This window comes from Kribbella sp. NPDC058245, from assembly GCF_042882005.1.
Taxonomy (GTDB): Bacteria; Actinomycetota; Actinomycetes; order Propionibacteriales; family Kribbellaceae; genus Kribbella.
Genome location: NZ_JBHVWY010000005.1, coordinates 1 through 56,670, shown reverse-complemented (window position 1 = coordinate 56,670; position 56,670 = coordinate 1). Strand labels below are relative to the sequence as shown.

The following is a 56,670-nucleotide window of genomic DNA, read 5'->3' as shown; positions in this document are numbered from 1 at the left end:
GCGACCCTTTGTATTGATCTCGAAGGTGCGCAGATAGTCGCTATAGAGCTGCGTGCTCGCCACACCCGCCGGAAGTTCACTTAGAATATGCTGGAATGCAGCATCTGAGTCAGTGACCACGTAAGCATGTCTCACCGAATATTCGCGTTTGATGATCGCGTCGACGAACTCGCGCCACTGATCAGTGTCGAAAAGGACACCGTAGATTGCACCGTCGGGCAGCGTCCAATCCTTCACCGCTTTTCCGATGATCGCGCCGTAGCCACCCGCCTTAAGCCACAAGAGAGGTGCGACGGCCTCGAACTTCCGACCTAAGCTAATTAGGTCAGGGTCTTCGTAAGTAAGACTGAAGAATTCAGCGTTCTCTTCGAACCCCTCCGACATAGGGAATTCGTCAACGAACTTGTAGTCTCCCTGCACCACGTCGCCGTCAGGTGTTCGTCCAGTGATAGCTGCCCTAACCCGGGGCTTGGTTACCAGTTCGCAGATACCCAGCGCCTCCCATTCATCATCGCCAGGTTGATATCCCTGATTACGCAGGGCTGCTGCCTCGTCTGCCGAGACTTCGTTGTTTGTAACCAAAATACATCGACGCCGACCACCATCTGCATGATTCAGTCGCATTACAGCGTGCGCCGTCGTGCCTGAACCGGCAAAGAAATCGAGAACTGTAGCCTCTGGCTTGTCCCCCACGAAGAATCGAAGAGTGTCTTCGACAGCGTAGACCGACTTCGGAAAGGGAAATCTCCGATCCGGGATAAGCGCTCCGAGCATCTTCGTCCCGTAGTCTCCTGCACTGTGCCGCGTTTCACGCCAAACTGTCTTCGGCCGAGAAGCCTTCGCGCCGGGAGTCACAACGATTTTGGATCCATCAGCACGGGTTCCTGATACCTGAAGTTCGCCAGCCTCCAGCTTCTTGATGCTCGGCGCAGTCAGATACGAGATGATGAACGGCTGCATCGCGTGCCCGGGCGTGGCCCTGGCAAACCCAGCGCGGGCTGCCTTCATCAGGCTCGGGCCCGTAAGACCCCACTCCATTTCTTTTCCATCCTCACGGATTGGGAAAACGGCCACGAGGCCGTCGGGCGCTTCAACTGAGCTAGCAGGGACATCCGGAGCAATAGGCTCGCCGACATCAGCAATGGCAGCCGTGTCTGGATCCACGAACACTGGATAGAATTGGCGAGGCCTGCTACCTCGAATGGATTCCTCATCTTCTCTACGGAGGTACCGCCACCTCACCGGCTTGCCGGCGGCGCCCTCATCCATGACGTCCGGGACCGCAGCATCACCGATAAGAACGAAGAAGATGAACTCGTCTACTCGCGAGAACATTCGCGGCCGGGATGTTCCCTTGGGATTGATTGTCGCACTCACCATCTGAATACGCGCTTCTGGAAAAATTTGCTCCAGCAACATTCCCAGACGGAGGTACTCCTTCTCATCGATGGTAACGATGAGAACAGAGTTCACAGGATCGAGAAGGCGATTCGCTAATTTCAGACGCCGTTCCATAAATGCTAGCCATTTAGAATGGCGATAGACGTCGTCGGAATCAACGTAGTCGTTATTGTACTTCCAGTCCTTGTCGCGCGTGTTGTACGGTGGGTCGATGTAGATCGCATCCACCTTGTTCTCGTGTGTGTATAGCAACATTTCCAGCGCATGGAAGTTTTCCGCATTGATCACGAGATGCGACGGCTTCTCTCCGCCTCGTTCGACTCTGCCCGTCCTCCGAAGGCCGGGGTACAAGGGGTCACCGAATTCCCGCACGACTACCAGCTCAGCGGGATCGATATCCCACGATTGAGGCTGGTCGGTCGACGACACGATGGTTGCGACGCGGCCTCGAACACTTTGAACCCGATACAACTGCTGGTCATTATTGCTTCTGATCCTGACCTTGCAGCCTCGTCGAACCTTATAGTTGGACAGCTCCACGGTCTCGGGCTTGTGCTGCTGGAAGACCAGCCCAAAGGACTGCTTTGTGAGCATGGCATCGACCTGTTCACGCAGAGCGTGCCGCAGAGACGGATCGGCTACCTTGTCAATCAGGGCGTCGATGTGAGCCACGCCAACTCCTTCGCCCGGTCATGATGCGTCGTGCTGCCGCATCGCTTCGTTGAGCTGAGAGATTACCGGCCGCGACCGACCGTTCTGGCAGGACCCCGCTGGTGCGTCGAAGGTGGTCTCACCGATGAACCTTGGTGGCTGTGTTTCGCCGCGCGTGCCCCATGCAAACTGACGACCGGACACCGTCGGTAGCTGAGCTGAAGACTGAACTTCCATCGCCAAGGCGGGCCACGATCAGATACCACCCGCCAGTTCCCGTTGGTCTGCTCGACGCCGGCGACACCGGCGCACGTCATTCGAGTAGTTCAGTCTGCGGTGGGGCCTGTCTGCGTTCAGGGGCTCCCTGTTGATCGGTGATCATCAGGGCCTCCGGCTGGCGGCAACAGTCAGTCGGCGCGGCGCTACTTGACGGATGGCACCGACCACCGAGTGGTTGGCGCGGGCAGCAGCCTGGAGAGAAGCTAGTGGTGGGCGGGCGCGGGCGTAACCGGCTCATTTGGAGCGACTGTGTGGCCCGCTGGGGCGGTCGGGCCTGTCATGGCGGGTAGATCGCCGCCGGTACGTCCGACGACTCGTCGTACAGGGTCTGCGGTTCTTTCGGAGGTTAGGCCCGCTGGGCGGCGAACTATCCGACGGTGATGGCATCTAGGCGTTGTTTGATGAAGGCTGCTGTGGTGACTGGCTCTAGGTCGGAGGTCTTGCCGATCGGTGGTTGCAGTGGGGTGACTAGCGCGTCGTGGTTGGCTTCGTAGAAGTAAATTAGGGAGACCAAATCTTCTTCTGGGGCTTGGGGTTGTGGGGGTAGGACTCGGTGGCGGCCTGAGGGCCAGCGGTGGGCGGTCCAGTGTTCTAGGAGGTCGCCGATGTTGACTGTTAGGGCGCCTGGTTGCCAGGGGGCGTCTTCCCAGCCACCAGAGGCGGAGTAGACCTGTAGGCCGCCGGCGCCTGGTTCTCGGTCCAAGACTGTGACTGTGCCGAAGTCGGTGTGGGGGCCGATGCGGAACTGGCCGGGCTCGGGCTCTCCCACCACACTCATGGGTGGGTAGTGGTTGATGTTCATCGTCCAGGTGGGGCGATCGGCCAACGTGGTGAACGGGTTGGTCGGCAGGCCTAGGGCGTGAGCGAAGAGCGCTAGCAAGTCATCGGAGAGCTGGCGCATGGCGGCGGTGTACTCGTCGACAAGCGCTTGCAGGAAAGGGACTTCGGCCGGCCACACGTTGGGCGCGAACCAGAGGCGGTCCACCTCGGCGTCGCCAGTCGCGGTCTCGGCGCCCAGGCTGTAACTCTCTTTGAGGTCCGGCGGGGACTCGGTACCTTCGGCGTACGCGTTGGCTTCCGCGCCAGGGCCAAGCCAGCCGTGTCCTCCTACCGGCACCGAATAGCGCGCCTTGACCTCAACCGGCAGCGCGAAGAACTCGCGGCTGGCTGCCCGCACTCGCGCGGCCAAGCCGGTGTCGACTCCATGACCCGTGACGAGGATGAAGCCGGCGCGTTGCAGGCCTTCGTCGACTTCGGCGGCGACTGCGTCGGCTTGGGCGCCGCCGGCGTACCAGCGGGAGATGTCGATGGTGGCGATCGCACTCATTCAGAGACCCCGATATCTTCGTTCCACAAGGCCGGGTTCGCGGCGATGAACTCGGTCATCATCGTGACACAGCGCGGATCGTCGAGAAGAGTTACCTGTACGCCGTGCTCGGCGAGCCAGTCCTGACCGCCTTCGAACGTTCGGTTCTCGCCGATGATCACCGCACCGATGCCGAACTGGCGGATCAGCCCGCTGCAGTACCAGCACGGCGACAGCGTCGTCACCATGATCGTGGAGCGGTAGGAGAGCTGACGGCCGGCGTTGCGGAAGGCATCGGTCTCGCCGTGAACGGATGGGTCGTCGTTCTGCACGCGACGGTTGTGGCCGCGGCCCAGAAGTACGCCGGACGAACTGAACAACGCGGCCCCGATGGGGATCCCGCCCTCCGCCAAGCCGACCCGAGCCTCAGCGACGGCAACGTCGAGCATCTCCCCTGGCGTCATGCGGCCAGCTCACTAGCGATTCTCGACCTGCAGAGCAGGAGGTAGCCGCCACCAGCAAGAAGGAACCCGACGAAGAAGGTGATGTCACCGAGCCCGGGAACGGCCTTGGTGACGAAGCCGGTGAACTTCTCCTGGTTGGAGAACAACAGGACCGATCCGATGAGCCCGACGAGGAACGAGAGCAGGCCACCCCAGTTCGCGTAGGAAACGTCGTACAGGATGTGGGCGATCGTCTGCGAGCGCCGCAGGTATTGGTCGGCGAGTACCACGCCGAGCCAGGGGCCGACCCAGTAGGCGATGATCAGCAGGAAGGCTTCGTAGCTGGTCGCGGCGTCGGGGAGCGCCCACCACGCGACCAGGAAACCAGCCGCGCCGAAGAACACTGTGACCAAAGCGCGAGCGATGTGCGGGGGCAACCGAACACCGATCGTCACGAAGGCCATGGCGCCGGAGTAGATGTTGATCGAGTTCGCGGCGATCGCCCCGATCGCGATGGCTAGGAGCGTGGCCTTGGCGACCGGCGAGGACAACTCGCCGGTGAATGCCGAAGTGGGGTTGTCGGACAGGGCCGGCCCGATGGTCACCGACGCCGCGCCGACGATCTCCAGCACCGTGCAAGACACGAACAGGCCGGCCGACGCGAACAGTCCGGTCCGAAAAGCAGACACCCGGGATGGCAGGTAGCGCGTGTAGTCCGCGGCGTACGGCGTCCACCCCGCGGCGTAGCCGAACGCCGTACCGACTGTCAGGAGGAAGCCGCCGAAGGAACCGTTGCCTACAAGGGGATCCAGCGCGGGTGCACCGGCGTGCGACTTGATGAGGATCGCGATCGAGGCAACGGCGAAGATGACCGCGAGCACCGGAAACGCGTACTTCTCGAAGGCCTGCACAAGGTTGTGACCGCAGAACGCGAGCGCCGTCTGGACCAGCACGATGATGATCAGCCCCAGCAACGGGCCGATGCCGAACAGCGCGGCCAGCGCATACGCGCCACTGACGCTGTTCGTCGCGAACCAGCCAACACCTGCGGTGATTGACATCAGTACGGCGGGCAGTGCATTGCCCTTGAACCCAAACGCCAGCCGCCCCGCCACCATCTGCGGAACGCCGTGCCGCGGCCCACGCGCTGACAGGAAGTAGTGCGCCACCGCTCCCAGTCCAGTGCCGACGACGATGCCCGCGACCGCTTGCCAGAAACTCATGCCGTAAACGGCTACGGCCAGTACGCCGACGAAGATCGTCGCGAACTCGAGGTTCGGCGACATCCAGGTCCAGAACAACTGGCTGGGCGTGCCGTGCCTGTCCTCCTCGGCAATCGCCTCGTTGCCGCCTGGCTCGACCGCAAAGACGCGATCCCGGTAAGTCCCGTCGGTCGTCGGTTCAGCCGCTGTCATCCAAGGATTGTGGCCCGCGCCGATCCGCCGGGCAACGGATTCTGGTCACGTCACCCGACCTGGTGACAGATAATACCGTTCGGTATCATCTCAGCCATGACGGTTCCGGTGAAGCGGTTGTGGGCGGCTGTGCTCTGTGGGTACCTCGCGTTCGGCGCCGCCCTGCAGGCGCTGCCGACGTACGTGCCGCAAAGGTATGGTGGTGGACCATTGGCCAGCGGGACGGCGGTGGGGATCGCATTCCTGGCGACGGCGTGCGCGCGACCATTCGCGGGCTGGCTGGCGGACGGCGGCCGGTCGCGCCCCGTCGTACTGATCGGCACCGCGCTGACCGCCGCGGGTGCCGTAGGGCAGATGACGGCCCCGAATCTGCCCCTGCTGCTCGTCGCCCGGCTGATCATGGGCGCGGGCGAGGCCGCATTGTTCTCGGCGGCCTTACCGTGGGTGCTGGCCGGCACCCGGACAGCGCAGCGTGGGCGGGTTGCCGGCTGGTTCGGGCTGTCGATGTGGGGCGGCCTGGCCGGCGGACCGCTGATCGCGGCACTGGCCGGCGACCTGGTGTGGTGGACGATGGTCGCCCTTGCAGGTACGTCGATGGCGCTTGTGCTGACCACCCGCCAAAGTCATGGTCACGCTGAACCGCTGGCGCGGATCCGCGATCTCGCCCCATCAGGCATTAAGTTGCCAGGAGCAATCATCGGACTGGCGGCATACTGCTACGGAACCATCGCGGCACTCCTGGTTCTACGGCTGCGCGCGGGCGAGGTCGGCGCCGACAACTACGCACTAACGGTGTTCGCGGTCGCCTTCTTGGTCACCAGATTCGCCGGCAGCCCATTGGTCGACCGGTACGGCGGACGCGTGGTGGCGGCCTGGACAGTTGGCCTCGAGATCGTCGCCCTGACAGGGATCGCGATAGCCGACAGCACTGCCGGAGCCCTCGCCTCCACGGCACTCGCCGGGCTCGGACTCGCGTTGATCTACCCGGCCTGTATCTCGATGACGCTCGATAGGGTCCGCGGAATGCGTCCGGGGGTGTCGATGGGCGTGATGACGTCGTTCTGGGATCTCGGGGTGATGGCGGCCGGACCGGTCGGCGGCCTCGTCGCCGAGCAGTTCGGGTTCCCGACGGCCTTCATCGCGGCCGCCCACGCGGCAGCGGCGTCACTGCTCCTGTGCCTGGTGTTCCTTAGGCCGCGTCGAGCAACATCTCCACGATGACGCGCGCCTCCGCACCCAGACCAGGATTCCGGTCGACCGCACTGATGATGGTCGCGCCTTCCAGTACGACGACCAACTGGCGGGCGGTCGTCTCGGGATCACGCGCTCCAGCCTCAGCCAGGAGCCGGCCGAACAGGCCGCGATAGAAGGCGAGATGATCCTGGGCCAGCTGCCGGGGGGCGCCGTCGCGGCCACGATCCTCGGTGGCCGCGTTCATCATCGCGCACCCGCGGAACCCGGCCTCGGCGTACCAGGTCGCGACCAGGTCGAAGACCGCCAGGATGCGGTCCCGGCCGGTGTCGGCCTGCCCGGCCGCTCGCTCATGCCAGGCGCGCACGCGCGTCGTACGGTCGGTCAGCACTGCCTCGACCAAGCCGTCCTTGGATCCGAAGTTCCGGTAGATGGTGAGTTTGGAGGCGCCGGCGGCCTCGGCGACCTCGTTGATGCCGACGGCATGGATGCCACGCTGGGCAAAAACCTCCGACGCCGCAGCCAGGATGCGCGCCCTGGTCGCCTCGGGATCCAGCCGCTCGCCAGCTTTGACTGGCATCTGCACCACCTCCGGCCTTCATAGTACCGATCGGGATTATCTACTGGCGCTAGATAAGACCGATCGGTACCATCTGACCCATGATCAACGGATGGACAGCGCCCGGGTTCGAGGACGTGGCCGCGGAGTTCGCGCGGAACTTCGCCGAGCGAGGTGAGCTGGGTGCGGCCTTCGCGGCCTACCGGTACGGCGAACTCGTGGTGGACCTGTGGGGTGGGCTCGCGGATCGCGATACCGGCCGGCCGTGGGACCGCGACAGTCTGCAACTGATCTTCTCCGGCACCAAAGGACTCGCCACGGCGTGCATCCTGCTACTCGTCCAGCGCGGACAACTATCGCTCGACGATCCGCTCAGCCGCTACTGGCCAGAATTCCGCTCCGGTGAAACCACGGTCGCCGAAGTGCTGTCCCATCAGGCCCGCTTGGCCTGGGTCGAGGCCGGGTACGCCGATTTGCTGGATCATGACGTGATGGCCGCGCACCTCGCCGTACAGGCTCCGGCGACAGATCCGCGGGCAGCCTTCATGTACCACGCGATCACCTGGGGCTGGCTGGTCGACGAGCTGATCCGCCGGGTCGACGGACGAACCGCGGGCCGGTTCTTCGCCGACGAGTTCGCCGTCCCCCTCGACCTGGACGTGTGGATCGGGTTGCCGGACGAGCTTCATGCGCGCGCGACGACGATGGTCGCTCCGGACGGCGTACTGGTCGACGTACCGGAGACCGATTCCTTGCTGCAGCCCAATCCGCTCTGGGTGCCGGGCGCGGAGAAGATCTGGAACAGCCCCGAGTACCGCAGTGCCGGCCTGGCCGCCGTCGGCGGTTTCGCGACCGCACGCGGCATGGCGCGGTTCTACGACACACTCCTGAGCGGCAGCATCCTGACGACGGAAACGGTCGAGCTCGGTCGGCGCGAGATCAGGCGCGGCATCGAGCCGACCTGGGGATCCGAGATCGCGTACGGCGCCGGCTTCGAACTGCAGGTCCCTGCCGCCCACCTCGGCCCGCCCGCCGACGTTTTCGGTCACGGCGGCGCGGGCGGCTCCCGCCACGGCGCCTGGCCATCCCGCGGCATCGCCTTCTCCTACGTCATGAACGAAGTCCGGGCCCAACCCGACGAGCGCGCCCTCTCCCTCCTGTCAGCGCTACACCAAGCCACAGCGTCAAACGCACCACCGGCCTGACCCCCACCAGCTACCGCCGCCGCTTCGGGCTCTCCGAGCGTCACTGACCTCTCCTCGAGTCCTTGTGGGCCGACCCGGGCGCGCTTACTCTGCGTGAAGGGGATGGGGGCGGGGCAATGGGGCGTGGGGAGATCTCTGAGCCGTTCGGGATCAGCTTTGCGAACAAGCCGGTACCGGCGTTGCGGTTCCTGCTGCAAGAGGGCTTCAAACCGAGCGGAGTGGTCGAGCATCTGCCGGACGGGCTGACGCTCGGCATGACGCCGTGGTTCACCGAGGTCGTGTTCGAGTTGACCGGGACAGAAGCCGTCGCGGTCCTCTACCGGATCTCGAAGGACGACGAGTACGACCTGGTCGTGGCCTGTCTCGGGGAGATCGTCGAACCGTTCTTCAGGCTGCTGGAGGGGCGTGACTACGGCGACGAACTCAGCAAGCTAGTGAAGCTGCATTGGCCGGAGCAGTACGAAATGCTGCGACTCAGTACGGCGCAAGTCCCCGGCGCGCGGGTGATGTTCACGGTGCACACACCGCAGCGGGCTCAGTGGGTGGTCGCGGATCATCTACGGGTCGGCGACGAGTTCTCCTCGGCGCAGGTGACCAGCCTGATCGGCGCGGCGCTGCAGACCTTCCTCCGGTTCTGCCAGCCGTATGACCTGCCCGGCATCATCCCCGTCCTCGGCGGACCAGATCTCGTGTCCCGCCGGCTCAAATCGATCTCCGGCATGATCAGCAGCCTGAATGGGATCAATGGCGCATTAAAGGATGGCTTTGACGCCGGCGACATCATCGACTTGGCGAAGGATGCCTGGGAATTCCTGCAAGGCGCCGACGAGCTAAGGCGGTCCCGGAAATGAGCGACACACTGGCTTTCGCGCCCATCCCGCAGGTGCTGTCTGACGACGAGGTCCCGTTCGTTCTATCACTGACCCCTGATGCGCGACGATTCCAAGAAATCGGTGGAGCGCGGTACCGGCGCGGCACCGACCGCTACACGATCGAATGGCCGGTCGAAACGATCGGCCTCCGAGCCGTGGTGATGAATGTCGGGGGCATCAGCTACCTCATGGCCAACGCCGGGCCGCTCCTGACGGATTGGTGGCCAGTACTGCGGCGGGGTGCGGGTAGTCCGGACCGCCCGTTGGTATCCGCATGTCTTGCTGGCGAGAAAATCATCATGCAGACAAGCACCGGGGCCATCGACCTCACCATCGTGCCTTCGGCCGGAGACGTCGACTACACGCTCGTCGTACTCGGGCTCGGCCACGGCTTTGCCTCCGACGAGATGATCGTGGCCCATCACGCGTCGCTGGCTGCCATCAAAGTCGCACTGCTGCTCGGCGCTGAGTACCGCACGCTCGTCGACACCGTTCCCGACATGGGCGTACCGGCCGGCGAAGGAACGATCGACCTGGTCACCATGCTCGATCTCGCCGCCGAGATCGCCGCCCAGATCACCTGGTCGCCCAAGCCACGCTGAGACTCACGGGCCTGGGCTGCAAGGATGCTGCCATGGAACAGGTACTGAGTCGGAAGGAAGCGTCGGAGGCGGTTCAGGACGCTGGGTGGCGGTTCTTGCTGGGCACTTTGCGGACGTCGGTCACGGTCGATTCGTTGGCTCAGGCAATCGGCTTGGCGGCGGACGCTGTCGCGGTGTGCGGCGACGACGCCGACCAGCACCTGGCGGTCGATGCCCGCCGCAATCGAGTCGTCTTCACTCTGCAGTCGGTGGAGCACGCGGCCGTCACCACCCTGGACGTCGAGCTTGCACTTCGGATCTCCGCCACCGCTGGGTTGTTGACGGAGGCCGCTGTCCAAACACTGGAGATCGCGATCGATGCCCTAGACATCGCCGCGATTCGCCCGTTCTGGAAGGCGGTACTGGGCTACACCGACGAGGCCGGTGCCGACGGACCGGAGGATCCGATCATCGATCCCCTCTGGCAGAGCCCGGCGATCTGGTTCCAGCAGATGGATCAGCCGCGTCCGCAGCGCAATCGCATCCACTTCGACATCTGCGTACCGCATGACGAGGCACCCCGACGCCTCGAGGCCGCCCTCGCAGCTGGCGGCCGACTCGTGTCCGCGACGCGCGCCCCCGCCTTCTGGGTGCTCGCCGACCTCGAAGGAAACGAAGTCTGCATCACCACGTGGCAGGGCCGAGACGGCTGACCCCTGTGGGTTGCATGATCGCGGATGTGACTGACGACCTGTACGACGCCGTACTCGACGAGGACCTGGTCCGCCCCGACGGCAGGGTGGTCGCCTGGACTCGAATCGGAGCCGGTACGCCGTTATTGCGGCTACCGGGGACACCAGGCTCCCGCTGGAGCATCCGGGCCGATCGGACCGCCTGGGCCGAGCGCGGTCTGCAGGTGATCACGACCGAGCGGCCCGGATACGGGAGGTCCAGCCGCTTGGCCGGACGGGGCTTTCGCGAGCACTCCGACGACCTGGCCGCGATCCTGGATCACCTCGGGCTCGACCGCGTCTACCTGACCGGTGGGAGTGGCGGCGGTCCGCACGTACTCGCGTTCGCCGCGCATCACCCCGACCGGATCATCGCAGCCACCATCACGGTCGGCTTCCCGCCACTGGAAGACGATTCCGAGTACGACCAGATGATCCCCCTCAACGCAGCCGCCTTCCGTGCAGCCCGCGCCGGCGACGAGGACGCCGTACGGCGAATTCTCACCGGACCGTATGAGTCCATGCGGTCAGTCCCGCTGTCCGGATTGGACGCTGCCATGGAAACGGCGCCGGCGTCTGACCTCGCCATCATGAGCGACCCGCGCTGGCGCAGCGCCCAGACCACCGCGATCGAGAACGCCTTCGCGCCAGGAATGGACGGCTGGGTCGACGAGACCCTCGCCATGGGCGGTACCTGGAGCGACATCGACCTGACCGCCATCACCACCAGCCTGACCTGGTGGCACGGCGCAGCCGACCGCAACTGCCCCTTCCCCGCCGCCCAGCGCCTGATCAACAAGTTGCCCACAGCAACCTTGCGCGAGTTCGGCGACGCCGGCCACTTCGAACCGTACCGCCGCGAACCCGAGATCCTCGACGAACTCCTCACCCGCCCCACCTAGCCCCCGCGACCTTGTGCACCCACCAACCACTTTCTCGCCCCTGAAATGGTTGACCCGTGCTCAAAGTCCCCGGGGCCTTGCCCCCGCCCACCTTGAGCACCCACCAACCATTCACCGCGCCCTCAACTGGTTGAACCGTGCTCAAGGTGCCACCGCTGACCTTGTGCACCCACCGACCACTTTCACACTCCGCAAATGGCTGAACCGTGCACAAAGTCCCCGTCACCGCCCACCTTGAGCACCCCTCAACCATTCACCGCGCCCACAACTGGTTGAACCGTGCTCAAGGTCGACAAATCTCCCCAACCCCGGCCGGGCGTGATCGCGGCTGATGAGTAGTCGGTGGACCCGGTGATCCGGCCGCGCCGGGGAGCAAAACCAACCGGAGTCGACAGGTGGAACTCCCCATCGGCGCGGTCTCACGCCGCCACTTGTGGCCGGAGACAGGGAGTGATGGCCGGAGCCCGCGCACCACAGGTCTCCGGCCCCGATTGCCTGGGCCCGGCCGCAACTGATGGCCGGGGCGGTCGGGCCGGCGCGGTCACATGGCCGGTGCGGTCACCTCGCCGGGGCGGTCACCTCGCCGGGGGCGGTCGGCTTGCCGAGGCGGCGATCGCAGTAGCGTCCGAAGACACGCCGACTACGCCAGCGCGTCCTTCGGACGTTAGCGGCCGTCAGAGGGTGAGGTTGGGGTGGCGGTTGACGTCTTTGTAGAGGAGGTAGCGGAAGCGGGTGGGGCCGCCGGCGTAGCAGGCTTGGGGGCAGAAGGAGCGGAGCCAGAGGAAGTCGCCAGCTTGGACTTCCACCCAGTCCTTGTTGAGCAAGTAGACGGCTTTGCCTTCGAGGATGTAGAGGCCGTGTTCCATGACGTGGGTTTCGGGGAACGGGATGACGCCGCCGGGCTCGAACGTCACGATGTTGACGTGCATGTCGTGGCGGATGTCGTCGGGGTCGGCGAAGCGTTGGGTTTGCCAGGCGCCGTTGGTGCCGGGCATGGGGATGCCTTCGACGTCGGCTTCGTTGGTCACAAAAGCAGCCGGTACGTCGATTCCTTCCACGCGGGCGTAGGCCTTGCGGATCAGGTGGAAGGTGCAGGCGGCGTCGGTCGCGTTGTGCAGCGTCCAGTCACCGCCCGGGGGTAGGTACGCGTAGCCGCCAGGAGCCAAGGAGTGCTCAAACCCAGCCACGGTGAGCGTGATGTTGCCGTTGACAACGAACAGCACTGCTTCGGCAGCGGGATCGGTGTCGGGCTTGCTGGTGCCGCCGCCGGGACCTACCTCGACGATGTACTGGGAGAAGGTTTCGGCGAAGCCGGACAGGGGGCGGGCGATGACCCAGAGGCGGGTGTTGTCCCAGAAGGGGAGGCGGCTGGTGACGATGTCGCGCATGGTGCCGCGGGGCAGGACGGCGTACGCCTCGGTGAAGACTGCACGATCCGTGGTGAGGTCGGTCTGCGCGGGCAGGCCGCCGGTCGGGGTGTAGTAGTTCATCGGGGGTCTCCTCGGGTCAGCAGGCGGCCGGCAGCATCAGAAGTGCCGCGGAGCACGGTACGGCGGACAACGCCGTACAGGGTGCGGCCGTCGTACGGCGTGATCGCGTTCTTGTGTTCAAGCGCATGAGCATCAACAACGAAGGTTTGGTCCGGCGCGAAGACGCAGAGGTCGGCGTCGGCGCCTACCTCGATGCGGCCCTTTGCCCGAAGACCGGTTTGTACGGCGGGCGCGAGCGCCATCCAGCGGACGACATCCGCGAGCGTGAAGCCGCGTTGACGGGCCTCGGTCCAGACGGCGGGCAGGCCCAACTGGAGCGACGCGATCCCGCCCCACGCCGTACCGAAGTCGCCAGTGTCCAGGTGCTTCAGGTCGATGGTTGACGGCGAGTGGTCCGAGACGACCAGGTCGATGGTGCCGGCGCGCAGCCCCTCCCACAGGAGATCGCGGTTCGAAGACTCGCGGATCGGCGGGCAGCACTTGTACTGCGTGGCGCCGTCGGGGATCTCCTCGGCGGCAAAGGTCAGGTAGTGCGGACACGTCTCCGCAGTGATCCGTACGCCGTCCGCCTTCGCGGCCGCGATCAGCGGCAGCACCTCAGCGCTGGACACGTGCAGGATATGGACGCGACACCCCGTACGCCGCGCGAGATCGATGACGTCGGCAACAGCTTGGTTCTCGGCCGAACGTGGGCGTGACTGCAAGAAGTCCTGGTACGACGCGCCGCGCGGCGGCGGGGCGTGGTCGATGCTGTGGGCATCTTCCGCATGCACGATCAACAGCCCGTCGAAGGTACTCAGCTCACGCATGACCGCTTCGAGCTGCAAAGCATCGAGCGGCGGGAACTCGTCGACTCCCGAGTGCAGCAGGAAGCATTTGAACCCGAAGACGCCAGCCTCGTGCAGCGGCCGAAGGTCCGCCAGGTTGCCCGGGATCGCGCCGCCCCAGAAGCCGACGTCGACCGACGCCTGGGGTGCTGCGGTCTTCCGCTTCAAGGTCAGCGCCGGTACGTCGCAAGTCGGCGGAAGGCTGTTGAGCGGCATGTCGATGATCGTGGTCACGCCACCCGCGGCCGCGGCCCGGGTCGCGGAGGTGAACCCCTCCCACGCGGTCCGGCCGGGGTCGTTGACGTGGACGTGTGAGTCGACGAGGCCGGGCAGCAGCACTTCGTCGTCCGCGAGTCGAACCTCAAGGGCGGCTGCGAGTGATGCGTCGTACGGGGCGATGGCGACGATCCGGCCGTCACGGACCCCGATCGCGCCTGCCTGCTCGCCGGTGGCTCGGACCACTCGTTGAGCCCGGACCACCAGATCCAATCCAGTCACGCGCCAACCTCCCCGGTTTCCGCCATCGTAAGGTGCTCGATCGCGATCCGCTCGGCAAGTTTCTCCAACAGCGGAACCGGTTGCGCGATACACCGCGACACGTCCGGCTCCAGGTCTGTGAGCGCGTACGCCGCTCGCACGCCGACCGCCGCCAGTTGATCCGCGCGCAGCTTGTTCACTCCGCACACAGCAACCACCGGTACGGCGGACGCCGCGGCGACGCCGGCAACCGCCTTGCCGTGCAGGGTCTGCTCGTCCAGGGCGCCCTCGCCGGTGATCACCAGGTCCGCACCGGCGAGCTGCTCGCGGAATCCGACCAGTTCCAACATGAGGTCGATCCCTGGTCGCAGCTCGGCGCCCAGCAGGGCCAGTGCGGCGAAACCGACCCCACCGGCCGCTCCGGAGCCCGGAGTGTCGCGGAGGTCCCGTCCGGTCGCCGCAGCGACGCGGTCGGCCCACTCCGTGAGTCTGGCGTCCAGGGCGGTCACCTCTGCCGGTGACGCGCCCTTCTGCGGCCCGTAGACGGCTGCTGCACCCCGTGGTCCCGTGAGCGGGTTGTCGACGTCGCACGCGACCACTAGCTGCACACCGTCGAGCCGAGCCCGCAGTACGGCGGTGTCGAGCGCCCCGCTGCCGGTGAGGGCGTGGACCAGGCCGATGCCTCCGTCGGTGGACGCACTGCCGCCGATGCCGAGGATCACTCGGGTACAGCCGGCATCCACGGCCGCAGCGATCACCTCACCGCAGCCAAACGAGGACGCCGTCATCGGGGCGAGCCCGTCAGGCAGTCTGCCCAGTCCGCAGACATCTGCGAGCTCCACGACCGCAGTGTCCCCGCGACGCGCGTACCCCGAGCGGACCGCGTCACCAGTGGGCCCGGACGCGACCACCGGTACCAGCGTGTAGCCGGCCGCCACAGCGGCGGCCAGCGTCCCGTCACCACCATCAGCCACTGGTACGGCGACCACACTCGCGCCGGGGTGCACTCGCCGTACTCCAGTAGCAACAGCCGTCGCCACCTGAGCGCTCGTCAACGATCCCTTGAACTTGTCAGACGCAACGACCACACGCAGCATCAGTCGAGCAGAGCCAGGGCAGTCGGCGCGTCCGACGGATCGATGGCCAGGTCCTCGAACTCGATGATGTTGTCGATCTCGACCCCCATGGACACGTTGGTGACGCGTTCCAGGATGACCTCGACGACTACCGGCACCTGGTGTTCGACCATCAGCTTCTTGGCCTTCTCCAGCGCAGGCAGGATGCCGTCCGGCTCGACGACCCGCAACGCCTTACAGCCAAGGCCTTCCGCGACCTTCAAGTGGTCGACACCGTAGCCCTGCACCTCAGGACTGTTGATGTTGTCGAACGAGAGCTGCACGCAGTAGTCCATGTCGAAACCACGCTGCGCCTGCCGGATCAGCCCCAGGTACGAGTTGTTCACCACCACATGGATGTACGGGATGTTGAACTGCGCCCCGACCGCCAACTCCTCGATCAGGAACTGGAAGTCGTAGTCACCGGAGAGGGCGACCACAGTGCTGTCGGGTTCCGCGACCGCGACGCCGAGCGCGGCCGGGAGGGTCCAGCCGAGCGGTCCGGCCTGGCCGGCGTTGATCCAGTGGCGCGGCCGGTACACGTGCAGCATCTGCGCGGCCTGGATCTGCGACAGTCCGATCGTTGTTACGTAACGTGTATCCGGACCGAACGCCCGGTTCATCTCCTCGTAGACGCGCTGCGGTTTGATCGGTACGGCGTCGAAATGCGTGCGCCGCTGCATCGTCGTACGACGCTCGCGGCACTCCGCCGCCCACGCCGTACGGTCAGGCAACCGACCGTCGGCCGCCCACTCACGCGCAACCTCGACGAAGACCTCAAGTGCAGCCCGAGCGTCGGACGCGATGCCCAGCGTCGGCGCGAACACCCGCCCGATCTGTGTCGGCTCGATATCCACGTGAATGAACGTCCGGCCAGAGGTGTAAACGTCCAACCCACCTGTGTGGCGATTCGCCCATCTGTTGCCGATCCCCAGTACGACGTCTGACGCGAGCATGGTCGCGTTTCCATACCTATGCGACGTCTGCAGTCCTACCATCCCTGCACTCAGCGGATGGTCGTCGGGAATCGCACCCCACGCCATCAACGTCGGTACGACGGGAATGCCGGTCAGCTCGGCGAACTCGACCAGCAGCTCGGACGCATCCGCATTGATGACGCCGCCACCCGCAACGATCAGCGGATGCGAACCGCCCGCGAGCATCGTCAACACCTTCTCAGCCTGCAGACGAGTAGCAGCTGGACGCGCCAGCGGCAAAGGCTCATAAGCAGAGATGTCGAACTCGATCTCGGCCAGCTGCACGTCGAGCGGCAGGTCAACGAGCACCGGCCCAGGACGCCCGGAACGCATGATCTGGAAGGCTTTCTGGAACGTCCCCGGCACCTGCGCGGCCTCCATTACCGTGACCGCCCACTTCGCGACCGGCGCAGCGATCGACGAGATGTCGACCGCCTGGAAGTCTTCCTTGTGCAGCTTGGCCACCGGTGCCTGACCGGTGATGCACAGGATCGGGATCGAGTCCGCCGACGCGGAATACAGTCCGGTGATCATGTCGGTACCTGCGGGCCCCGACGTACCGATGCAGACGCCGATGTTGCCGGCCCGCGCCCGCGTGTATCCCTCAGCCATATGCGACGCGGCCTCAACATGCCGAGCGAGCACATGCTTGACGCCACCATGCGCACGCATGGCGCTGTAGAACGGATTGATCGCGGCGCCCGGCAATCCGAACGCCTGCGTCGAGCCCTCCTTCTCGAGGATCAGTACCGCCGCGTCAACAGCTCGCATGCGTGCCATCAGCTCAAAGCCTTTCCGGACAGTCGCTCCACGCCACGCAGCAAAGAGGAGTGGTCGAGCCCACCGTCACCGTTGGCCCGCGCCGACGCGACGAGCTGCGCCACCAAGGCCCCGAGCGGTACGACGACGCCCGCCTCCCGAGCCGCCGCCGTGACGATGCCCATGTCCTTGTGGTGCAAGTCGATCCGGAACCCGGGCTCGAAGGACCGCGACAGCATGTTCGCCTTCTTCTGCTGAAGAACAGCCGAACCGGCAAGTCCACCACCGAGGACTTCGAGCGCCGCGGCCGTATCGACGCCGTACGCCTCCAAGAAGACGAGAGCCTCCGCGACCGCCTGGATGTTCGCGGCCACGATCAGCTGGTTGGCCGCCTTGACCGTCTGACCCGAACCGCTCGGTCCCACGTGGACAACCGTCTTGCCGACCACGTCGAACAACGGCTTGGCATCGGCAAAGTCCTCCGCCGACCCACCGACCATGATCGACAGTACGGCGTTCTTCGCGCCCGCCTCGCCACCAGAAACCGGTGCATCCAGCAACCGGAAGCCCAGCGCGCGGGCCTGCGACGCCAACTGCTGCGTGATGTCCGGGCGGATGCTGGAGAAGTCGATGATCAGCGTGCCGGTCTCGGCCAGCTGGAAGACCTCGTCGAGCACCTCCTGGACATCCGGCGAGTCCGGCACCATCACGCAGACCACGTCGGCGCCCTTCAGAACGTCTTCGATCGACGAGGCAGCACGGCCGCCGGCCGCGACCAACTCCGCGGCTCGCTCAGGACTGCGATCCAGACCGGCCACGGTGTGACCGGCGTTCGCCAGGTGGACAGCCATCGGGTTACCCATGATCCCGAGACCGATAAAGGCAATATTCGTCATGTCATCTCCTCGAAGCAAAGTCAGCGACGGCGTTCAAACGGGAGCCAGCCGAAGCACTCGTCCGTGCTGGTCGACGGCTTGTACTCGAGCCCGACCCACCCGGCGTACCCCTGAGCCTCCAGGGCGGTCAGTTGCTGATCGAGCGGCAAAGTCCCCGATCCCGGCTCGCCTCGTCCGGGAGAATCCGCGATCTGCACATGCGCGATCCGATCCGTGTGCTCGGCGATCACCCGCTCGACGTCGTCCCCGTTGACCGCCAGGTGATAAAGGTCTGCCAGCAGACCAATACCCGGTACGCCGACGCGTTCGATCACCGTCAACGCATCACCAGCCGTCAGCAGCGGGTAGCGGGGAGCCCCACTCACCGGCTCGACCAGCACAGTCGCACCAATCTGCGCGGCAGCACGAGCCGCGAAAGCGAGGTTCTCGACAGCGACCTCGTCCTGCGAAGCAGCAGACACATCCTCCAGCCGGTTGCCGTAGAGCGCATTGAACCCCTGAGTACCGAGCCGCTCCCCGATCCCAACCGTCACATCGACGTTGTCGCGGAACTCCCCCGCACGCTTCGGCCAGGACACCAGCCCGCGATCCCCACCCGGCATGTCACCGGCGAAGAAGTTCAGCCCGGTCAGCTGCACCCCCGCATCCGTGATCGCCGCGACGAACGCGTCGACCTGCCGATCCGGCGGCACCGCCTCGACGAACGGCCACCAGAACTCGACCGCCCCGAACCCCGCCCGCTGGGCCGCCGCCGGCCGCTCCAGCAGGGGCAGTTCGGTGAAGAGCAACGAACAGTTCACCGTGTGGCGCAACTGATGAGCCATACTCGCCAACTTCCGCATTGTGGAATTCTAATTCTGTTCTGCGAAATGACCATAAGTTCGCCACCGACCGGCCGTCAAGCACCAGCGCGGCCTCCCACGTACGCACGTGCGCGTTGTACGTTCCTCTAAAGGCAGAGCTACAAGCCCGAACGTGCACAACCACAGGAGGTACGGCGTGCTGCTGTCGGAGTTGCTGGATGCACCCGAACTCGGGCTGCGCTTGGTCCACGCCGCAGGCGGCGCACTCGACCGCCCGATCGGCCGCCTGGTCACGACCGACCTCCTCGACCCCGGCCGCTACCTGAGCGGCGGCGAGGTGGTCCTGACCGGCCTCGTCTGGCGCCGCCGACCACTAGACAGCGAGCTGTTCGTCGCCTCAATGGCAGCCCGCGGAGCCACCACGATCTTGGCCGGCCGAGCCCAACTGGGCGACGTACCGGCCGATCTCCTCGACGCCTGCCAGCGGCACGAAGTGACCCTGATCGAGGTGCCGATCGAGATCGCCTTCGCCGACGTGACCGAGTACGTCGCAGCCGCCGGCTCAGCCGAGACCGGAGCCCGCCTCTCCGCGAGCCTGGTCCGCCAACGGCAGCTCCTCTCCTCGATCGCAGCCGGCCGCAGCCTGGACGAGCTCGCGGCCCGGATCTCCGCCGAGATCGGCCACGACTGCCGGGTCCTCACCCCCACCGGCCGGCACGTCGTACCGGGTCCTGGTGAGCTCCCCGACGAGGTCCTCGACGTGCTCACCAACCGGTTTCTGACCGCCGACCGGACACCGGCGGTGGCCACCACCGGCGAAACGTCGTACAGCCTCTTCCCCGTCGGATCCGGCCTCGGCAACCGGCTGACGGCGTGGGTGCTGGTGATCGACGGCGACTACACGACCTGGTCGCGCGATCATGTCGAAGCGGTGCACGAACTCTGCGCGATCGGCGCCCTGGATCGGGCCAGACGGGACGAGGGTCGGCGCGCCCTCAGGCCTCTCGTGGCGGACGCGCTGGCCCTGGTCGAGTCGGGCGCACCGCATACGGAGTTCGCGGCGCGGCTACGGCAGGCCGGCGCGTACTCGGGTCGGCCGCTCGTCGTCGCGGTCGGCGAGCTGCGCGACGACGGCCCGAGCGAGATCGCACTCAGCCTGTTCGAGGACGTCGCCCTGACCGTCGGACCAGCCGTGGTCGCGACCGCCCGCGACGGCCTGCTGGTCGGATTCCTCCCGGCCGCACCCGGCCTCGCCGAACAACTCCGACGAGCCTTCGGACGGTTGGCGCCCGGCCTGCACAGAGCCCGGCTCGCAGTCGGCGTGAGCGGTGAAACCTCCGTCGACGCGCTCGCCGGCGGCCTGGAGGAGGCCCGCTTCGCGCAGCGCGCCGCCGCGGGCAGCCGCGCCCCGGTCTCCGTCGTCACCTCCGACGAGGTCGCCTCCCACGTGCTCCTGCTCTCCACGCTGCCGGACGACGTCCGCCGTACCTACACCCAGCGCGTCCTCGGCCCGGTCCTCGAACAGGACCGCCGTACCAACGCCGGCCTGCTCGACACCCTGCAAGCCTTCCTCGGCTGCGACGGTTCCTGGACCCGTACGGCGGACCTCCTGCACCTGCATGTCAACACGGTTCGCTACCGCATCGAACGCGTCGAGCAACTGACTGATCGCGATCTGTCGACCCTCGAGAACCGGGTTGACGTGTTTCTGGCCCTGAAATCACTCTGATTGGTGGATCCTCCAAAGAGCGGGGGTCGTCGCCAGTTCATCTTCGGAGGTTCCTCGGGTGCAATCGGGGCCGCTCCGGGTCAATGCTGGCGTGCAGGTCAAACCTGAGGAGCGATGTCCGATGAAGGCAGCCCGTACCAGCAGCCGCCACCCTGTCGATCAGGTGCTGCCTCCCGGCAAGCTCGCCGTGTACGGCGCTCAGCACGTGCTCGCGTTCTACGCCGGAGCTGTGATCGTGCCGATCCTGCTGGCCGGGTCGATCGGGCTGAGCACCGAGCAGCTGATCCACCTGATCAACGCCGACCTCTTCACCTGCGGGATCGCCTCGATCATCCAGTCAGTCGGTTTCTGGAAGGTCGGCGTCAAGCTGCCGCTGCTCCAGGGCGTGACGTTCACGGCCGTCTCCCCGATGATCGCGATCGGGCTCGCCGCGGGCGGCGGTACCAACGGCCTGCTGATGATCTACGGCGCCGTACTGGTCGCAGGCCTGGCAACTTTCTTCATCGCGCCGTTCTTCAGCCGGCTGATCCGCTTCTTCCCACCTGTCGTGACCGGTTCGGTGATCACGATCATCGGCCTGGCGCTGCTTCCGGTCGCGGCCGGGGACGCGGTCGGTGGCGCGGGTCCCACCGCGGCGCCGATGAGCGGCAAGAACATGGCCTACGCGCTCGGCACGCTCGCGCTGATCGTCCTCATCCAGCGCGTCTTCAAGGGCTTCATGGCAACCATCGCCGTACTGGCCGGCCTGGTCGTCGGGACCCTCGTGGCCTGGGCGTTCGGGGACGCACACTTCGGTTCCGTCGGCGACGCCGCGTGGGTCGGGGTCACGCAGCCGTTCTACTTCGGCTGGCCCAAGTTCTCGGTGGCGGCGATCATCTCGATGGTCGTGGTCATGCTGATCACCGCGGTCGAGACGACCGGTGATGTCTTCGCGACCGGCGAGATCGTCGAGAAGCGGATCGGCAAGGAGGACATCGCCAAGGCGCTCCGGGCCGACGGCCTGGCCACCACCATCGGCGGCATCTTCAACTCGTTCCCCTACACCTGCTTCGCCGAGAACGTCGGCCTGGTCCGGCTGACCCGGATCCGCAGCCGCTGGGTGGTCGCGGCAGCCGGCGGAATCATGATCCTGCTCGGCCTGCTGCCGAAAGCCGGCGCCATCGTGGCCGGCATTCCGCATCCGGTGCTCGGTGGCGCAGCGCTGGCAATGTTCGCAACCGTGGCAGTGGTCGGCTTCCAGACCCTGACCAAGGTCGACTTCAACGACCACCGCAACGTAGTGATCGTTGCCACCAGTGTGGGCCTGGCCATGTATGTGACCGCGCAACCGCAGGTCGCCCAAGCCGTCCCGGACTGGGCCGAGATCATCTTCGGCAGCGGCATCACCCTCGGCAGCCTGACCGCGATCTTCCTGAACATCCTGTTTCACCATGTAGGCAAGGACTTCGGGCCTGCCGTGGCTGGCCAGCCGGGTGACTCGATCCGCCTCGACCAGGTGAACAAGATGACGCGCGAGGAGTTCGTCGACACGTTCGGCGACCTGTTCCAGGGTCCGCGCTGGGCGGTCGAGCGCGCCTGGGAACTACGCCCGTACGCCGATACTCACGCGCTGCGGCGGTCGTTCCAGGAGGCGCTGTTCTCCGGCTCGCGTGATGAACAGCGCGAACTGATCGAGGCCTACCCGCAGCTCGGTTCGCAGCTCGTAGCCGACGGTCTGAGCGGCCCGGCCTCGCTGCGCGACCAGTCCGACAAGGGCCTCACCTTCCTCGCTGGCCCGGATCAGGACGAGCTGGCCTCGATCACCGGCGCCTACCGCGACCGGTTCGGCTTCCCGCTGGTGATCAGCGTCCGCGACGCCGAGTCGTACGCCCGCATCCTCGAACAGGGTCGCGAGCGGCTCGGCAACTGCGAGAACCAGGAGCACGCCGCCGCGCTGCTCGAGATCGCGAAGATCGCCGGCTACCGGTTCGACGACTACGTCTCCGATGCCAACCCGATTCACAGTGCCCGATCCCGTTGGAGCACCAACCGATGACCACACCCGCTCTGAAGGTCCCCGCTCTGAAGGTCAATGGCGAGTCGACCGCCATTGGCGCCGTACCGGTCCACACCTCCGCACTGGACTGGTTGCGCGACCGCGGCCTGACCGGCGCGAAGGAGGGTTGCGCCGAGGGTGAGTGTGGCGCGTGCTCGGTGCTGGTCGCGCGGCCGGGCACAGACACCCCGACAGAGTGGATCGCGGTGAACGCGTGCCTGCTGCCGATCGCCGGTCTGGACGGTCAGGAGGTGGTGACGTCCGAGGGTCTCGGGACGCCTGCCGCGCTGCATCCGGTGCAGGAGGAGATGGCGGTCCGCGGTGGTTCACAATGCGGTTTCTGTACGCCGGGCTTCGTGTGCAGCATGGCGGCCGAGTACTACCGCCCTGGTCGTGAGGCTGGCGCCGATGACCATGAGCACGGTCCGAACGGGTTCGACCTGCACTCGTTGAGCGGCAACCTCTGCCGCTGCACGGGCTATCGGCCTATCCGCGATGCCGCCTACGCGCTGAGTCAGCCTGGGCCGAACGATGCTTTTGCGGCGCGTTGCAGCAATCCCCCGCCTGCGCCTGCGGTGACCGAGATGGTGAGTAACGAGGGCGAGTTCGTCCGCCCAGCCTCGCTTGGCGATGCTTTGGCGCTGCTGAGCGAGCGTGAGGACGCTCAGATCGTTGCCGGGTCGACCGATGTCGGGGTCCAGGTGAACATCTTCGGCTCGCGTCCGCCGCTGGTGATCGCCATCGATCGGTTGGCCGAGCTGCGGGAGTTCAGCGTCGGCTCGGATGAGGTTCGGCTCGGTGCCGCGTTGACGCTGACGGAGATCGAGCGGCGGCTGGCTGGCCGGGTGCCGTTGCTTGAGCAGCTGTTTCCGCAGTTCGCGTCGCGGCTGATCCGCAACGGGGCAACGATCGGCGGGAACCTCGGTACCGGCTCACCCATCGGTGACACGCCGCCCGCCCTGCTCGCGCTGGATGCGTCCCTGGTGCTCGCATCTCTTGACGGAGACCGCGTCGTCCCGCTGTCTGACTACTTCACCGGCTACCGGCAGACCGTGAAGGCGGCCGACGAGCTGATCAAGACGATCGTGATTCCGTTGCCGTTGGCACCGATGACCGCGTTCCACAAAATCGCGAAGCGTCGTTTCGACGACATCTCCAGCGTTGCGATCGGGTACGCCATTGACGTTGCTGACGGCATCGTTCGGGAAGCGCGGGTCGGGCTCGGCGGGGTCGCGGCGACGCCGTTGCGCGCGCGGTCGACCGAGGCGGAACTGGTCGGGCAACCGTGGACCGAGGAGACGGTCCGGCGAGCGGCCGCGGTGATGGCCGCCGAGGGTACGCCGATGGACGATCACCGCGCGAGTTCGTCGTACCGGTCGGCAATGCTCGGGCAGTCACTCCTGCGGTTCTACTTCGCTGACCGGGGGGCACTTGTATGAGTCTGTTGTCGGAAAGGCCCGCCAGCGCGGTTGTCGGCGTACCGATGCCGCATGAGAGTGCCGCACTGCATGTGACCGGGAACGCCTTATATACAGACGACCTGGTGCAGCGGACGCACGCCGTACTGCACGCTTGGCCGGTGCAGTCGCCACATGCGCACGCGCGGATCACAGCGCTGCGGGTGAAGCCGGCGTACGACGTTCCGGGCGTGGTCCGCGTGTTGACGGCGGACGACGTACCGGGGGTGAACGACGCGGGCGTGAAGCATGACGAGCCGCTGTTCCCGAGCGAGGTCATGTTCAACGGGCATGCGATCTGCTGGGTGCTGGCGGAGACGCTAGAGGCGGCGCGGCTTGGTTCGTTGGCTGTGGAGGTCGAGTACGAGCCGCTGCCGTCGTTGGTGTCGGTTCGGGAGGCGATCGAGGCCGGCAGCTTCCAGGGCATCGGGCGGCATCTGGAGCGCGGCGACGTGTCGGCGGCGTTGGCTGGGGCTGCACATGTTTTCAAGGGTGAATTCGAGTTCGCGGGGCAAGAGCATTTCTATCTGGAAACGCATGCGGCCTTGGCGCTGGTCGACGAGTACGGGCAGATCTTCGTCCAGTCGAGCACGCAGCACCCATCTGAAACGCAGGAGATCGTCGCGCACGTGCTCGGGCTGGCCAGTCACTCGGTGACTGTGCAGTGCCTGCGGATGGGCGGCGGCTTCGGCGGCAAGGAGATGCAGCCGCACGGGTTCGCCGCGATCGCCGCGCTGGGCGCGACGCTGACCGGGCGGCCGGTGCGGTTGCGGCTGAATCGCACGCAGGACATGACGATGTCGGGCAAGCGGCACGGGTTCCACAGCGCATGGACGGTCGGGTTCGACGAGGACGGCCGGCTGGTGGCGCTGGACGCGACCCTGACCGCCGATGGCGGGTGGAGTCTGGACCTGTCTGAACCTGTACTGGCGCGGGCGATGTGTCACATCGACAACGCCTACGAGATCCCCCACGTCCGGGTCGACGGGCAGATCGCGAAGACGAACAAGACCTCCCAGACCGCGTTCCGCGGATTCGGTGGCCCGCAGGGGATGCTCGTGATCGAGGACATCCTCGGCCGCTGCGCGCCCCTACTCCCGTACGACGCTTTGGAGCTTCGGCGGCGGAATTTCTACCAGCCCGGCGACTCAACGCCGTACGCGCAACCGGTGCGGCACGCGGACCGGCTGGAGTCCTGCTGGAGTCAGGTGCTGTCCGGTGGCGAGATCGCAGCTCGGCAGGCGGAGATCGCGGCGTTCAACGCCTCGCATGACCATGTGAAGCGTGGGCTGGCGATGACGCCGGTGAAGTTCGGGATCTCGTTCAACCTGACGGCGTTCAACCAGGCTGGCGCGTTGGTTCATGTGTACAAAGATGGATCAGTCTTGATCAATCACGGTGGTACCGAGATGGGTCAAGGTCTGCACACCAAGATGATGCAGGTCGCCGCGACTGCGCTCGGTCTGCCACTCTCTCGGGTGCGTCTCGCCCCGACGCGGACTGACAAGGTGCCGAATACGTCCGCGACTGCGGCGTCGGCCGGCGCGGATCTGAATGGTGCCGCGGTGAAGAACGCGTGCGAGCAGATCCGCGAGCGGCTGGCGCAGGTCGCCGGCGGGCGACTCGGCATCAGCCCGTCGGACGTGCGATTCGCGGACGGCGTCGTACGGGGGCTGTCAGGGGACGGGCTGCCGTGGGAGGAGCTGGTCGCTTCCGCATACATGCAACGCGTTCAGCTGTGGGCGGCCGGGTTCTATCGGACCGAGGGCTTGCATTGGGATGCGAATGCGATGCGTGGGGAGCCGTTCAAGTACTTCGCGTACGGCGTCGCTGCGTCAGAGGTCGAGGTGGACGGGTTCACCGGTTCCTATCGGCTGCGCCGGGTCGACATCGTGCACGACGTCGGGGACAGCCTGAGCCCGCTGATCGACATCGGGCAGATCGAAGGTGGGTTCGTGCAGGGCGCCGGCTGGTTGACGCTCGAGGATCTGCGCTGGGACGAGAGCACTGGCGCGAAGCGTGGTCGGCTGGCTACGCAGGCTGCGAGCACCTACAAGCTGCCGAGCTTCTCGGAGATGCCGGAGGTGTTCAACGTTCGGTTGCTGGAGAAGGCGCATGAGGACGGCGCTGTCTACGGTTCCAAGGCTGTTGGTGAGCCGCCGTTGATGTTGGCCTTCTCGGTTCGCGAGGCGTTGCGGCACGCGGCCGCTGCCTTCGGTCCCGCTGGGGTGAGCGTTGATCTGCCGTCGCCGGCGACACCCGAGGCCGTTTATTGGGCGCTGGAGCGGGCCCGGGGAGGTGTCTCATGGAGTGGGTGAAGGCGATCCAGACCTTGCGGGCTGGGCGTCGTGCCGGAGTGCTCGTCACAGTGACCGCGGTCCGCGGCCACGCGCCGCGCGAGGCCGGGGCGAAGATGGTCGTTGCCCTGGACAACGTCTGGGCGACTGTCGGCGGCGGGAACCTGGAGGCGCTGGCGATCGAGCGGGCGCGGGAGATGATCACCGCCGACGTGCGGGAGCCGGAGTTGATCACGACGGCGTTGTCGGACAAGGCGCCGTACCGGCATGGAGTTCAGTGTTGTGGAGGTGAGGTGACCATGCTGCTCGAACCGTTGCCGGTCGTGCCGTCCGTGGCGATCTTCGGCGTCGGGCACGTGGGCCTCGAGCTGGCGCGGATCCTCGCGCGGCACGACATCGAACTGCACCTGGTCGATTCGCGACCCGAGCAACTGACTGCAGACCGGCTGGCAGTGCTGGACGATGCGGTCGCGTCTGTCCATGTGCACAACGTTCCGGTTCTGCCCGAGCTGGTCGTGGGTGAGCTGCCGCCGGGCACGCATACCGTGATCATGACGCACGACCACGCTGAAGACGCGGCGCTGTGTGACGCCGCGATCCGCAACGAACACCTGGCGACGATCGGCCTGATCGGCTCCCGCGCCAAGTGGGCCCGCTTCCGGCGCAAACTCGCCGAGGACGGCAACTCCGCCGAGTCGATCGCGCGGATCACCACCCCGATCGGAGTTCCCTCCGTCACCGGCAAGGAGCCGGCCGTGATCGCTGTCAGCGTCGCGGCCTGGCTGCTCGAACTGTTCATCGCCGAGCGTCGCCCTGCGCCGGCTCATCGTGAGGCGAATGCATGACGATCTTCCGTGGCACCTTCATCGACACCCCGCAGAACCCGTTCACCGGTGCCGAACTCCGGGTCGACACCGACGCGGGACTGCTGGTCGAGGACGGTGTGATCATTGCCCGCGGCCCCTTCCTGGAGATCCGCCGCGCGCACCCGGCCGAGCCGGTGGTCGACCTGACCGGCGGCATCGTCCTGCCCGGGTTCGTCGACTCGCACGTGCACTTCCCGCAGATCCGCGCTGTTGGTGGGCTCGGTCTGCCGCTGCTCGAGTGGCTGGACAAGTACGCGCTGCCGGAGGAAGCACGGATGGCTGACGCTTCCTATGCGGCCGGGGTTGCTCGCGAGTTCGTGCGGGGGCTAGCCGCGGCCGGTACGACGTCTGCGCTGGTGTTCGGTGCGCACTACGCCGACGCGATGGATGCGCTCTTCGGTGCCGCGTGGGAGGTCGGGCTGCGGATCACCAGTGGGTTGGTGCTGAGCGACCGGTTGCTGCGGCCTGACCTGCTCACCACGCCGGTCCGGGCGTACGCCGAGTCGCTTGCGCTGGCCAATCGCTGGCATGGGGTTGGTCGCAACCGGTACGCCGTGACACCGCGGTTCTCGCTGTCATGCACCGACGAGCTGCTCGCCACGTGTCGCGAGCTGATGGACGCCGTACCGGATGCGCTCTTCACCTCGCACGTGAACGAGAACGAGGCCGAGATCGCGACGGTCGCCGATCTGTTCGGGGGCAGCGACTACGTGACGACGTACGACCGGCATGGGCTGGTTGACCGCCGTACCGTGCTGGCCCACAACGTGCACCCGACCGACGTCGAGCTCAAACTCCTCGGCGTCAGCGGTGCATCCGTCGCCCACTGCCCAACCAGCAACGCGGCACTCGGCAGCGGGCTCTTCCCCCTCCACCGCCACCTCCAGCACGGCGTCCGCGTCGCGCTCGGCTCAGATGTCGGAGCGGGTGCTGGCTTCTCGCTGCTCAAGGAGGGTCTGCAGGCCTACTTCTGCCAACAGCTCCTCGGCGACCAAGGCCGCCCCCTCACCGCCGCCCACCTTCTCTACCTCTCCACCACCGCCGGCGCCGAAGCCCTCAACCTCCCCCACGTAGGCCACCTCAGCCCCGGCCAAGCCTTCGACGCCCAACTCATCCGCCCCGCCGCCGACTCCCCCCTAGCCGTAGGCATCGCCCACGCCGAAGACCACGACGAGGTAGTAGCCCGCATCTTCACCCTAGGCACCACCACCGACGTCCAAGCAGTCTGGATCAACGGCACCCTCCTAACCCCCTAAAGCGGCCCCAGCCGCACCCGCCCAGGGTTTCCCCTCCCTGGACACGGTGACCCAACTCCCCCACGACACGGCCAACCCACTCGCCTCACCCGCGAGCCCACCCCCGACACACGCGAGCACCGCTCCCGACGCGCAGTGGCGCCACTCGCGGATCCTCACCGGGTCGCACCGAGTGGAAGGACCCTGCCGCCGGAAACCCCTTACCAGCAACACACTTCCCCCACTCACCATCCCACTCGCACGCCGCTCCAGCCGCCCCGCACGGTGAACCCACTCGCGCTGCACGGTGGCGCCACTCGCGGGTCAGTCGCCCAGCACGGTGGAACCACTCGCGCTGCACGGTGGCGCCACTCGCGGGTCAGTCGCCCAGCACGGTGGAACCACTCGCGCTGCACGGTGGCGCCACTCGCGGAATCCCACCCAGCCATGCCGAGTGGGAAGACTCTGTCGCCGGAAACCCCTTACCAGCAACACACTCATCCCACTCGCCGCCCCGCTCCCCACACTCGCACGCCGGCTTCACTCGCGCCGCACGGTGAACTCAGTCGCGCCGCACGCCGGCTTCACTCGCGCCGCACACTGAACCCACCCGCCCGGGTGGCCGACGTGCATCACCCACTAACCCCTTCCCCGTCGCCCGGGCCAAGGAGCGCTGAGCGTGGACGCGCCAGGTCACGAACAGTTGGACGGTGATGGCGGTCCGCCCTCAAGATTGGACCAGACCGCACCCGCCCTCACGACCCCACCCGCGCAACCCAGCGAGCGGACGTGCACCACCCAGTAACGCCTGCCCCGACACCTGGAGCACGGGGCGCTGAGCCTGGACCACGCAGGCCACGAACAGTTGGTCGGTGATGGCGGTCCGTCTGCTGGGACTAGGTTGGATCGGCCTGGGCCTCGTGGCTCACTCGCGAGGGAGGCGGCGGCGGATGTGGGCTGGCCAAGCGCTGGTACGTCGCTTCGGGTTGGGTCAGAGGAGGGTGGCTTGGGTTTTGGCTACTTCGCGGGCGAGAGATTGGTGGTTGAGGGTGACGAGGGTGTTGTGTTCTACGACGGGGCGGCCGTTGACCAGCAGCAGGTCCAGGGGTGGGGGTGTGCTGAGGACCAGGGCGGCGATGGGGTCCGGGATGCCGGCGTGTTGGAGGGTGTTGAGGTTCCACACCGCTAGGTCGGCTAGTTTGCCGGGTTCCAGGGAGCCGATCTCGTCAAGGCGACCTAGGAGTTGGGCTCCGCCGAGAGTCGCCATCTCTAGGGTGTCCCGGACGGTGAGGGACTGAGGGCCGTTGCGGGCTCGGGCCAGCAACAACGCATTGCGGACCTCTTCGACGAGACTGCCCGCTTCGTTGCTGGCGGCACCGTCCACTCCGAGTCCGACCGGAGCACCCGCGGCGCGGAGGTCCGCCGTACGGGCAATGCCGGCGCCGAGGCGGGCGTTGGAGCTTGGGCAGTGGGCGACGCCCGTCCCCGTCGCACCTAGTTGCTTGATCTCCGCGTCGTCGAAGTGGATGCCGTGGGCGAACCACACGTCCGACCCGGTCCAGCCCAGTGAGGCGGCGTACTCGAGGGGCGTACACCCATGTGTCTCGAGGCACCAGGCGGTCTCGTCGGTGGTCTCTGCGAGATGCGTGTGCAGGCGGACACCTTTGCGACGAGCCAGTACGGCGGACTCCCGCATCAACTCGCCGCTGACGCTGAACGGCGAGCACGGCGCGACCGCGAGCTGCAGCATCGACCCGGGCGACGGGTCGTGCCACCGATCGATCGCGGCCGAGGTTGCGGCCAGGATCTCGTCGCGGTCCTCCACGACCGAATCCGGCGGCAGCCCACCGTCCTTCTGACCGCGATCCATCGAGCCGCGCGTCGGGTGGAACCGCAGTCCGACCTCCGCCGCCGCGGTGATCTCGGCCGCGAGGAGGTCACCACCACCGCGCGGAAAGACATAGTGGTGATCCGCTGCGGTCGTGCAGCCGGTCAGTGCCAGCTGGGCCAGCGCGCCCTTCGCAGCGACGTACACGGACTCTTCGGTGATGCGCGACCACACCGGATAGAGCGTCCGCAACCACTCGAAGAGCGTCGCGTCCACGGCAAGCCCGCGCGTCACCCACTGATACAGATGCTGATGCGTATTGACGAATCCAGGCGTCACAAGACACCCCGACCCATCAATCACCTGAGCACCCTCGGACAACCCCGACGATCCCGGGCCGACAGCAACAATCTTGTTGCCAGAGACAACCACATGCCCGACGAACTCCCGCCGGGCCGGATCGAGGGTCGCCACGTAGGCGCCCTCGATCACCAGTGCCCCGCGGGGCACCAGCATCAGCAGAAACCCGGTACGGCGTGCCACGCGCTCCCGGCGTCGCTCGCCTCGTCGCGGACCACCGTCGCCTCGATCAACCCGTACGGGCGGTCGGCGGCGATGAACACCTCGCCCGGGTTCTCGACCTCGAACGGACTGAGGTCGACCAGGAAGTGGTGCTTGTTCGGCGCGGAGAACTTGATCTCGGCAACCTCCGGGTGCTCGCTCAGCACCGCTTCGCCCATCCCATAAAGGGTTTGCTGCAAGGCGAGACTGTGAATCGTCGCGAACCGCGAGAGCAGCAACGACTTGATCGCGTCGTAAGACTTGTCCCAGTCAACCTCGACACCTTCGTAGCGCCAGCGCGCCACCAGCGAGGTCGCCAGGATGCGGTCGTTGGTCTCCGGCAGCGTCGTGTACTTGTCCTTCAGGAACCCGTGGAACTCCGACCCGGTCGACTTCAGCACGACCAGATCACTGATCCCCGAGACGACATAGGTCCGACGATCTGCCCCACGCCCCTCGACGTTCACGATCGTGTTCCGCACACCGCTCCCGCCGCGCACGAACGCGTGGTCGTGCTCCTGGCCGTCGACCGAGATCCGCTCCCACGCATACTCTTCGACCGAGACCCGGGCACCCTCCGCGGCCGGCGACGCGTCCAGGAAGTGCGCGCCGAGCGTCAGCGCGTAGTCCTCCAGCGCACCGATCCCCTTCTCCTTGGCAAAGGCGAAGGCGGTGTTCTTCTGCGTGTCGGTCGGCAGTACGTCGCTCTGATCGCCGTCGGTGTGCGCGGCCGCGAAGTTGCCGCGGAGGGCGGTGGAGACGTTCAGGTCGCGGATCTGGTGGCGGGCCGTGTCGCGGTAGATGCGCACCACGCGGCTCTCGGCTTTGCCGTACTGATTGGCTCCCAGGCGGATGGCCATTCCGGTCAGCTCCCTCGGTAGGTGGAAAACGCGAACGGGCTGAGCAGCAACGGGACGTGATAGTGCCGCTCGTCGGCGACCGTGAAGGTCACGGAGACCTCCGGAAAGAAGCTGTCCGGACCCGCATATGCGGCGACGTCGAACCAGAGCCGGTAGGTCCCGTGCTCCAACGTCGGCGCCAGCTCAGCGATCCGGCCGTCCTCGTCCGTCGCACCGGTCGCCAGTACGACGTCCCCCCGATAAAGCCGCACCGGTACGCCGACCGCCGGCCGACCCGATGCCGTATCTAACACGTGCGTCGATAAACTACTCACGCCGTCACCAACTTATGAAGTCGCAGCAACGCGATCTTGCGCAGCTCCTCATGGACAACGACAGCCTCAGCAGCATCGTCATTTGTCAGTCGTTCCTGCAGGCTGCCCAGCATCTGCGCAGCGGACAATCCCGTTGCACAGATGAGAAAAACACGCCCAAAGCGGTCCTCGTACAAGCGGTTGCCCTCAGCAAGCGCTTCACGGACCCCCAGATCGTCGCCGACACCGGACTGCTCAGTGCGGGACCAGGCAGCCTCAGTACCCGCGCCCTGCGGCCGATCACCGATCCGCGGGTGCGCCCGAAGCGCCCGGTCGACCTCGGAGGAGTCGAGTTCGCGCGCCAGTTGATCCGCGACCGCGGTCAGGACGCTGCGATCGCCGTACGGGCGCTTGACGAGGATTCCGTCGACCCAGCGTGGCACGTCACAGCAGCTCGCCAGCTCCGGGCGCAGCCGGTCGGCGGGCGCGGCGTTGAACTCCACCAGATCCATGACCGAGAGCCTGGCATCCCACCGGGCCCTCCGTCAACAGTTTGTTGAATTTAACGGGAGCGATTCAGGTAGTTGTAGACGGTGAAGCGGGTGACACCGAGCGCCTCGGCGACGATCTCGGCCGACTTCCGGTACTCGAACGCACCGCGGGCCTCCAGCAACAACACCGCCTGCTGCTTGTCGGTCCGCGACAACGAGTTCAGCGGCCCGCCGAGTTCACCAGCAACCTCGGCGAGCAGACCCTGTACGCCGTCGACCGGCTTGGGCGTCAGCCGGACCGCGACCACCGGTTTCCCCTTCCACAGCAAGGGAATGTCGTCCTCAGCCGCGTCACCAGGCGCGACCAGTTCAGCGTTCAGCCGCTCGATCAGCGGGGTGATCGCTTCGACCAGCGGATGCGGTTCAGGCATCGCGTCGTACCTGCAGCGTCACCTGGCTCGCACCCCCAGCGAAGGCCGCCTCGAGCACCTGCGGAAGCGCGGACAACACGTCCTGCTGCTCACCGCGAACCTGCGTACCCAAGGGGCCGAACTCGCAGTCGAGCCCAGCCTCCTCCGCGGCCCGCAGCGCCTCGGTCACGTGCGCGGGTGGCGAACCCTCGACATCGAAGGGTTCAGTGGTGAACTCGGCAACCAGTCGCATGAGGCGAGGCTAGCGGAGTGTCGCGGGTAAAGCTCGAGTGCTGGCGGTGTCCAGGTGGGTGCATCGCAAGGCGGAGGGGAAGCCTCGATGCTTTTCCATCGTGGCTTTCCCTCCAACGCCGCGAGGTGCCCGCCTGGGCGCCGCCAGTGCCGAGATTTAGCCGCGACACTCCGCTATGGTCGCCGAGCGAGTTTGGCGAGCTCGGCGAGGTCGAAGTCGATCTCCGACGCGTCGATCGCGCCACAATCGAGGCCGCGCAGGACGAAACCAGCGAGCGCCACCGCGGTCGCCGGCTCGTCGAGGTAGCCCGACGAGCCGTGGCCGAGATAGGCGCTCAGCCTGGTCGCGGCCTGGTCGAAACCCTCGCGATAGAACAGGTACGTCGCGAGGAATCGGGTCGGGAGTTGGCCCGGATGCATGTCCCAGCCCTGATAGATGCCGCGGGCAAGCGAACGCCGTACCAGCCGGAAGTGCAGTTGCCACGCCGCGTGGATGCCATCGCCAACCGGCAGCACGTTGGTCGAGCCGTCCGACACGAACACGCCGGTCCCGGCCGCGGCCAACTGCATGACGTCCTTGGCGTGGTCGGCGACCGGATGCTCCATGCTCTGGTACGCCGCCGCGACGCCGAGCGAGGCGCTGTAGTCATACGTCCCGTAGTGCAACCCGGTCACGCGAGACCCGCCGGCCTTGAGCATCCGCGCAATCAACGCGGTCCCATCGGCACCCAGAATCGCCTGCGGCGTCTCCACCTGGATCTCGAACTTCAAAGAGGTGCCATACGCACTATCCAGCGTCTGCAGGACGTGCACAAACGCCTCGACCTGCTCGACCGACGTCACCTTCGGCAGCGTGACCACAAACCCCTCGCGGACCCCACTTTCCCGGACGAACAAGTCCAGCGTCCGCAACGATCGCCGCCGGGTCGGCGCCTCCAGCGACTTCACCCGCAAGCCGTAGTACGGCGATTGTGGCGCAATCCGCGCGGCCGCGACGGCTGCCGCATCCTCTTCCGCATCGGGCCGATTCCCGTACCCGTCCTCGAAGTCGATCCGGAGATCCTCGATCGGCTCCCGCTCGAGCTTCGCCGTCATCCGGTCATAAACCTCAGCGGGGACATCCAGTACGGCGGCCAGGTCGTGACCGGTCAGCGCCGCCCGCGCCTGTGATCCCCAGTCGGCGACGGTTTGAGCGTCGTACCGGTCGGCCGGCACGTAAACCGTGTGGACCGGCTGCCGCACCCCGCGGTCCCCCGGGTAATCGGCAGTCAGCGCCGCGTCGGCGGCCGCCAGCCGCTGGTCCAGTTCGTCACCAAGCTCGTCCAGCCCCATGGGCTTGCCTCCTCGGGTTTCCGTATTGCGGAGACTAATATCTACTGTGCGGAAGCATCAAGGCGAAGGGTGGCGCGATGACGGAACCCAGCGGTAAGGGCCGTACCGGCAGTGTGCAGTCGATCGAGCGCGCGTTCGGGCTGCTCGAGACGATGGCCGACGCCGGCGGGATGATGGGGCTGTCCCAGCTGGCCACGGCCTCCGGCCTGCCGCTGCCGACGATCCACCGCCTGGTCCGCACCCTGGTCGACCTGGGTTATGTGCGTCAAGAGCCGTCGCGGCAATACATCCTCGGGCCTAAGCTGATCCGCCTCGGCGAAAGCTCCTCGCGCCTGCTCAGCGTGTTCGCGCGGCCGCATCTGGCCCGCCTGGTCGACGAGCTCGGCGAGTCGGCCAACATGGCCATGCTCGACGGCGACCAGATCGTCTACCTCGCCCAGGTCCCGTCCCGGCACTCGATGCGGATGTTCACCGAGGTAGGTCGGCGAGTACTCCCGCATTGCACCGCTGTCGGCAAGGCGATCCTCGCGGGCTATCCCGAAACGGCGGTCCGCGAGCTCCTCGCCCGGACCGGCATGCCCGGGCACACCGAGAACACGATCACCACGCCCGATGCCTTCGCCGCTCAACTCCACGAGGCCGCGCGATCCGGGTATGCGACCGACGAGGGTGAGCAGGAGCTCGGCGTACGGTGCGTGGCTGTCGCCGTACCGGATGGTCCCAGTCCGCTGGCCATCTCCGTCTCCGGCCCGGCTCCGCGCATGACCGAGGCCCTCGTCGCTCGGGCTGTCCCGCTCCTCACCCAGGCAGCCACGGCCTTGTCGAACGACCTCCGCTAACAGCAAACGAGCGGCGCCGGCCCTGGAGAAGGACCGGCGCCGCATTCACCTCGTCAAACGGCTCACGTTCCCGGCTTGGGGTAGACCCGGTTCAGGACCTCGAAGTCCTGGCTCGACGGGTGCAGCGACCAGCCGGCAGCGATCCGGCCCTGCTTCATGCAGGAGTTGGTCGAGGAGTTGTGGTCGAGTCCCAGCGCGTGGCCGAGCTCGTGGCAGGTCGACTTGCGCGCCTGGTTGGTGCCGGCCATGTGGCTGGCGAGATAGACGCTCACCGGGCCTTCCGGTGCGTTCGCATTCCAGTAGGTGACGCCGAACTCATCCGGTCCGGCGTTGTAGGTCCGGACGTCCACACAGTGCCGTCCGCCACCCGGGCAGCCCTGGGTGTTCCAGCGGTAGTAGGCGTCGATGCCGGGCGATTGGTACCAGTCGGCCACCGCATCGGTGACCGGGAACCCGGCGGGCGTGTAGTCGAGGAAGTAGACCTGCGGGTCGTTGAACGGACCGTAGCTCCAGGCGTGGTTGCACCACTGAGCGGCGGTCCCGTACGTCACGCAGGCCAGCAGGCCCATGCCTCCGCCCGGCGGCGTCTCGCCGGCCGCCAGGACGTTCTTCCCCTGTGCTCGCAGGGAGCGACGCAGCGCCTCGGGGCTTCCGGCCGGCTCGTGCAGTCCGACTCTGAGCTCACCGTTGGCCAGCCGCTCGACGGTGTAGACGTCGCCGTTGTCGACCGCGGCCAGTTTCGATCCGGTGTCGGGTGGCGCGGCGCCGGCCGGTGATCCGGCCAGGCCGACGGTGAGTGTCGCGAGGACTGCGGCGGCAGCAGCCAGGCGACGATGGATACCTGTCATGAAAAACCCTCCCCAGGGGTACCCGGGTGACGCTGATTACCTCACGTCGTCAGTCGCTCACCCGCCGATCACTCTAAAAGGCCGCCGGACCGCGTCACAGCATTCGCGGGAGACTGCTCAGCATTGACGTTAAAACCCAGGGAACCGCAATTCGTCGGGGTAAAACAATTCGCCGCGTATGTAATCAAGCAATTGATGCGCTACATCAATAACTAATCCTTTTCCAACGCGATCTTCGGGAGCACGCGATCGAGGCCGCGAGGCAGCCACCACGCGCGGTCGCCGAAGAGCCGCAGTACGGCGGGGACGATGACGCAGCGGATCAGCAAGGCATCCAGCAGTACGGCGGTGGCCAGGCCGAGGCCGAACTGCTGCAGCATCCGGTCCGGGCTGAGCAGGAACGCGGCGAACACCACGATCATGATCGCGGCCGCTGCCGTGATCACACTTCCGGTCGCCGCCAGCCCTTCCCGAACGGCGGCCCGCGAATCCTTGGTACGACGCCATTCCTCGTGGATCCGCGAGACCAGGAACACCTCGTAGTCCATCGACAGCCCGAACACGATCGCGAAGATCATCACCGGCACGAACGCCTCGATCGGACCGGGCTGCACCCCGAACCACCCCTGCTGGAACACCAGCGTGATGACTCCGAGCGAAGCGCCGATGCTGAGCAGGTTGAGCACCGCGGCATTCAGCGGGATCAGGACCGACCGGAACACCGCCATCAGCAACAGCGCCGACAGTCCGACCACCACCAGCACGAAGATCGGCAGCCGCTTGCTCACCGCAGAAGCGAAGTCGTCGGAGGCCGCGGTCGAACCACCGATCAGGTACGTCGCTCTGGTCTGCGACTCCAGCGCCGGCAGGGTCGTCTCCCGCAGGTGTTCCACCAGTTTGCTGGTCGCGGCATCCTGCGGCCCGGAGGTGGGGAACGCGAGGAGGGTCGCGATCTTGCCGTCGGGCGTCAACTGCGGCGGAGTCACCGCGGCGATTCCCGGATCGGCGGCCAGCGCCTTCCCGAGCGCGTCGGCCGCGGCCTGGTCGCCTTCCGAAACGACCACCAGCGGACCGTTGAAGCCGGCCCCGAAACCCTCGGCCAGCAGGTCGTACGCCTTCCGGCTCGTCTTGGCCGGGTCGTCCGTGCTCGCATCCGCGAACCCGAGCCGCATGTCCAACGCCGGCAACGCCAAGGCGACCAACGCGACAGTCCCCAGCAGCAACGGCACCCACGGCCCGCGCTGCACTCCGGCCGCCAACTTCCGCCAACCATCACCCGGCGTACGGCGTTGCTTCGCAGCGTGCTTGCGGATACTCCGCTCGATCCGCTTCCCGAACAGCGTCAGCAGGGCCGGCAACAGGCTCACCGCGGCCAGCATCGTCACCAGCACGGTGAGCGTCACTCCGAGCGCGATGCCTTGTAGCGATCCGAGTCCGAGCGCAAGCAGGCCGAGCAAAGCGATCACCACAGTGCATCCGGCGAACATCACCGAACGCCCGGCAGTGTCCAGCGCCCGCGTCGAGGCGGTCAGCCGGTCGACACCGTCCTTCAGCAATTCATGCCGATAGCGGGAGAAGATCAGCAACGCATAGTCGATCCCGACACCGAGCCCGACCAGGATCATCACCGGCGCCGTGTAGCTCGGAACCGAGAAGAAGTGCGACGCCAGCACCAGCAGACCGAGCGTGCTGCCGACAGCGAAGACGGCCGTCAGCAACGGGAGAGTTGCCGCAAGCAACGATCCGAACAGCAGCACCAGAATCACCAGCGCAGCCAGCAGACCAGCACCCTCGGAGGCGCCACCCGCACTCTCCGACGCACTTCGGGCCAGATCACCGCCGGCCTCCACCTGCAGCCCAGGGCCGCCGATGTCTTGCGTCCGCTGGATGATCGTCCGCACATCCGCCCCCGGCATGTCCGCGGCCGCGACATCCAGACTGACAGTCGAGTACGCCGTACGTCCGTCCTGCGAGAGTGATCCGGGTGCAGTGAACGGGTCGGCCACCGAAGCCACGTGCGGCAGGTCACCCACCACGGCCAGCATCGAGGCGATCCGGGACTTTTCCGCAGCCAGGCCGCCATCTGCGCGCAGCACGAGCTGTACCGAGCCCGTCTCGCCCCGGGGCTGATGCTCGGTCAGGAGGTCGCCGACCCGCTGGGAATCGGTCCCCGGGAGCGAACCGCCGTTGTCGTAGCTCGCACCGATCACGGTCGATGCCGTCGTGATCGCGGCCAGCGCGATAACCCAGAGCACCAAGGCGATTCCGGCATGCCGCATCGACCAGCCGGACACCCGGTGTAGCAGTCCGGGGCGTTCACTCACCTTCCGCGGCGGGCGTCGTACAGGGGTGTCCACGGCCATTTCGGTCTCCTCATGTCTTCATAGGTAGATCGTCTACATGTCGCCTCTCGACATTAAGGCACGAATAGGTAGACTGTCTACATGGGGGCGGATGCGTTGCGTGGACACTTGGACCCGATGATCCTGGCGATCGTCCAGGCCGGGCCGCTGCACGGCTACGCGATCATGGAGGCGCTGCTGGAGCGCAGCGGCGGCGTGCTCGACCTGCCGACCGGGACCCTCTACCCCGCGCTACGCCGACTGGAGCAGGCCGGATACCTGGCCGGTGAATGGAGCACTGTCGACGGGCGCAAGCGCCGGACCTACAGGCTCACCGCAGAGGGGCAGCGGATGCTCGCCGCCGGCAAGGAAGAGTGGTTCACCTTCCGGACCGTCGTCGAAGGGGTTCTAGGAGGTGCGCGCCAGGCGTAGACAGCGGCCGGCCTGGACAGTGACGAAGAGCAGCGGCAGGATGACGAATCCCGCGACGACGCTCAGCGCCTGGACGTCGATCGGGTACGGGTTCAACGTCACCATGCAGATGCTGATCGCGCCGACAGCGACCGCGCTCACCAGCGCGAACTGCGCAGTCACTCGGCTGACGTGATGCCGCACGAGCGGGAAGCGCTGCCCCACACCGGTCGCGATGACCGCCAGAACCGCACCGGCGATCGACAGCATGCCGACGGTCTGAACCGCCCACTGCAGTACGTCGTTCAGTGCGCTCGGCCGATCCGGCGCATCATTCCAGCTCCAGACGCCGTCGAGCCAGACGATCGGCTGCGCGATCAGCGCCAGGAACAGCAACATCGCGGTCCGCCGGCTCTGACTGACCGCAAGCTCTGCGCGGTAGCCCGGAACCACGTCGGACAGCTCCCCGAAGTCGGCCACCGCCTCGCGCTCGGCCTGCTCACGATCCAACCCGTCGGCCTCGAACGCTTCGGTCGCGTCCGTCAGGTGGTCCCGCGCCTCGGCCAGCAGGTCCGCCCTGTGGCGCCGCGGACCTGCGAGCGATTGACGCAGTGCGGTCAGATACTCATCGACCGGCGTACTGGCGCTGCGCATAGCTATGAGTATGGGTGACACCGGCCCGGAACACACCCGGTATCTCCCTGAGTCTCCCCCGGTCAGAGGATGGCGGAGAGCAGGAGGGTCATCGCCAGACCCATCACGGAGATCACGGTCTCCATCAGCGACCAGGTCTTGATGGTCTCCCCGACTGTCATCCCGAAGTACTCCTTGACCAGCCAGAAGCCGGCGTCGTTCACGTGCGAGAAGAACAGCGAACCCGCACCGATCGCAAGCACGATCAGGGCCACCTGCGTCGTGTTCTCGCCGGCCGCCAGGGGCGCGACGATGCCCGCGGCGGTCACCGTGGCGACGGTCGCGGAACCTGTCGCGAGCCGGATCAGTACGGCGACGATCCAGCCGAGCAGGAGTGCCGAGAGGTTGGCCGCGATCGCGATCTTGGCGATCGCAGTCCCGGTGCCGCCGTCCACGAGCACCTGCTTGAATCCGCCACCGGCGCCGACGATCAGCATCACGCCTGAGATCGGGAGCAGGCTGGCGCCGATCTTGCGGCCCAACACGGGCACGGTGAAACCGATCGCCGTACCGAAGGTCACCATCGCCAGCAGGACCGCGAGCAGCAACGCCGTGACGGGATCACCGATGAACTGCAGCACCGGGTAGATCGCGTTCTTCGGGCTCATCCAGATATCCGACGCAGCCTTCAGCAACATCAGCACGACCGGCGCGAGCACGGTCACCAACGTCACGGCGAACGAGGGCGTCTTCTTCCGCTCACTGTCACCCGATGCGCCGGTCACCTCGAGCGCCGTACCGGCCGCGCCGATCGGCACCCACCGCGCCGCCAACCGCCCGAACAAGGGGCCCGCGACGATGACCGTCGGGATCGCGACCAGCAAGCCCAGCGCGAGCGTGATGCCGACGTTTCCACCCAGTACGCCGATCGCCGCCAGCGGACCGGGGTGCGGCGGCACGAAGCCGTGCAGCACCGACAAGCCCGCGAGGGCCGGGATACCCAACAACATGGCCCGCGCGCCAGAACGTCGTACCGCCAGAACCACCACCGGAATCAGCAGCACCAGCCCGATCTCGAAGAACATCGGGATCCCGATGATCGTCGCGACCAGCGCCATCTTCCACGGCAGACTCACGGTCCGCCCGCGCAGCAGCGTGTCCACGACCTGATCCGCGCCACCCGAGTCCGCGAGCAACTTGCCGACCATCGCACCGAGCGCGATCAGCACACCGACGTACCCGAGCACGCTGCCGACGCCGGCCTCGTACGACTTCGTCACCGCCCCGGCGCCGATCCCCGAAGCCAGTCCGACGAACAACGCACCGATCGTCAAGGCCAGGAACGCATGCAGCTTCACCGCGACGATCAAGGCAACGATGATCCCGATCCCCACCGCCGCCACGATCAGCACCCGCGTGTCATGCCCGTTCCACGACGCATGCACATCGCCGCCAGCCGCCAGTACCTCAGTCCCGAACACAGCACCGCCTCCAGACAGCCATGACGCACCGTGGTGTATCCACCACCAGCAGTCTTACACCACTCCGCGCCATGCGGGTCGGGTATGGGGGCGTGCACTCCCCGCAGGGGCCTTGAACAAGTTATGCCTTGTTCAAGGCCCTCAATTCCTGTCTCTCCTGCTCGATGTGTGGGTGGTCCGACGTTGCCGGGAATCGGGGTTTCGCGGGGTCATGGGGTGGCGGCCGCGGCCGGGCGGGAAGCTGGGATGGATGTGCCGGGTGCGTACACACCGACTGTTAGTACGCTCACCGGCCGCCCGTCCCAGAACCACTGTCACGCTGCTGCACGACCATGACGACTGCGCATCGACAGTCCGTCTGTACACCCGCGACCTCGACGGTGCTGCCGGTCGCGTCGCGGCGGCGGTTCCGGGCAGGACACATCGCTCCCCAAACCGCTTTGGGGAGGATCCAGGACGGATTACGGGGGTGGATCCACCCCAAACCTCCGCGCAAGAGGCGTGTGTTCCTTGGGTAAGCCCCAGGTACGCCTCTGCTACGCATGCCACCCTGGGGCATTGCCTTGCCGTCGCCCGGCCCGGTCCCGCTCAGGCTCCGGTGGTGGAGCCTGGGCGGATGATCATCAGGACGGTGACTGTTGCCCAGAGCAAGTTGAAGCAGCCGGTGAGCATGCCTAGGCGGGCGGTGGCTTTGGGGGAGACTTCTGCGGTGGTCAGCATGGTTCGCTGGGCGGGCAGGATCAGGAGGCCCAGTACGGCGGCAGCGAGCGCGGTGAGGATGATCGAGGCGATCAGCCAGGGACTGCCCAGGACGTGCATGACGTTGGCCAGCGTGAAGCCGAAGAGCGGGACGGCGATGCCGACGAGCGCGTAGACGTTGCAGATGCGGTGCAGGACGCGGACTTCTGTCGTCGCACCGCGGCGGGCTACTGCGGGGAACATGCTGGCGGCCACGGCCACCGGGCCGATCGCCAGGATGGCAGCCAGCACGTGGAGTGACAGCAGAACCTTGGTCACGGTGTCTCCGAGCGGTGGATGGGCCGGGCTTCAGCCCAACTGTAAGCCAAACTGATACCAGAGGTTCTGTCGGGGCGTGCCAGTAGGGTTCAGGTATGGCGGGTGCTGGTACACCGACGAGCGGATCCGTGGCGCTGATGATGGTGGCCGCGGGACGAGCGCTGAGCCGGCGAGTGGAGGACGTGCTCGCACCCCTGGGCCTCACCCTGCGTCACTACGGCGCGCTGGCGCACCTCTCCCGCCGCCCGGACCTGTCGTACTCCGACCTGGCCCGCCGCGCCGGCATCACTACTCAGAGCATGCATGCCACCGTCCGCGCCCTCGAAGAGGTCGGCGCCGTCACCCGAACCCTCCCCGGCCACGGCCACGCGGCGCGCCTAGAAGTCACCGAACAAGGCCGGCAACTGCTCGCCAAAGCGGGAGCAGCCGCCGAGCGGCTGGATCTGGAGCTGTTCAGCGACCTGACCGACCAAGAGCGTGATGCCTTACGCGTCGGCCTCCTGGCCCTCGTTCCCCGCCCCGACACCCGCTAAGCCGCAGCAAGTCCGGTTAGCGTCCGAAAACACGCCGACCACGTGCTGCGGCCGTTCGGACGTTAGCGCGATGAACGCCGGGCGCTCACTGACCGACGTGGGCGGCTGACCCCGGGGTGTGACCTGATGGATGGCTCAGGGCGTTGGTAAGGGTGTGACGGCGATGAGCTCCACTGAGGTCGACTTCGAGGCGTTTGCGCGGGCGAACACGCATCAGCTGTACCGGACTGCGTGGTTGCTGACGGCGGACTCGCATCATGCGGACGACCTGGTGCAGGAGACGCTCGGGAAGTTGTTCCGGGTGTGGGGACGGGTTCGGCGGGTGGAGAAACCGGCGGCTTATGCGCAGACCGTGCTGACTCGCACGTTCATCTCGCAACGACGGCGGCGGAGCTGGCACGAGCAGCCGACGGACGTCGTACCGGATCGGTCGGCTGATGGTGAGGATCACGAGCTGCGGCTGTTGCTCGTGCAGGCGCTGGCGGGATTACCGGCGTTGGATCGGGCGGTGCTCGTCCTGCGGTTCTTCGAAGATCGCAGCGTCGAACAGGTCGCGGCCGATCTCGGGAAGAGCGCCGGGGCGATCAAGAACCGGACGGCTCGGGCACTCGTCCGGGTCCGCGCGGTCCTCGGCGACGACACCTTCATCGCTCGGTGAGCACAGTGACGAGTCAGGAGAACGACCCCATGGACACATCCGACAACCAGCTGCCGCACCTGATGCGGCGCGCGACCGAGACGCTCGAGCCCGAGTATCCCGATCTGGTCGAGCGCGGGATGCAGCGCGGCGTCGTACTGCGGCGTCGCCGACGGGTACTGAGTGTCGCGGCCGGAGCGGCAGCGGTCGCGATGACAGTCGGCGGGATTGCCGTCGTACAGGCGAATGTCGGGCCGCGGGCCGAGCAGCCTCCGGTGGCCGGTTTCAGCGCACCGATACCGACGGCCGCAACCACGAAGCCGACTGATGAGGTGTGGGCGAAGCCCGTTCCGCCGCGGCCGGCCACGCCTGCCGAGACGCTGACGACGCTGCGGGGGCTGGTTCCGGGCAACCTCGAGACGTCCGGCGGGAAGACCTGGGGTGACGACTTCATCGGCGCCGGTCTGCTCGTCGATGACGGGCACGGGAAGTCCTGGCTGGAGCTGAGCGGCATCAACACGGTCAAGTACGACCCCAACTGCACCGACGTGCCGTCGACCCAGCACTGCAAGGTCCAGCCGGACGGCTCGTTCCTCCGGACGTACCAGATGAAGGACGGCTCGATCGTCTACAACTCCGTCGTCCTGGAGTACCCGGACCGCCGCAGCATGAGCCTGACCAGCACGAACACGCTCAGCCTGGACAAGGACGCGACTCCGACGCGCCCCGAACCGCCGCTGTCCCTCGACCAGCTCGTGGAGATGGCCTACAGCAAGAGCTGGGTCTTCCCGGCCGCCAACTACGGAAAGAACCTGAACCGATGATCCTTCGCAAGACCGCACTGGCCCTTGCATTGACCGGTGCCCTGATGGCACCGGCGCTGACCGCACAGGCCGCGCTGACCTGGACGATTACGCCGACCAAGTCGCAGCCGTCCACGCTGGACGACATCGACGCGAAGGGCGGCGAGACCTGGGCGGTCGGCACCGACCTGATCGACTCCTTCAGCGATACCCGTCCGCTGGCGTTCCGCTGGAACGGCACTCGCTGGGTCGAGACCCCGCAGCCGGTGCGCACGAACGCGACGCTCAACGCCGTGGCCGTGGCGAGCGCCAAGGAGGTCTGGGCGGTCGGCGAGGATCGCGCCGTACCGGAGAAGACCAAGCCGTTCGCAATGCGCTGGAACGGTACGGCGTGGAAGGTCGTCCCCGGACCGAAGACACCGACCGGGTCCTTCAGCGACGTCTCGATCGCGCCGGACGGGACGCCGTGGGCGTCGGGCTGGGCGGACGTCAACGGGAGCGAGCACGCCGTCGTCTACCGCTATGTGAAGGGCGCGTGGCAGCAGCTCACCACCGGCCTGGAGAACTCCATCAACGGCAACACCCTGACCGTGCTCTCCGCAACCAACGCTTGGCTCGGGCTGAACGGCGGGATGGCGCACTTCGACGGTAAGACCTGGAAGCTCGTCGACGAGGTACCGGCCGATGGTTCGCAGATCCCCACCGACCTGGTGGCGGCGGGCCCGAAGAACATCTGGGCCTCCGGCGTCGCGCACACCTCGAAGGGCGAGCGACCGCTGGTGCTGCATTACGACGGCACGACGTGGACGCAGCTCCCCACCCCGGCGAACTCGTCGCAGCTCTACGGCATCACCCTGTACGGCGGCCTGCCGATCGCGGTCGGTGAGAAGTTCGAAGAGTCCGACAGCACGATCACCGAGCACCCGCTCGTACTCGGCCTGAAGAACGGCGCCTTCGTCGAAACCACCAGCCCCGCCGCGAAGATCGGCACGCTGACAGGCGTCGCGGCAGTCGGCAACCGCCTCTGGACCGTGGGCATGCAGCGCCAGCCCGCCAGCGATCCGACCGCCCTGGCCGCGCACGCCGGCTAGTCGAGCGGTGAGCTTTGCCACAGCGGATCGACCGTGACGTCTGCTCGCCTCGGCTTGTCCTCCCGATGACAACCGAACTTCGAAAGGGACGACGATGAGCTTCGCGGACAAGGCCAAGAACGCAGCCGAGGACCTGGCCGGTAAGGCCAAGGAGGCCGTCGGCAAGGTGACCGGTGACGACAAGCTCGAGGCCGAGGGTCAGGTCGACCAGTCGACCGCCGACCTCAAGGGCGCGGGCGAGAAGGTCAAGGACGCCTTCAAGCACTGAGAACGATTCGAGCGAGGGGGCACCGGCAACGGTGTGCCCTCGCTCAACCTTCTCCAACTGCGACAGCTTCGGCCAGGTCAGGCCTGTTAGGCGTCGACGCTGAAGACGACGTCATGCAGACCGGAGGAGCCGTTCGGGCGTGGAGCGGCCAGGTCGGAGGTCTGTAGTTCGCCGGCGCCGTCGGTGGCGCGGACGGTCAGGCGGTGCATGCCGGGCGTCGCGTTCCAGCGGAAGGTCCATTGCCGCCAGGTGTCGATGGTGTTCTCGGCAGCGAGCTTGGCGGGCTGCCATTCGCCTTCATCGACGCGGACCTCCACCTTGCGGATACCGCGACGCTGCGCCCAGGCGACACCGGCCGCGACGACCGGGCCGGCCTTCAAGGTGGCGAAGCCCTTGGGGACCTCGATCCGCGAGGCGGTCTTGATCGGCGCCTCGACGGCCCAACCGCGATCGGTCCAATAGGCCTTGAAGTCCTGGAACCGGGTGACCTCGAAGTCCACGATCCATTTGGTGGCCGACACATAGCCATACAGGCCCGGGACGACCATGCGGACCGGGAAACCGTGCTCGAACGGCAGCGGTTCGCCGTTCATCGCGACCGCGAGGATCGCGTCCCGGCCATCGGTGAGCGCGGCCAACGGCGTACCGATCGTGAGGCCGTCGACGCTGGTCGACTTCACCGCGTCGGCTCCGGTTCGGACGCCGGCCTCGGACAGCAGGTCGGCGATCGGGACGCCGATCCAGCGGGCATTACCGACGTACGGGCCGCCGACCTCGTTCGAGACGCAGGTCAGGGTGATGTCGCGCTCGATCAAGCGGCGTTCCACCAGGTCAGCAAGGGAAAGGCGCAGTTCCTTGTCGACCATGCCGTGGATCCGCAGCTCCCACTTGTCGGGGTCGGTGCGCGGTACTTCGAGCAGGGTGTCGACGCGGTAGAACTTCGGGTTCGGCGTGACGAAGTTGCTGATCCCTGGTACGTCGACCTGCACACCAGCCGGTACGGCGGCCGCCGGGTCAGTGGGGACCGGGACCAGGAACTTGTCCCGGAGCGCGGCACCCGCGCGGACCGGGAGAACCTTCGTCGCCGTCCATCCGGCCGCACCGGCGACCGCCAGCGCGGAGACCGCGACGAGGAAACGGCGCCGGTCGAATCCGTCCGGCTGCTCCTTTTCCCGCGGCGTGGGCGACTCCAGCACCGGGTGAAAGGCGCGAGTTACCAGGAACATCCCCGCCACCGCGACGACGAGCGTCACGATCGACGGCAGCACCCGATCCACGACCCCGGAGGCGGCCGACCGGCTGAAGATCGCGAAGGCCAGACCAACCAGGCCCAGCCCGGCCGCGATACCGACGGCGATCACCTTCGAGCGCCGGCTTCCACGGCTCGCGATGAACCCGGCGATCCCCGCGACCACGGCCAGCACCACACAGATCCCGAGCCGCAGCAGCGGTCGGTCGTTGGTGCCCAGCTCGCGGACGGCCCAGTCCTTGACCGGCCCCGGCGACATGTCGATGACCTGCACCCCGACCGCGTCCACCGGCCACGGACCACCCGTCACGGCCGCGATCAGATAGCCGATCGCCAACGCCGCAGCCGCCGCCACAACCCCACCGACCGCGCCCGCGAACCGCCGTACTGCTCTCGTCGCCATAGTGCTGCTTCGGAGCCGAGCCGTCGGCGGATGGTTCAGCCGGCAGGAACCAGGTCCGTGATCGGAGCAGCATGCGCCTCGGCGTAGCCGGCCGCAGCCAGGCGATCCAGCGCCGCCTGCAGAACAGCGGTGTCTTCCAGGGTCCGGACCTCGGTGATCTTGCCCCAGCGCATCCGGATGAACTGGTTGACGACGTTCTGGTACCGCGTGCCGTCCGCCAGACCGCAGTCAACCGTGACCGCAGTGGCCACGCGGGTGTTCCAGGGCCATCCGGAGACCAGAACCTCGTCGACGGTGAAGCGGGTCTCGGGGAGTAGCCGGAAGGCTCGCTGCCACCAGCGGCGCAACGCCTCGTGGGTATGACGCTCGCCGGACAGCGCGTGGTCGCCGTAGAAGCGGTAGGTAAAGGTCGGGGCCATGCCCTGGACCATGGCCTCCCAGTTGCCCGCGGTGATCTCGGCGAACGCCTTACGGACCTGAGCTGCTACGAACCGGTGGTACATCGATCGCTCCTTCGGGTCGGCTTCCCCACCAACCTACGGATAGTGCGTTCAATAATGCAACTGACTAGGATGCAGGTCATGCGCAACACATCGTTCGCCGGATTCCACTGCTCCCTCGCGCAGTCGCTGGAGGTGATGGGCGACTGGTGGTCGCCGCTGATCCTGCGTGATCTCTACCTGGGACTGGACCGGTTCGAGCAACTGGTCACCGACCTGGGAATCTCGCGGAACCTGCTCACCAGCCGGCTCCAGGCGATGGTCGACGGCGGGCTGGTCACCCGGACGCCGTACCAGGAGAATCCGGTGCGGTACCGCTACGGGCTGACCGAGGCAGGCCGTGAACTGCTGCCGATCCTGATGGCACTGACCGCCTGGGGCGACCGGTGGGTGACGCCGGCCGGCGGCCCGCCCATCCAGTTCACCCACACGACGTGCGGTCACCGGACGACGCCGACCGTCGCATGCTCCGAGTGCGGCGAACCGCTCGACATCGAACACGTCACCCCCACACCCGGGCCTGGCGGTCGCACCGCTCCGGGCACCGCCCTGATCGCCACGGTGCTGGGCCACTAGGTCGCGTACGCCGTGGCCGCGAGCTCGACGAAGGTTCGAGGTCATGCAGGAGTTGGTCGCGTCGGCACCGAAGATCGTTGTCCCCGGCCACGGTTCCGTCGGCGACACGCGGCTGCTCGTTGACGTCCGCGACTACCTGACCGAGCTGCGCGACGAGACCTGGGTACGGCGGGATTCCGCCGTACCGGAGGAGACCATCGCGGCGGACGTGCGTTCGCTGATGATCGAGCGGCACCCGGACTGGCGGCTGCCCGAGTGGATCGAGCGAGGCGTCGGCTGCTTCTGTTCAGAGCACTAGATTGTTGCCGACGACAAGGTTCCGGACGCCCTTGGCTTCGACGAGGACACCGCCTTCGTAGGTGTTGTCCTCGATCCGAATGGTCTCGTGAACCGGTTCGTCCGTGACCGTGTTCTCGGGATGGATCAGGATGACGGGGTGGTTCGGGGACGGACGGCGGAAGACGTTGCGGCGGATGGTGAGGTCGTGCACAGGGCCGGATTCGTACCAGCTCGACGCATCGCCCGAGATAAAGATCGACGCCATGTCCAGACCGTCGAAGACGTTGTCCTCGATGACCGATCGGCCGCGCGTCGTCAACAGGATGCCGCGGGTCGGGATGTTGCGGAAAGTGTTGCCGGCGATCCGGACCGCCGGGGTGTAGGTGATGTTCTCAACCGCGAACGCATCCGGATCCGTGGCAACCTCAGCCGGAACGTCTCGGTCGCTGGTGATGCTCATGGTCGTCAGCGAGCGTGAGTCCCGGCCGGTCGGTCCGGTCACGGCGGTCACGACCGCTTGGCCGACCGCGCGGAGACTTGCTCGGTTGACGATCTCGAGCTCGTCGCCGAAGTGGAACTGCGGGAAGCCGGCGGTCTCGTTGTGCGCGTAGCGCAAGTGCAGCGTGCGGCCGTCGACCGCGGTGACCGGGAGGTAGGTGCCGTGGATGTTGATCGCGTCGTCGTGCGCCCCGTCGAAGGTGTTCCCGACGATCGTGATCGTCCCCTTCACGCCGGACATCTGCACGAAGTCCGCGAACGCCGCCGCGATCCGGCCGGTCGACCGGTCGGCGACGAACTCGTTGCCCTCGACCACAATGTCCTCGCTGAACTGGCCGAGGATGCCGAACCCGTGCAGGTAGCGCGCCTTCAGATTGGTGACCGCGACACTCTTCGACTGCCAGATGAATCCGGCTGCGGTATCGCGCGTGACCTCGCGCAATGAATAGACCATTCCGAGCCCGTCCGGCGTCGTCTCGTCGCGGTAGTCGATCCGCAACCGCCGCTCGCCGAGATCGGTGACCGACACGAGGTTCTCGAACAACCACGCCGGCCGTCGGCTCGCCAGGCCCGCGACGGGGTCGAACACCTGCTGCCCGACCCCGAGCACGTCGGTCGAGTGCCGCCAGTACGGCGTACCGTCGTACGGGCTGGGGTCCGTCATGAAGGAGAGTTGGCCGCTCTCGACGACGTACGGGCTGCCGGCGGGGACGGTCACGACGCGGTAGCCCGGGCCGGTCTCGATGACGGTCAGATCGACGATGCGCGGGGCCACTTGGTCGAACTCGAAGTTCGTGATGGTCACTCGGCTGGACCCGATGACCGCGAAAAGTCCGAGTTGGCCGTGCAGTTCGAAACGCGAGCCTTGGCCGTCGATCGTGAGGTCGTCGATGCCCTCGACGTACAGGGCGAATCGCTTGTCCCGGAAGGCCGGATCGGCGCCGACCGTGTTCGAGAGGTACAGCTCATGCGGGACCGCCCGGTCTGGATAGAACCGATACGTGCCGGTGGGGAAGACCACTTGGCGGGGACCCGGAAGGTTGCCTGCGGCCTCGATCGCCGCGGCCACGGCCGCCGTACTGTCGGCGATCCCTGAGCGGTCCGCCCCGAACTCCGTCACGTCAAGCACGCTTGATCGTACATCATATAGGAAATGTCGTGACAGGAAGCGGACAGGACTCCGGGGAGCTCAGCGGGGTGCGGGACGGTGGCCGTCCCTGCGGCCAACGCCCCCCGAACCGCGAAGGAATCCGATGAAGAGACGACAGGTGGCCGGCGTGGCAATCGCCGGCCTGATGGTTCTTGGCCTCCCGCCCACCTTGGCCGGTCCAGCGGACGCCGCCGGCCGGACGTTGACGGTCGGGAAGTCGGGAGCGCAGTACAGCACGATCCAGGCAGCGGCCGACGCGTCGCAGCCCGGGGACACGATCCTGATCTCGGCCGGTACGTACCAGGAGGCGCTGAAGCCGAAGAGTGGCGCGTCCGGGCAGGAGATCGTGTACCAGGCCGCGCCCGGAGCCCGCGTCGTACTGGACGGCAACAAGACGCTGAAGTCCGGGAATGGTCTGCTCAACCTCGACGGGAAGTCGTGGCTGAAGTTCGACGGGATCGTGGTGACGAAGTCGCCGACGCACGGTGTCTACGGCAACGAGTCCAGCCACATCACCTTCACCAAGTGCGAGGTGTCGTCGTCGTCCAACGGTGGCCTGGTGCTGCTCAACGGCAGTGACTTCGTCGTCGACGGGTGCGACATCCACAACAACAACGACAAGGGCACCAGCGCGTCCAACGAGGCGCTGTCGATCGGGTACAGCACCCGGTTCGAGATCCGGAACAGCCATGTGCACGACAACGGCGAAGAGGGCATCGACGTCAAGTACAGCGACAACGCCTTCGGGGTGATCCGGAACAACGTCGTGAACGACAACCGCGGGCCGAACATCTACGTCGACTCGTCATCCGGTGTCGAGGTCAACGGCAACACGTCGTACGGGGCCAAGGAGTCGACCAAGGCCGGGATCGCGGTCGCCGTCGAGACCCTGTCGTCGTCCAAGAAGGCGCAGAACATCAAGATCCTGAACAACGTCTCCTACCGGAACGCCGGTGGCGGTATCTCGTTCTGGAAGGAGAGCAGCGGGACGATCTGGGCGATCTCGATCATCAACAACACGATCGCGAACAACCCCAAGCCGGGGATCGTCGGAGCGTCGGAGGTGAGTGGGTCCGGGAACGTCGTCCGGAACACGATCTTCGCCGGCAATGCGACCGGGATCGGCGGACCGTTCACGTCAGACCACAACCTGACCAGCGACACGGGATTCGTTGACCCAGGCAACGGTGACTACCACCTGCGCGAAGGCTCGTCCGCGATCGACGCCGGCAGCGCGAGCGGCGCCCCGGCCGCCGACCGCGACGGCGTCGTACGGCCGCAGGGCAACGGGTACGACATCGGCGCCTACGAAGGCGCCGGCGACGGCGGCCCGACCGACCCGCCGACCGACCCGCCTGGTGATTGGGACCCGCGGCAGCCCGGCCCGTCCGACCTCTACACCGCGACCGACGGTTCGGTGAGCTACTTCCGTACGGCGATCGGCGCGAACCCGCGGCTGGACTCGGACTCGGCCGCGATCGTGAACAGCATGGGTAGCAACACTCCGCGCCTGAACGGCCCGGAGTGGCAGATCACCATGTACACCGCGAGCAACTCCGACCCGCTCTACCACCCGGAGTTCAACCAGAACTGGGGTTGCTCGGTCGGCGACGGCATCCACATCCCCGACTACGCCACCCGTGAACTTCCCGGCGACGGCGATGCGTGGGTCGTCGTCTACAACAAGGACGACAAGACCGTGAAGTCGATCTGGGGCGCCAGCAAGAACGACGGCAGCTGGAACGGCGAGTGCGGCGGCACCTGGCCGGCCGCCAGCGGCGGCGGTACCGAGTCGAAGACGGCCGGCGTCGGTAACGGCGCCGAAGTACAGGCAGGCGCCGGCTTCATCCTGAACAGCGAGATCGCCACCGGAAAGATCGAGCACGCGCTCGCCTTCACCTCCCGCACGACCTGCGGCAACTTCCGCAAGCCGGCCGGCAAGTCCGACGGCAGCACCGGCGGCGCCTCCTGTGTCCCCATGGGCGCCCGCCTCCAACTCGACCCCTCCGTCAACTGCGCCGGCCTGTCCGGAGCCTCAGCCGGCGAGAAGATGATCTGCGTCGCCCTGCAGCAGTACGGCGGCTACGTCCTCGACAGCGGTGGCCCCGGCCCGATCAGCGGCATCGGCATCGCCGGCGACGACCTCACCGACCCCAACCGAGCCCCCTGGCAAACGCCCGGCAACGGCATGCGGTCCGGCGGCATCCTCAACAAAGTCGGCCTAGACGGCACCACCGGCTCCCTCAGCCACATCCCCTGGACCAAACTCCGAGTCCTAGCCACCTGGAACGGCCAGTAGAAACCTAGTAGTCGGCGGCGACACCCGCAGCCCATACTCAAGGCTCAACAGAGCCGAGAGAACAGGTGGGCGGGGTGTCGCGGTCTGTTAGCAGCCCGTCTCGCGTTGACGTCCGAAAGAACCACGGGCGTGGTCTGCGTGGGCGTGGTCTGCGGATCTTCGGACGCTGACTGTGGTGGGCGCGGTTGGGTCGGGTTTGTGGAGTGCTGCTTTGGCTGGTGGCTGGTGCGCTATGGCTCCCCGAACCGGTTTGGGGAGAGTTTGCGCGGCCCGGAACGGGATGTGGGGAGGATTTGCCCCCCGAATCGGTCCCATATCCTCCCCACACTGGTGGGACGCCGACCCGAATCCTCGGGAACCGGTGGGGGGAGGCGGCCTCTGGGCGGGGTCGGTGGCTGGGGAGTTCTCCTTGTCGTTGCCGGGGTGTAGCGCTGCCCAACGCCCCCGGGCGCGGCTTACGTCCGAAGGCACGCCATACCAGGTGTGGAGGTCCTTCGGACGTCAGCTCGGCGGCAGGCCGGTTGACACCAACCCTGACCCACTAACTCACCGGCATTGGGGTTACCCCATGAGGTGGTGGGTTTTGGGCTCTCATGCGGGTGTATAACCCACAAGCTCACTGGTGAACCCACCAGATGCCGCCCACCCAACCCCGTTGACGGGCCGGCCCACGACGTTGGCGGTGGGCCACCCGCACGCGGCTAGCCCACCCGCAACGGGATGGGTCAACCCATCAAATGGGGAGCACCGGGGGTCCGAAAACGCACCGACCCTTCGGACGTTACGAGGGCACGCGCCAATGTCCGAACGATCGGAGAGCCCGTCTCCGGTCCTTCGGACGTTACAACGATCACCACGCTAACGTCCGAACGATCGGAGGGCCCGCCTCCGGTCCTTCGGACGTTACGAGGGGCGCGCGCTGGTGGCGGTTGGAGGGGCAGACCGGCCGGGGTTGGGGCGGGACCCCGGCCGGTCTGCTGGGCGGGTGGATCAGGGGGTGAGGGTGGGGCGGTAGATGGCCGGGGTTTGGGTGAGGTTTTCGGCCAGCTGCTCACGGAGGCGGTTGGTGGCGAAGGCGCCTACTACGTTCATCTGGGCGTCTCGGTAGTGGCGTTCCACCTCATGGCCTTGGGTGACCCCAGCGGCGCCGTGGATCTGTACGGCGCGCTGGGTGACCTCGACGGCCATCTCGGTGGCGTAGACCTTGAGCATGCCGATCAGTTCTTTGGCCGAGTGGCCGGCTACGCGTTCGGTGGCGGCCCGGAGGGCCAGGACGCGGGCGGCGTCGAGTTGGGCGCGGGATTCGGCCAGCTGGGCTTGGACGCCTTCCATGTGGCCTAGTGCGCGGCCGAAGGAGACGCGTTCCCGCGCGTGCCGGACCGAGGCGGCCAGGGCGGACTCGCCCGTGGCGATAGCGGCGACGGAGACGAGGAGCCAGCCCCAGGTCATGCCTTCGGCGAGTTCGGTGAAGGGGACGGGGATGACGTTGGCCTCGTCGACGTGGGCGTCGGTGTAGACGATGCCGCCCCAGGGCATGCCGCGCAGCCCCATGTGTGGGATGTCGTAGCGGCGGACACTGGGCTGGTCGAGCTCGACGAACGCCAGGCACCACTCAGGACCGTCGTCGCCCTCAACGCGTTCACGGCGGGCGAGGGTGACCGCGATGTCGGCGCGGGGTGCGTTGGTGATGCGGGACTTCTCGCCGCTGATCGTGAACCCGTCGCCCGTACGGCGTACCAGGGTCTGATAGGTGGACGCGTCACTCCCGGCCGCGGTCTCGACAATCGCGAACGCAGCAAGGCGTTCACCGGTGACGAGCGACCGAACCAGGTCGTGGTGCTTCTCATTCCCGTAGGTCCGCAGCAGGTTGCCGCACAACAGGGCCGAGACGGTAGCCGTCCAATAAGTACCGGAGCAGGCACGAGCGAGCGCCTCCATCGCCGCGAGCTGAGCAGCGGCATCCCCGCCGGTACCGCCGAGCGAAGGGGGATGGAAGACGCCGAAGTAGCCGCTGGCAACGAGTTCCTGCCAGTTCTCGACGGGGATCGAGCCGGTGGCGTCGACCTGGGCGGCGCGGGCGGCGATCCCCGCGAAGGATGTGGTGGTCATGAGGTCCTCACGGTCAGCCGAGGTTGAGGAGGGCGGCGGCGATGGTGGGGCGCAGGAGCTCGGCCCCGCTGGAGACGAAGAAGCGGGCGTCGCGATGGGCGCGGTCGACCAGCTGCCCTTCGTCAGGACCGGCGGGACCGGCGAGGTCGGCAGCTGCTTCAGTGACAGCCCGTACGGCGCTTGTGGTGAAGAGCCGGGCAGCGGCGGCGTCCTCATAAACCCTGGCGGTGGGCTCGTCGAGGCCCGCAGCGACCTGCGCGAGCAGACCGCCGACGAGTTCGTTCTGAATGGCCAGATCAGCCAGCGTGAACCGAGCCGACTGCGAATGCCCAAGCGGAGCACCGAAAACCTCCCGAGTGCGAACTGCCTCCAGTGCGTCGCTCTCCAGAGCACGCAGAACCCCCAGCCACGCAGCGCTGACAAAAACCCAATCCAGTACGGCGAGCAGCGGCTCAACCTCCGTCGCCGCAGAACCCACCCCACCCAGTACGGCGGACGCCGGCACCTGGCAGTCCTCCAGAACGACTCGTCCCCACGGGCAAGTGCGAAGCGCGGCCGGCGTCGTCTCGTCAACCCGCAGACCAGGTGTATCAGCGTCAACCAGGAAGGCGGTCCGGGATCCGGTGCTGTGCTCGGCGATCACCAGGAAGTGATGCGCTTTAGGGCCTAGGGCAACCAAATCCACCGAACCGGACAGCAACCACTCATCAGCCGCCGCCCGAACCTTCACCTCACCCCCAAGCAGTGACAACCCACCGATCCACTCACCAGCAGCAATCGGCGGCAGGTAACGCTCGCGCTGCGCAGCGGTCCCGAACACCCGCAGCGGCACCGTCACCAGAACCGCGTGCGTAGCAACAGCAAGAGCGAGCCCAGGATCCTGCGAGCCCTCCCCCAACGCCGTCAGCAACGCACACGTCTGTACGGCGGTCATCCCGCCGCCGAAGGTGCCCGGAACCGTCAGGGCCTTGAACAGGGTCTCGTCCCATTCGCGGTGCACGTCACGGGCGGCAACGGTCGGGCGAGCGAGATGGCCGGCCAACTGCCGGACCTGCTCGATCACCACCCCGGCATCATCACCGCCGGCCCCAGGGAATTTCGGAAACACAATGCATCCCTTTCCCTTCACAATGGATTTCGAAAAACCGTATCCGCGATTCCCCAGCAGACCCGGAACCATCACAGAAAACCACCGGTCGGCAGATTTCGACACGTACTCTCGCGCGGGCTCACAACGCTCCACAATCCTTGACACAGACCTCCTTGCCCCGTCTGGTCCGGCGCCCGCAAGGTTGTGAACAGCTCGCGAAGCCGCCCCGCTCTCCACAGCCGAGGCTGCCCCGCGACCACCGCCCACCAGCAGCCGAAGGACCGAGGGAGCACACACGCAATGGAACCAGCAGTCAATTCCGACGACGGGCAGGAAATCCGGCCCCGCTTGTCCGACGCCACCTTGCGGGATTCCGCACATATGGCCGGTGTCGAATTCGGGCCGCAGGACGCCGCCGTCATCGCCGATCTCCTGGTGAAGACCGGGATCGAGCTCGTCGAGGTCGGCATGATCTCGGGCCCGAACAGCAAGGACGCGGACCTGATCGAGGCCACCCACGAGGCGATCGGCCCGGAGCGCAGCATGTCGCTCGTGGTGGTCCGGGACCGCCAGCAGGTCGCCACCGCGCTGGACGAGGCGCAGCGACTCGGCGTCCACCACATCATGTACTCGATCCCGACCTCGGAGCAGCACGCCAAGCTCAAGCTCGGATCGCCCAGCCCGCGCTTCCTCGAGGCGCTGGCGAAGTCCGCCATCACGCAGGCCAAGGACCGTGGTTTCCACGTCACGTTCAGCGGTGAGGACGGCGCCCGGACGCCGAAGGAGCGCCTGGTTCCCTACGTGACCGCGGGATTCGCGGTCGGCGCCGACCGGTTCCGGGTGGCCGAGACCGTCGCCTACCTGTCGCCGTGGCAGATGCAGGACCAGATCGCCAGCCTGACCGAGATCGACGGCGCGGAGATCGAGATCCACTCCCACAACATGCTGGGGATGGCCGTGGCGAACTCGCTCGCCGCGGTCCGCGCCGGTGCCCAGTGGATCTCCGCGACCGTCGGCGGGATCGGCGAGCGGGGCGGCAACGCGCCCCTGGCCGAGCTGCTGATGGCGCTCCGCATCGTGCACGGCGA

The 56,670-nt window shown here is 66.8% G+C and carries 51 protein-coding genes (1 of these 51 only partly in view); 23 read left to right on the top strand and 28 right to left on the bottom strand.

Features of this window, described 5'->3' with window-relative positions; all coding sequences use genetic code 11:
- The 4 genes from ACFVWG_RS12465 to ACFVWG_RS12450 all read right to left on the bottom strand — a co-directional run.
- A protein-coding gene (locus ACFVWG_RS12465; RefSeq protein WP_391543323.1) for a site-specific DNA-methyltransferase crosses the window boundary here: on the bottom strand, positions 1-2,073 show its 5' portion. 6 nt of this gene lie to the left of the window's left edge; 2,073 of the gene's 2,079 nt are visible here — the first part of the coding sequence; the start codon lies at positions 2,071-2,073; its stop codon lies off the left edge, out of view.
- Positions 2,074-2,698: 625 nt separating this feature from the next.
- A complete protein-coding gene (locus ACFVWG_RS12460) occupies positions 2,699-3,658 on the bottom strand; it encodes an isopenicillin N synthase family dioxygenase (RefSeq protein WP_391543322.1) in 960 nt (319 codons plus the stop codon).
- Positions 3,655-4,101 carry a nucleoside deaminase gene (locus ACFVWG_RS12455; protein WP_391543321.1) on the bottom strand — a complete coding sequence of 149 codons (447 nt, stop codon included), beginning with the start codon at positions 4,099-4,101 and terminating at the stop codon, positions 3,655-3,657. The genes ACFVWG_RS12460 and ACFVWG_RS12455 overlap by 4 nt, the downstream gene beginning before the upstream one ends.
- Entirely contained in the window at positions 4,098-5,495 is a 1,398-nt protein-coding gene (locus tag ACFVWG_RS12450; protein ID WP_391543320.1) for a purine-cytosine permease family protein, read from the bottom strand. The genes ACFVWG_RS12455 and ACFVWG_RS12450 overlap by 4 nt, the downstream gene beginning before the upstream one ends.
- Before the next feature lie 96 nt (positions 5,496-5,591).
- Here ACFVWG_RS12450 and ACFVWG_RS12445 point away from each other — a divergent pair, with 96 nt between their 5' ends.
- Positions 5,592-6,716, top strand: coding sequence for an MFS transporter (locus tag ACFVWG_RS12445; RefSeq protein ID WP_391543319.1), 1,125 nt, complete (start codon positions 5,592-5,594; stop codon positions 6,714-6,716).
- Here the strand turns inward: ACFVWG_RS12445 and ACFVWG_RS12440 are convergent.
- The gene (locus ACFVWG_RS12440) at positions 6,685-7,266 is read right to left on the bottom strand and encodes a TetR/AcrR family transcriptional regulator (RefSeq protein WP_391543318.1); all 582 of its coding nucleotides are present in this window, start codon (positions 7,264-7,266) and stop codon (positions 6,685-6,687) included. The genes ACFVWG_RS12445 and ACFVWG_RS12440 overlap by 32 nt on opposite strands.
- An 80-nt stretch (positions 7,267-7,346) precedes the next feature.
- On the opposite strand from ACFVWG_RS12440, the gene ACFVWG_RS12435 reads away from it, so the two are divergent.
- The 5 genes from ACFVWG_RS12435 (at position 7,347) to ACFVWG_RS12415 (ending at position 11,536) form a co-directional block, all read left to right on the top strand.
- Positions 7,347-8,450, top strand: coding sequence for a serine hydrolase domain-containing protein (locus ACFVWG_RS12435; RefSeq protein ID WP_391543317.1), 1,104 nt, complete (start codon positions 7,347-7,349; stop codon positions 8,448-8,450).
- A gap of 116 nt (positions 8,451-8,566) precedes the next feature.
- Positions 8,567-9,301 (top strand): hypothetical protein, encoded by a 735-nt coding sequence (locus tag ACFVWG_RS12430; protein ID WP_391543316.1) that lies wholly within the window; start codon positions 8,567-8,569, stop codon positions 9,299-9,301.
- Positions 9,298-9,924: a hypothetical protein gene (locus ACFVWG_RS12425; RefSeq protein ID WP_391543315.1), complete on the top strand. Its 627-nt coding sequence runs from the start codon at positions 9,298-9,300 to the stop codon at positions 9,922-9,924. The genes ACFVWG_RS12430 and ACFVWG_RS12425 overlap by 4 nt, the downstream gene beginning before the upstream one ends.
- Positions 9,925-9,956: 32 nt before the next feature.
- Complete coding sequence (locus ACFVWG_RS12420) at positions 9,957-10,616, top strand: VOC family protein (protein ID WP_391543314.1); 660 nt, start codon at positions 9,957-9,959, stop codon at positions 10,614-10,616.
- A 26-nt stretch (positions 10,617-10,642) separates the two neighbouring features.
- On the top strand, positions 10,643-11,536 hold the full coding sequence (locus tag ACFVWG_RS12415; RefSeq protein ID WP_391543313.1) for an alpha/beta fold hydrolase: 894 nt from the start codon (positions 10,643-10,645) through the stop codon (positions 11,534-11,536).
- Positions 11,537-12,210: 674 nt separating this feature from the next.
- Here ACFVWG_RS12415 and ACFVWG_RS12410 read toward each other — a convergent pair.
- Genes ACFVWG_RS12410 through ACFVWG_RS12385 form a run of 6 tightly spaced genes read right to left on the bottom strand, consistent with a single transcriptional unit; the run spans position 12,211 to position 18,919 of the window.
- Positions 12,211-13,026 carry a bifunctional allantoicase/(S)-ureidoglycine aminohydrolase gene (locus ACFVWG_RS12410; RefSeq protein WP_391543312.1) on the bottom strand — a complete coding sequence of 272 codons (816 nt, stop codon included), beginning with the start codon at positions 13,024-13,026 and terminating at the stop codon, positions 12,211-12,213.
- Positions 13,023-14,351: an allantoinase AllB gene (gene allB / locus ACFVWG_RS12405; protein ID WP_391543311.1), complete on the bottom strand. Its 1,329-nt coding sequence runs from the start codon at positions 14,349-14,351 to the stop codon at positions 13,023-13,025. The genes ACFVWG_RS12410 and allB overlap by 4 nt, the downstream gene beginning before the upstream one ends.
- Positions 14,348-15,427, bottom strand: a complete 1,080-nt coding sequence (locus ACFVWG_RS12400) for a glycerate kinase (protein WP_391543310.1) — start codon at positions 15,425-15,427, stop codon at positions 14,348-14,350. The genes allB and ACFVWG_RS12400 overlap by 4 nt, the downstream gene beginning before the upstream one ends.
- Positions 15,427-17,202, bottom strand: a complete 1,776-nt coding sequence (gene gcl, locus ACFVWG_RS12395; RefSeq protein ID WP_391543309.1) for a glyoxylate carboligase — start codon at positions 17,200-17,202, stop codon at positions 15,427-15,429. Before gcl ends, ACFVWG_RS12400 begins: the two co-directional genes overlap by 1 nt.
- Entirely contained in the window at positions 17,202-18,077 is an 876-nt protein-coding gene (locus ACFVWG_RS12390) for a 2-hydroxy-3-oxopropionate reductase (protein ID WP_391543308.1), read from the bottom strand. Before ACFVWG_RS12390 ends, gcl begins: the two co-directional genes overlap by 1 nt.
- Positions 18,078-18,097: 20 nt before the next feature.
- The gene (locus ACFVWG_RS12385; protein ID WP_391543307.1) at positions 18,098-18,919 is read right to left on the bottom strand and encodes a hydroxypyruvate isomerase family protein; all 822 of its coding nucleotides are present in this window, start codon (positions 18,917-18,919) and stop codon (positions 18,098-18,100) included.
- A gap of 157 nt (positions 18,920-19,076) precedes the next feature.
- Between ACFVWG_RS12385 and ACFVWG_RS12380 the strand changes: the two genes are divergently transcribed.
- From ACFVWG_RS12380 to guaD, 6 genes are all read left to right on the top strand, one after another.
- Positions 19,077-20,609, top strand: a complete 1,533-nt coding sequence (locus ACFVWG_RS12380) for a PucR family transcriptional regulator (RefSeq protein ID WP_391543306.1) — start codon at positions 19,077-19,079, stop codon at positions 20,607-20,609.
- A gap of 121 nt (positions 20,610-20,730) precedes the next feature.
- Entirely contained in the window at positions 20,731-22,644 is a 1,914-nt protein-coding gene (gene uraD / locus ACFVWG_RS12375; protein WP_391543305.1) for a 2-oxo-4-hydroxy-4-carboxy-5-ureidoimidazoline decarboxylase, read from the top strand.
- Entirely contained in the window at positions 22,641-24,083 is a 1,443-nt protein-coding gene (locus ACFVWG_RS12370; protein WP_391543304.1) for a xanthine dehydrogenase small subunit, read from the top strand. Before uraD (ACFVWG_RS12375) ends, ACFVWG_RS12370 begins: the two co-directional genes overlap by 4 nt.
- Positions 24,080-26,419 (top strand): xanthine dehydrogenase molybdopterin binding subunit, encoded by a 2,340-nt coding sequence (gene xdhB, locus ACFVWG_RS12365; protein ID WP_391543303.1) that lies wholly within the window; start codon positions 24,080-24,082, stop codon positions 26,417-26,419. Before ACFVWG_RS12370 ends, xdhB begins: the two co-directional genes overlap by 4 nt.
- Entirely contained in the window at positions 26,407-27,243 is an 837-nt protein-coding gene (xdhC, locus tag ACFVWG_RS12360) for a xanthine dehydrogenase accessory protein XdhC (RefSeq protein WP_391543302.1), read from the top strand. The genes xdhB and xdhC overlap by 13 nt, the downstream gene beginning before the upstream one ends.
- Entirely contained in the window at positions 27,240-28,520 is a 1,281-nt protein-coding gene (gene guaD / locus ACFVWG_RS12355) for a guanine deaminase (protein ID WP_391543301.1), read from the top strand. The genes xdhC and guaD overlap by 4 nt, the downstream gene beginning before the upstream one ends.
- Positions 28,521-29,490: 970 nt before the next feature.
- On the opposite strand, the gene ACFVWG_RS12350 is transcribed toward guaD, so the two are convergent.
- From ACFVWG_RS12350 to ACFVWG_RS12320, 7 genes are all read right to left on the bottom strand, one after another.
- The gene (locus ACFVWG_RS12350) at positions 29,491-30,843 is read right to left on the bottom strand and encodes an 8-oxoguanine deaminase (protein WP_391543300.1); all 1,353 of its coding nucleotides are present in this window, start codon (positions 30,841-30,843) and stop codon (positions 29,491-29,493) included.
- A complete protein-coding gene (gene pucL / locus ACFVWG_RS12345) occupies positions 30,843-31,748 on the bottom strand; it encodes a factor-independent urate hydroxylase (protein WP_391543299.1) in 906 nt (301 codons plus the stop codon). Before pucL ends, ACFVWG_RS12350 begins: the two co-directional genes overlap by 1 nt.
- A 5-nt stretch (positions 31,749-31,753) precedes the next feature.
- Positions 31,754-32,062, bottom strand: coding sequence for a hydroxyisourate hydrolase (gene uraH, locus ACFVWG_RS12340; protein WP_391543298.1), 309 nt, complete (start codon positions 32,060-32,062; stop codon positions 31,754-31,756).
- Entirely contained in the window at positions 32,059-32,553 is a 495-nt protein-coding gene (gene uraD / locus ACFVWG_RS12335; protein WP_391543297.1) for a 2-oxo-4-hydroxy-4-carboxy-5-ureidoimidazoline decarboxylase, read from the bottom strand. Before uraD (ACFVWG_RS12335) ends, uraH begins: the two co-directional genes overlap by 4 nt.
- 50 nt (positions 32,554-32,603) lie before the next feature.
- A complete protein-coding gene (locus ACFVWG_RS12330) occupies positions 32,604-32,963 on the bottom strand; it encodes a helix-turn-helix domain-containing protein (protein ID WP_391543296.1) in 360 nt (119 codons plus the stop codon).
- Positions 32,956-33,195: a thiamine-binding protein gene (locus tag ACFVWG_RS12325; protein WP_391543295.1), complete on the bottom strand. Its 240-nt coding sequence runs from the start codon at positions 33,193-33,195 to the stop codon at positions 32,956-32,958. Before ACFVWG_RS12325 ends, ACFVWG_RS12330 begins: the two co-directional genes overlap by 8 nt.
- Before the next feature lie 173 nt (positions 33,196-33,368).
- A complete protein-coding gene (locus ACFVWG_RS12320; protein ID WP_391543294.1) occupies positions 33,369-34,526 on the bottom strand; it encodes a DUF6986 family protein in 1,158 nt (385 codons plus the stop codon).
- 77 nt (positions 34,527-34,603) lie between these two features.
- On the opposite strand from ACFVWG_RS12320, the gene ACFVWG_RS12315 reads away from it, so the two are divergent.
- The gene (locus ACFVWG_RS12315) at positions 34,604-35,365 is read left to right on the top strand and encodes an IclR family transcriptional regulator (protein ID WP_391543293.1); all 762 of its coding nucleotides are present in this window, start codon (positions 34,604-34,606) and stop codon (positions 35,363-35,365) included.
- Between the two features lie 62 nt (positions 35,366-35,427).
- Here ACFVWG_RS12315 and ACFVWG_RS12310 read toward each other — a convergent pair whose 3' ends face one another.
- Positions 35,428-36,213 (bottom strand): hypothetical protein, encoded by a 786-nt coding sequence (locus ACFVWG_RS12310; protein ID WP_391543292.1) that lies wholly within the window; start codon positions 36,211-36,213, stop codon positions 35,428-35,430.
- A gap of 212 nt (positions 36,214-36,425) precedes the next feature.
- Positions 36,426-38,576 (bottom strand): MMPL family transporter, encoded by a 2,151-nt coding sequence (locus tag ACFVWG_RS12305; RefSeq protein WP_391543291.1) that lies wholly within the window; start codon positions 38,574-38,576, stop codon positions 36,426-36,428.
- A gap of 81 nt (positions 38,577-38,657) precedes the next feature.
- On the opposite strand from ACFVWG_RS12305, the gene ACFVWG_RS12300 reads away from it, so the two are divergent.
- Positions 38,658-38,987, top strand: coding sequence for a PadR family transcriptional regulator (locus ACFVWG_RS12300; protein WP_391543290.1), 330 nt, complete (start codon positions 38,658-38,660; stop codon positions 38,985-38,987).
- On the opposite strand, the gene ACFVWG_RS12295 is transcribed toward ACFVWG_RS12300, so the two are convergent.
- The 3 genes from ACFVWG_RS12295 to ACFVWG_RS12285 form a co-directional block, all read right to left on the bottom strand.
- Complete coding sequence (locus ACFVWG_RS12295) at positions 38,964-39,620, bottom strand: permease prefix domain 1-containing protein (RefSeq protein WP_391543289.1); 657 nt, start codon at positions 39,618-39,620, stop codon at positions 38,964-38,966. The two genes, ACFVWG_RS12300 and ACFVWG_RS12295, sit on opposite strands and share 24 nt — an antisense overlap.
- Before the next feature lie 62 nt (positions 39,621-39,682).
- On the bottom strand, positions 39,683-41,044 hold the full coding sequence (locus ACFVWG_RS12290) for a gluconate:H+ symporter (RefSeq protein ID WP_391543818.1): 1,362 nt from the start codon (positions 41,042-41,044) through the stop codon (positions 39,683-39,685).
- Positions 41,045-41,668: 624 nt separating this feature from the next.
- On the bottom strand, positions 41,669-42,097 hold the full coding sequence (locus tag ACFVWG_RS12285) for a hypothetical protein (RefSeq protein WP_391543288.1): 429 nt from the start codon (positions 42,095-42,097) through the stop codon (positions 41,669-41,671).
- 95 nt (positions 42,098-42,192) lie between these two features.
- Here ACFVWG_RS12285 and ACFVWG_RS12280 point away from each other — a divergent pair, with 95 nt between their 5' ends.
- The 5 genes from ACFVWG_RS12280 (at position 42,193) to ACFVWG_RS12260 (ending at position 45,429) form a co-directional block, all read left to right on the top strand.
- Positions 42,193-42,630, top strand: a complete 438-nt coding sequence (locus ACFVWG_RS12280) for a MarR family winged helix-turn-helix transcriptional regulator (RefSeq protein WP_391543287.1) — start codon at positions 42,193-42,195, stop codon at positions 42,628-42,630.
- Positions 42,631-42,793: 163 nt separating this feature from the next.
- Positions 42,794-43,288 (top strand): SigE family RNA polymerase sigma factor, encoded by a 495-nt coding sequence (locus ACFVWG_RS12275; protein WP_391543286.1) that lies wholly within the window; start codon positions 42,794-42,796, stop codon positions 43,286-43,288.
- A 29-nt stretch (positions 43,289-43,317) separates the two neighbouring features.
- On the top strand, positions 43,318-44,091 hold the full coding sequence (locus ACFVWG_RS12270; protein WP_391543285.1) for a hypothetical protein: 774 nt from the start codon (positions 43,318-43,320) through the stop codon (positions 44,089-44,091).
- On the top strand, positions 44,088-45,161 hold the full coding sequence (locus tag ACFVWG_RS12265; protein ID WP_391543284.1) for a hypothetical protein: 1,074 nt from the start codon (positions 44,088-44,090) through the stop codon (positions 45,159-45,161). Before ACFVWG_RS12270 ends, ACFVWG_RS12265 begins: the two co-directional genes overlap by 4 nt.
- A 94-nt stretch (positions 45,162-45,255) precedes the next feature.
- Positions 45,256-45,429 carry a CsbD family protein gene (locus ACFVWG_RS12260; RefSeq protein WP_391543283.1) on the top strand — a complete coding sequence of 58 codons (174 nt, stop codon included), beginning with the start codon at positions 45,256-45,258 and terminating at the stop codon, positions 45,427-45,429.
- Between the two features lie 86 nt (positions 45,430-45,515).
- Here ACFVWG_RS12260 and ACFVWG_RS12255 read toward each other — a convergent pair whose 3' ends face one another.
- Entirely contained in the window at positions 45,516-47,081 is a 1,566-nt protein-coding gene (locus ACFVWG_RS12255) for a molybdopterin-dependent oxidoreductase (protein WP_391543282.1), read from the bottom strand.
- A gap of 35 nt (positions 47,082-47,116) precedes the next feature.
- Positions 47,117-47,584 carry a nuclear transport factor 2 family protein gene (locus ACFVWG_RS12250; RefSeq protein ID WP_391543281.1) on the bottom strand — a complete coding sequence of 156 codons (468 nt, stop codon included), beginning with the start codon at positions 47,582-47,584 and terminating at the stop codon, positions 47,117-47,119.
- A 78-nt stretch (positions 47,585-47,662) separates the two neighbouring features.
- Here ACFVWG_RS12250 and ACFVWG_RS12245 point away from each other — a divergent pair, with 78 nt between their 5' ends.
- Both ACFVWG_RS12245 and ACFVWG_RS12240 read left to right on the top strand, forming a co-directional pair.
- Positions 47,663-48,157 (top strand): winged helix-turn-helix transcriptional regulator, encoded by a 495-nt coding sequence (locus ACFVWG_RS12245; protein WP_391543280.1) that lies wholly within the window; start codon positions 47,663-47,665, stop codon positions 48,155-48,157.
- Between the two features lie 43 nt (positions 48,158-48,200).
- Positions 48,201-48,455 (top strand): hypothetical protein, encoded by a 255-nt coding sequence (locus ACFVWG_RS12240; protein ID WP_391543279.1) that lies wholly within the window; start codon positions 48,201-48,203, stop codon positions 48,453-48,455.
- Here the strand turns inward: ACFVWG_RS12240 and ACFVWG_RS12235 are convergent.
- Positions 48,444-50,054, bottom strand: a complete 1,611-nt coding sequence (locus ACFVWG_RS12235) for a hypothetical protein (RefSeq protein ID WP_391543278.1) — start codon at positions 50,052-50,054, stop codon at positions 48,444-48,446. The genes ACFVWG_RS12240 and ACFVWG_RS12235 overlap by 12 nt on opposite strands.
- A 133-nt stretch (positions 50,055-50,187) precedes the next feature.
- On the opposite strand from ACFVWG_RS12235, the gene ACFVWG_RS12230 reads away from it, so the two are divergent.
- Positions 50,188-52,383 (top strand): right-handed parallel beta-helix repeat-containing protein, encoded by a 2,196-nt coding sequence (locus ACFVWG_RS12230; protein WP_391543277.1) that lies wholly within the window; start codon positions 50,188-50,190, stop codon positions 52,381-52,383.
- Positions 52,384-53,373: 990 nt separating this feature from the next.
- Here the strand turns inward: ACFVWG_RS12230 and ACFVWG_RS12225 are convergent.
- Positions 53,374-54,492, bottom strand: a complete 1,119-nt coding sequence (locus tag ACFVWG_RS12225; RefSeq protein ID WP_391543275.1) for an acyl-CoA dehydrogenase family protein — start codon at positions 54,490-54,492, stop codon at positions 53,374-53,376.
- A gap of 13 nt (positions 54,493-54,505) precedes the next feature.
- A complete protein-coding gene (locus ACFVWG_RS12220; protein WP_391543273.1) occupies positions 54,506-55,558 on the bottom strand; it encodes an acyl-CoA dehydrogenase family protein in 1,053 nt (350 codons plus the stop codon).
- Between the two features lie 324 nt (positions 55,559-55,882).
- On the opposite strand from ACFVWG_RS12220, the gene ACFVWG_RS12215 reads away from it, so the two are divergent.
- On the top strand, positions 55,883-56,670 hold a 788-nt coding region (locus tag ACFVWG_RS12215; RefSeq protein ID WP_391543272.1), incomplete at its 3' end, for a hypothetical protein.

What these genes read in the sequence shown, in the direction of transcription:
- ACFVWG_RS12460 (WP_391543322.1), bottom strand. Translation starts at nt 3,658, where the DNA reads ATGAGTGCGATCGCCACCATCGACATCTCCCGCTGGTACGCCGGCGGC.
- ACFVWG_RS12455 (WP_391543321.1), bottom strand. Translation starts at nt 4,101, where the DNA reads ATGACGCCAGGGGAGATGCTCGACGTTGCCGTCGCTGAGGCTCGGGTC.
- ACFVWG_RS12450 (WP_391543320.1), bottom strand. Translation starts at nt 5,495, where the DNA reads ATGACAGCGGCTGAACCGACGACCGACGGGACTTACCGGGATCGCGTC.
- ACFVWG_RS12445 (WP_391543319.1), top strand. Translation starts at nt 5,592, where the DNA reads ATGACGGTTCCGGTGAAGCGGTTGTGGGCGGCTGTGCTCTGTGGGTAC.
- ACFVWG_RS12440 (WP_391543318.1), bottom strand. Translation starts at nt 7,266, where the DNA reads ATGCCAGTCAAAGCTGGCGAGCGGCTGGATCCCGAGGCGACCAGGGCG.
- ACFVWG_RS12435 (WP_391543317.1), top strand. Translation starts at nt 7,347, where the DNA reads ATGATCAACGGATGGACAGCGCCCGGGTTCGAGGACGTGGCCGCGGAG.
- ACFVWG_RS12430 (WP_391543316.1), top strand. Translation starts at nt 8,567, where the DNA reads ATGGGGCGTGGGGAGATCTCTGAGCCGTTCGGGATCAGCTTTGCGAAC.
- ACFVWG_RS12425 (WP_391543315.1), top strand. Translation starts at nt 9,298, where the DNA reads ATGAGCGACACACTGGCTTTCGCGCCCATCCCGCAGGTGCTGTCTGAC.
- ACFVWG_RS12420 (WP_391543314.1), top strand. Translation starts at nt 9,957, where the DNA reads ATGGAACAGGTACTGAGTCGGAAGGAAGCGTCGGAGGCGGTTCAGGAC.
- ACFVWG_RS12410 (WP_391543312.1), bottom strand. Translation starts at nt 13,026, where the DNA reads ATGAACTACTACACCCCGACCGGCGGCCTGCCCGCGCAGACCGACCTC.
- ACFVWG_RS12400 (WP_391543310.1), bottom strand. Translation starts at nt 15,427, where the DNA reads ATGCTGCGTGTGGTCGTTGCGTCTGACAAGTTCAAGGGATCGTTGACG.
- gcl (WP_391543309.1), bottom strand. Translation starts at nt 17,202, where the DNA reads ATGGCACGCATGCGAGCTGTTGACGCGGCGGTACTGATCCTCGAGAAG.
- ACFVWG_RS12390 (WP_391543308.1), bottom strand. Translation starts at nt 18,077, where the DNA reads ATGACGAATATTGCCTTTATCGGTCTCGGGATCATGGGTAACCCGATG.
- ACFVWG_RS12385 (WP_391543307.1), bottom strand. Translation starts at nt 18,919, where the DNA reads ATGCGGAAGTTGGCGAGTATGGCTCATCAGTTGCGCCACACGGTGAAC.
- uraD (WP_391543305.1), top strand. Translation starts at nt 20,731, where the DNA reads ATGAAGGCAGCCCGTACCAGCAGCCGCCACCCTGTCGATCAGGTGCTG.
- ACFVWG_RS12370 (WP_391543304.1), top strand. Translation starts at nt 22,641, where the DNA reads ATGACCACACCCGCTCTGAAGGTCCCCGCTCTGAAGGTCAATGGCGAG.
- xdhB (WP_391543303.1), top strand. Translation starts at nt 24,080, where the DNA reads ATGAGTCTGTTGTCGGAAAGGCCCGCCAGCGCGGTTGTCGGCGTACCG.
- xdhC (WP_391543302.1), top strand. Translation starts at nt 26,407, where the DNA reads ATGGAGTGGGTGAAGGCGATCCAGACCTTGCGGGCTGGGCGTCGTGCC.
- guaD (WP_391543301.1), top strand. Translation starts at nt 27,240, where the DNA reads ATGACGATCTTCCGTGGCACCTTCATCGACACCCCGCAGAACCCGTTC.
- ACFVWG_RS12350 (WP_391543300.1), bottom strand. Translation starts at nt 30,843, where the DNA reads ATGCTGGTGCCCCGCGGGGCACTGGTGATCGAGGGCGCCTACGTGGCG.
- pucL (WP_391543299.1), bottom strand. Translation starts at nt 31,748, where the DNA reads ATGGCCATCCGCCTGGGAGCCAATCAGTACGGCAAAGCCGAGAGCCGC.
- uraD (WP_391543297.1), bottom strand. Translation starts at nt 32,553, where the DNA reads ATGGATCTGGTGGAGTTCAACGCCGCGCCCGCCGACCGGCTGCGCCCG.
- ACFVWG_RS12330 (WP_391543296.1), bottom strand. Translation starts at nt 32,963, where the DNA reads ATGCCTGAACCGCATCCGCTGGTCGAAGCGATCACCCCGCTGATCGAG.
- ACFVWG_RS12325 (WP_391543295.1), bottom strand. Translation starts at nt 33,195, where the DNA reads ATGCGACTGGTTGCCGAGTTCACCACTGAACCCTTCGATGTCGAGGGT.
- ACFVWG_RS12320 (WP_391543294.1), bottom strand. Translation starts at nt 34,526, where the DNA reads ATGGGGCTGGACGAGCTTGGTGACGAACTGGACCAGCGGCTGGCGGCC.
- ACFVWG_RS12315 (WP_391543293.1), top strand. Translation starts at nt 34,604, where the DNA reads ATGACGGAACCCAGCGGTAAGGGCCGTACCGGCAGTGTGCAGTCGATC.
- ACFVWG_RS12310 (WP_391543292.1), bottom strand. Translation starts at nt 36,213, where the DNA reads ATGACAGGTATCCATCGTCGCCTGGCTGCTGCCGCCGCAGTCCTCGCG.
- ACFVWG_RS12305 (WP_391543291.1), bottom strand. Translation starts at nt 38,576, where the DNA reads ATGGCCGTGGACACCCCTGTACGACGCCCGCCGCGGAAGGTGAGTGAA.
- ACFVWG_RS12300 (WP_391543290.1), top strand. Translation starts at nt 38,658, where the DNA reads ATGGGGGCGGATGCGTTGCGTGGACACTTGGACCCGATGATCCTGGCG.
- ACFVWG_RS12295 (WP_391543289.1), bottom strand. Translation starts at nt 39,620, where the DNA reads ATGCGCAGCGCCAGTACGCCGGTCGATGAGTATCTGACCGCACTGCGT.
- ACFVWG_RS12280 (WP_391543287.1), top strand. Translation starts at nt 42,193, where the DNA reads ATGGCGGGTGCTGGTACACCGACGAGCGGATCCGTGGCGCTGATGATG.
- ACFVWG_RS12275 (WP_391543286.1), top strand. Translation starts at nt 42,794, where the DNA reads ATGAGCTCCACTGAGGTCGACTTCGAGGCGTTTGCGCGGGCGAACACG.
- ACFVWG_RS12270 (WP_391543285.1), top strand. Translation starts at nt 43,318, where the DNA reads ATGGACACATCCGACAACCAGCTGCCGCACCTGATGCGGCGCGCGACC.
- ACFVWG_RS12265 (WP_391543284.1), top strand. Translation starts at nt 44,088, where the DNA reads ATGATCCTTCGCAAGACCGCACTGGCCCTTGCATTGACCGGTGCCCTG.
- ACFVWG_RS12260 (WP_391543283.1), top strand. Translation starts at nt 45,256, where the DNA reads ATGAGCTTCGCGGACAAGGCCAAGAACGCAGCCGAGGACCTGGCCGGT.
- ACFVWG_RS12255 (WP_391543282.1), bottom strand. Translation starts at nt 47,081, where the DNA reads ATGGCGACGAGAGCAGTACGGCGGTTCGCGGGCGCGGTCGGTGGGGTT.
- ACFVWG_RS12250 (WP_391543281.1), bottom strand. Translation starts at nt 47,584, where the DNA reads ATGTACCACCGGTTCGTAGCAGCTCAGGTCCGTAAGGCGTTCGCCGAG.
- ACFVWG_RS12245 (WP_391543280.1), top strand. Translation starts at nt 47,663, where the DNA reads ATGCGCAACACATCGTTCGCCGGATTCCACTGCTCCCTCGCGCAGTCG.
- ACFVWG_RS12240 (WP_391543279.1), top strand. Translation starts at nt 48,201, where the DNA reads ATGCAGGAGTTGGTCGCGTCGGCACCGAAGATCGTTGTCCCCGGCCAC.
- ACFVWG_RS12230 (WP_391543277.1), top strand. Translation starts at nt 50,188, where the DNA reads ATGAAGAGACGACAGGTGGCCGGCGTGGCAATCGCCGGCCTGATGGTT.
- ACFVWG_RS12225 (WP_391543275.1), bottom strand. Translation starts at nt 54,492, where the DNA reads ATGACCACCACATCCTTCGCGGGGATCGCCGCCCGCGCCGCCCAGGTC.